A 54442-nucleotide genomic window follows, 5' to 3' on the forward strand; every position below is an offset into this window, starting at 1 on the left:
GGTTGGGGTTGTCTGAACGGCTGTGGACAGGGGTTGGGCCTTAGACCCGGTGAGAAATTTTCCTGAAAAACGCCCCAAAACAGCGCAACCCTCTCGCGCCAAAAGCACCATAATCTCCTCCTGAAATCTCCCCCTCTTTTGTACCCATGGTTTTTCGCGAGGACAGCGTGTCTAAAGGTGTTGTGTTATCGGTGTCGGCCTCGGTGTTGTTTGCCGTGATGTATTACTTCACGTCGCTGCTCACGCCGCTGAGCGGTCTGGAAATTTTTGGCTGGCGCATGTTGCTCACCGTGCCGTGCATGACCGTGTTCATGATCATCAGCGGCGAATGGCGGCGGGCCTGGGAACTGTTGCGCATGCTGGCCGCCAAGCCTCGGCTGATTGGCGGTGTGCTGCTGTCGTCGGCCTTGCTCGGCGTACAGTTGTGGTTGTTCATGTGGGCACCGTTGAACGGGCGCAGCCTGGATGTGTCGGTAGGCTACTTCCTGTTGCCGCTGACCATGGTGCTGACCGGGCGCCTGGTGTGGGGCGAGCAGCTGTCCTACCTGCAAAAGATCGCAGTGTTTTTTGCTGGCCTCGGGGTGCTCAATGAGCTGTACCAGGCCGGTGGGTTTTCCTGGGCGACGTTGGTGGTGATCATCGGTTACCCGCTGTACTTCATTGTGCGCAAGTCCCTCAAGACAGACAACCTGGGCGGGCTGTGGCTGGATATGGCGCTGATGCTGCCGGTGGCCTGGTGGTTTGTGCAAAGCGGCGAACAGGGCTTTGCGGTGATGGACAGCCATCCAAAACTGTACGCGCTGATCCCCCTGCTGGGCCTGATCAGTGCCTCGGCACTGGTGAGCTATATCATCGCCAGCCGCTTGCTGGCCTTCAGCCTGTTCGGGCTGCTGAGCTATGTCGAGCCGGTGCTGCTGCTGGTGGTGGCGCTGTTGCTGGGTGAAGGGATCAAGTCGGGCGAATGGCTGACCTATATCCCGATCTGGATCGCGGTGATGGTGCTGGTGTTCGAAGGCTTCAAGCACTTGGTGCGCCAGCGCCGGGCGTGAAGCAGGCACTAAAAAGCCCGGCCGGGGGTTAACCTCGGCCGGGCTTTTTTTCAGCTTCAGTCGGTGGTCAAGACACCGCGACGCACCTGGTCACGCTCGATGGATTCGAACAACGCCTTGAAGTTGCCCTCGCCAAAGCCATCATCGCCCTTGCGCTGGATGAATTCGAAGAACACCGGGCCCATCAGGGTTTCCGAGAAGATCTGCAGCAGCAGGCGCTTATCGCCCTCAATCGAAGAACCGTCGAGCAGAATGCCGCGGGCCTGCAACTGGTCAACCGGCTCGCCGTGGTTTGGCAGGCGCCCTTCGAGCATCTCATAGTAGGTATCCGGCGGCGCGGTCATGAAGCGCATGCCGATGTTTTTGAGCGCGTCCCAGGTCTTCACCAGGTCGTCGGTCAGGAACGCCACGTGCTGGATGCCCTCGCCGTTGAACTGCATCAGGAACTCTTCGATCTGCCCCGCGCCCTTGGACGACTCTTCGTTCAGCGGGATGCGGATCATGCCGTCCGGGGCGCTCATGGCCTTGGAGGTCAGGCCGGTGTATTCGCCCTTGATATCGAAGTAGCGCGCTTCACGGAAGTTGAACAGCTTCTCGTAGAAGTTGGCCCAATAGGCCATGCGGCCGCGATACACGTTGTGGGTCAGGTGGTCGATGACCTTGAGCCCCGCGCCCTGCGGGTTGCGCTCTACGCCTTCGAGGTAGACGAAGTCGATGTCATAGATCGAGCTGCCTTCACCAAAACGGTCGATCAGGTACAGCGGCGCGCCGCCGATACCCTTGATGGCAGGCAGGTTCAGCTCCATCGGGCCGGTTTCGATGTGGATCGGCTGGGCGCCCAGTTCCAGCGCGCGGCTGTAGGCTTTTTGCGAGTCCTTGACGCGGAACGCCATACCGCACACCGAGGGGCCGTGCTCCGCCGCAAAGTAGGAGGCCAGGCTGTCCGGCTGGTTGTTGAGGATCAGGTTGATCTCGCCCTGGCGATACAGGTGTACGTCCTTGGAGCGGTGGGTGGCGACTTTGGTGAAGCCCATGATCTCGAAGATCGGCTCCAGGACACCTGGGGTCGGCGACGCGAATTCGATAAATTCAAAGCCCATCAGGCCCATTGGGTTTGCGTATTGGTCGGCCATTTCGGCACCTCATCATTCTTGTAGTGAGCAATCAGTCAGTTGCGAGCAAGGATGAGGTGGCAGGGTGGCGCACAGGACAGGCCCCGCACGCTGCGGGCGAGGAAGTCACCAAAGATGAGGGGGGAGCCGAGTAGCTTCATGGTTACATCAGTCTCTGACGGCCGAGGCTTGCGTGAGCGCAAGTCCATATTCTTGTATGCGTAAATCGATTCTACACAGCGTAACCGTGTTTGTCCGTACTCTTATCAAATCCCCATTGCCCTGGCCCGCGCAAGGGGTTTGTTGCACAGGTAGATGCCCAGCAGGATGACGGCCCCGCCCACCAGCATCGGCGCTGTCAGTTGTTCGCCCAGCAGCAGCGCACCGCAGATCACTGCAGTCAGCGGGTTGAGCGCGATAAATACCCCCGAACGCGTCGCACCAATGCGCCGAATGCCGTCGTAGTAGCCGATATACGCCAGCGCGGAGCCCAGCACGCCCAGGTACAGCAGGCTCAGCAACTGCGGCATCTGCACCCGGCTCAGCCCTTCGACGGTGAGGCTTCCCGTGGCCAGGGTAGTAACAGTCAGCATCAATGTACCTAGCAATACCGACCACGTAACCGTCTGCAAGGGCCCCAGGCTCTGGTTGAGGCCCCGCGAACACAGCGAGTAAACGCCCCACCCGGCCACGCAGCCGAGGATCAACAGGTCGCCGATCCAGGCATGGGCGGTTGCCTGCAGCAGCTGTGGGTTGCGACTGACAATCACCGTCGCCGCGCCGGCCAGGCACACCGCGATACCCAGTAGCTTGAGACGGCCCAGGCGCTCGTTGAACAGCAGCCAACTGGCCACGCCGATCACCGCCGGGTTGAGCGCGACAATCAACGAGGCCCGCGACGCATTGATGTACTGCAAGCCATAGAAGAAGCACAGGTTGTAGGCAAAAATCCCGAAGAACCCGAGCACCGCCAGTTGCAGCATCTGCCGCCGGGTCGGGCATGTGAGGCGAATCCGCGCGCACCCCATGAACAGCAGCAGCGCCAGACTGGCCAGGATAAATCGCAGGCTGGCGGCCAACAGCGGGTTGACCTGGTCGGCCAGGAAGCGCCCCGCTACAAAGGTGCCGCCCCAGATCATGGTGATGGCGGCGAGTTTGCAATACGTCAGGCGGTCGTTGGCAGGGCTCATGGGGTTCGGCTCACGGTATGGAAAATTTCGCGTATCCTTCAACTAATGTTCGATCATCGTAAAATGAGTGTTCACTCATGACCCTGACCCAATTGGAAATTTTCTCGCTGGTCGCCGAGCTGCAAGGCTTCACCAGTGCGGCCCACCGCCTGGGCATCAGCCAATCGGCGGTGTCCCATGCCATCAAGGCCCTCGAGCAGGAACTTGGCGTGGCGCTGTTTCGACGCCATCAGAGCCTGGTCGAGCCCAGCGACATCGGCCTGCAATTGCTCGGCCGCGCCCGCGCCATGCTGGGCCTGGCCAACACCCTGCAACAGGAAGCTGCGGATGCCCGTGGCATGGAGCGCGGCACCTTGCGCATCGGCTCATTCGGACCGACCGCGTCGATCCGCCTGTTGCCGGGCATTCTCAGCCGGTTTCGTGCCGCGCATCCGGGGGTCGAAGTGCACGTTGACGAAGGCCCCGACCGCCAGGTGCTGCAATGGCTGGATGAGCGACGCATCGACGTGGGGTTTGTGGTGCTGGAACAGGAGCGCTTCGATACCTTCGCGCTGTTCGAGGACCAGATGGTCGCCTTGCTGCCCGCAGGCCATCCGCTGGCCTTGCGCGACACGTTGAGCCTGCACGACCTGTGTGATGACCCGTTTATTCTCACGCAGGCCGGCTCGGCCGAGCTGGTCACGCACCTGTTCAGCGCCGCGCAACTGCGGCCCAAAGTGCGGTACCGCTGTGCCCAATTGCTCAGCACCCTGGAAGCGGTCAGCCGTGGTGACGGGCTGAGCATCGTCGCAGAAGCGTCGCTGCCGCACGTTCATGACCCGCGCTACGTCAAACGGCCGCTGTCGCCCCGGGTTTCGCGGCGGATCGGCCTGGCGGTGCTGGACCGCCGCCAGGCCTCGCCGGCCACACTGGCCTTTATCGATATTGCACAAAGCCTGGGCATGGCGAGCTTATTTGAACCGGCCCGTCTATCATCGGCGCATCCCTAGCCCTCTGCGCAACAGGCTCCAGTTCCCATGCCGCTCACCGTCAAAGGCCCTCGAAAGCCCCTCGCCCGTCATTCCATCAGTGCCGTGTGCGGGCTGCTGCCGGTCGTGTTGGGCGTGGCCATCCTGCATTGGCAAGCCGAACGCAGCCTGGAGCAAAGCACGGCGCAAACCGCGCAGGAAGCCGTACGCCAATTTGACCTGATGCTCGACAACACCGCCCTCGCCGCTCAAACCCTGCTGCCGCTGGCCGGGCAACCTTGCGACAACGCGGCGCAACTGGCGCTGCGCGAGCAGGTCACACGTCGGCCGTTCGTACGCGCGACCACCTTGTCCTGGCAAAAAAACATCTATTGCAGTTCATTGTTCGGCCGTTATTACGAGTCGCCCGTCAACCCGGACGACTATGTTGACGGCACGTTGTGGTTGATGAATGGCAACCCGGTGACGCCGGATACCGCGCTGCTGGTCTACCGGCTGGTTGACGGCGACAAGGCCGCGTTTGCCTCGGTTGATGGCTACCACCTGACCAACGCCTTGCGCCTGATCAGCCGCTATGCACAGCTGGTGCTGCAGGTCGGCCCCAACTGGCTCGACGCCGATGGCCAGGTGCGCACCAGCGCGCCCCCCGTGTTTGCCGTGGCCCAGCATCACCTGGCGTCCGCGCGCTATCACTACAGTGTTGACGCTGGCATGCCCGCGGGGGAAGTCTGGCGCTACATGCAAGCGCGTTATCCGGCGCTGTTCAGCCTGCTGCTGTTCTTTGGCGTGTTGGCGGGGCTGCTCGCCCATTGGTTGCAACAGCGTGCGTCGGCGCCGACCCAGGAACTGCAGCGGGCGCTGGGTGCCAATGAGTTCATCGCGTACTTTCAGCCGGTAGTGCGCGGCGATACCCGCGAATGGGCCGGCTGCGAAGTGCTGATGCGCTGGCAGCACCCCAAGGAAGGTCTGGTGCGCCCGGATCTGTTCATCCCGCTCGCGGAGGATTGCGGCCTGATCGTGCCGATGACCCGCGCCCTGCTGCGCCAGACCGCAGCACAACTGGCACCGCATGCTGTGCATTTCAGCCCGGGTTTTCATATTGGCGTGAATATCACCGCGCGCCACTGCCAAGACCTGGCCCTGGTGGAGGACTGCCAGGCGTTTCTCGCCGCCTTCACGCCTGGTCAGGTCACTCTGGTGCTGGAATTGACCGAGCGCGAGCTGATCGTGCCCACCGACATTACCCGTCGCCTGTTCGACGCCCTGCATGACCTGGGGGTGATGATTGCGATTGATGACTTTGGGACCGGCCATTCCAGCCTCGGTTACTTGCGCAACTTCAATGTCGACTACTTGAAAATCGACCAGAGTTTTGTCGCCACGATTGGCGCGGATGCACTCTCCGGACATATTCTGGACAGCATCATTGAGTTGTCTGGCAAGCTTGACCTGGGCATCGTTGCAGAAGGGGTAGAAACAGTGGAGCAGTGCGAGTATCTGGCAGCCCGCGGTGTAGATTTCCTACAGGGTTACCTGTTCGGCAAGCCGTTGCCCTGTGATGATTTCATTAAAACACTGGTCAACCATTGAATAGCCAGGCACTACGCGCATTGAAATAATGTTAGTGAAACAAAAGACGTGATTTACTCGTGGCTCATTAACTACTACAATTTTTTCCTGCCGGTGCAGCACTCGCAGAAAGGCGTCTTTTTTGAGTTGCCTTATCGCTCTTGGCTTACAGCTTTGTTTGCAGTTGATAGCAGCCAACAACACTATGTGGAGTACCTATTTTGTCCAGACTCGCCGAATTTCGCGCAGCAGAAAAAGCCCTTCAAGAGCAGCTTGCCCAGCTGGAATCCCTGAAGAACGACGCTGGCCTGAAGAAAGAAATCGAATTCGAAGAAAAGCTTCAAGGGCTGATGAAGACGTATGGCAAGAGCCTGCGTGACATCATTGCTATCCTTGATCCTAACCTGGGCAAGGCTGGCGCTGCTGCCACTGCTGCACCTAAACAGCGCCGTGCGCGCGTGGTCAAGGTCTACCAGAACCCGCACACCGGTGAGCTGATCGAAACCAAAGGCGGCAACCACCGTGGGCTCAAAGCCTGGAAAGAACAGCACGGTGCCGACACCGTCGAGTCCTGGTTGCGCAAGTGATTCAACCGCACTAAAAAAAGCCCCGCGTACGCGGGGCTTTTTTATTCACGGGTTCGAAAGCGAACTTAAATAACATTTCATATTGTTCAACATCGATCGGCGCAGGGATTTAAAGTTTCAGGCTGTCGCGCACTGAACTGACTTCATCCTTGCTGGTTTCGTACGCTTGAGCTTGACCGGCGTAAGAAAAAACATAGGCCTTTTCGCTATCAACAGCGCCTACCAATGTTTGCGATAGCACGTGTCGGCCATTTTCGGTAATCACGCAAGTAGTTTCCAGTGCATCAAGGCCACTCAATGTGGCTGGGTGCATTTTGGTGCACACACTTTGATAACCGCCTTGGGCAAAATCCTTCTGGATGGATTTACGCATTTCCAGCAACACGCCTTGAAGATTAACTTTATGTCCCGCCTCAATTGGCGTGCCGGTCAACTCCATGACCATCAAGGTGTTACCGTTTTCATCGTTCTTGATAGCCCGTTGACGCGACACGGCGGCAGGCTTGGGTGCCTGATCATCGGGCACTACCTCCTCCACTTGCCAGCCACTTGGCCAATGGACTACAGGGTCGGCGGCCAGCACACAGGGGCTGCCCAACACCAAACACACAGCGCACAACAGCGATTTACGAAATTCGATCATTGCAGGAAACGCCCAAGGTTCAAGCGCCAAAGTTTGAGCCCGGCCACCCATTGCTCGCAAGGGCTGCGAGTGCTTTTTCGTTTGGCGTGGCCGGCACGCCTTGCGTATCATGGCTGCGCTGCACGGATGCCTGCCGCAAGCCAAGGGATCGCTCTGTTTTAGGAGCGAAGTTTGCCCCATTTTTTTCTGGAGGGCCCATGAGCCTGCACGAATTGAACACCTTCCCGGGCGTCACCGCTCAACCTGACACCGCCACTTCGAACTTCGTGTTCAACCACACCATGTTGCGGGTCAAGGACATCACCAAGTCGCTGGACTTCTACACCCGCGTCCTGGGGTTTTCGCTGGTTGAAAAACGTGACTTCCCGGAAGCCGAATTCAGCCTGTACTTCCTGGCTCTGGTGGACAAATCCCAGATCCCGGCCGACGCCGCCGAGCGCACGCAGTGGATGAAGTCGATCCCAGGCATCCTGGAACTGACCCACAACCACGGCACTGAAAACGACGCAGACTTTGCTTACCACAACGGCAATACCGACCCGCGTGGCTTTGGCCATATCTGCATTTCGGTGCCGGATATCGTCGCCGCCTGCGAACGCTTCGAAGCCCTGGGCTGTGATTTCCAGAAGCGCCTGAGCGATGGCCGCATGAAAAGCCTGGCATTCATCAAGGACCCGGACGCCTACTGGGTTGAGATCATCCAGCCTACGCCCGTGTAAAAAAACCTGCGCAATAAAAAACCCCATGATCGCTCATGGGGTTTTTCATTTCCGGGCACGGGTTTACGCCGGGGCGGAAGTACGGATCAGGTGATCAAAAGCACTCAGGGAAGCCTTGGCGCCCTCGCCTACCGCAATCACGATCTGCTTGTACGGCACGGTGGTTACGTCACCGGCGGCGAATACGCCCGGCAGTGAAGTTTCGCCACGCGCATCGACAATGATCTCGCCGCGCGGTGTCAGCTCCACGGTGCCTTTGAGCCAGTCGGTGTTGGGCAGCAAACCGATCTGTACAAAGATACCTTCCAGGTCGATGGTCTTGAACTCGCCGCTGTCGCGATCCTTGTACGCCAGGCCGGTGACTTTCTGGCCATCGCCTTTGACTTCACTGGTCAGCGCACTGGTGATCACGTCCACGTTCGGCAGGCTGTAAAGCTTGCGCTGCAACACCGCATCGGCGCGCAACTTGCTGTCGAACTCGAGCAAGGTCACGTGGCTGACGATACCTGCCAAGTCGATGGCTGCTTCAACGCCGGAGTTACCGCCGCCGATCACCGCCACGCGCTTGCCCTTAAACAACGGGCCGTCACAGTGCGGGCAGAAGCACACGCCCTTGGCTTTGTATTCCTGTTCGCCCGGCACACCCATCTCTCTCCAGCGCGCACCGGTCGCCAGGATCACAGTCTTGGACTTGAGGGTCGCACCGCTTTCGAAGCGGATTTCGTGCAGGTCACCGGCATTTTTCGCCGGGATCAGGCTGCTGGCACGCTGCAGGTTCATGATGTCCACGTCGTACTGACGTACGTGGGCTTCCAGCGCGCTGGCCAGTTTCGGGCCTTCGGTTTCCTGTACCGAGATAAAGTTCTCGATGGACATGGTGTCCAACACTTGCCCGCCAAAACGCTCAGCGGCCACACCTGTGCGGATGCCTTTACGTGCGGCGTAGATCGCTGCAGCAGAACCGGCTGGGCCACCGCCAACGACGAGTACATCAAAGGCGTCTTTGGCGCTGATTTTTTCAGCGGCCTTTTCGATGCCGCTGGTGTCGAGCTTGGCGAGGATTTCTTCCAGGCCCATGCGGCCCTGACCAAAGTTCACACCGTTGAGGTACACGCTGGGCACTGCCATGACCTGGCGCTCATCGACTTCAGCCTGGAACAGCGCGCCATCGATGGCCACGTGGCGGATGTTCGGGTTGAGCACGGCCATCAGGTTCAGCGCCTGGACCACGTCCGGGCAATTCTGGCAGGACAGCGAGAAATAAGTCTCGAAGCTGAACTCGCCTTTGAGGGCGCGGATTTGTTCAATCACTTCAACACTGGCCTTCGAGGGGTGGCCACCCACTTGCAGCAGGGCCAACACCAGCGAAGTAAATTCATGGCCCATGGGGATGCCGGCGAAACGCAGGCTGATATCGGCACCCGGGCGATTGATGGAGAACGACGGCTTGCGCGCATCATCGCCATCGGTTTTCAGGGTAATCAGCGTAGTGAGGCTGGTTACGTCTTGCAAAAGAGCAAGCATTTCCTGGGATTTCGCACCGTCGTCGAGGGAGGCGACGATCTCGATCGGCTGGGTGACCCGTTCCAGGTATGACTTCAACTGAGCTTTAAGATTGGCGTCCAACATACGGGCGATTTCCTGTTTATTCGGTTTATTGCAGACAAAAAAACGCCCGAGCGACTCTCGCCCGGGCGTTTCGAGGGCGGATGCAGCTTACTGATTAGGTGCGGAATCCCGCCCTGGGTATTTCATGGACTTAGATCTTGCCGACCAGGTCCAGGGACGGAGCCAAAGTAGCCTCGCCTTCTTTCCACTTGGCTGGGCACACTTCGCCTGGGTGAGCAGCGACGTATTGAGCAGCCTTGATTTTGCGCAGCAGCTCGGAGGCGTCACGGCCAACACCACCGTCGTTCAGTTCAACGATCTTGATCTGACCTTCTGGGTTGATCACGAAAGTACCGCGGTCTGCCAGGCCAGCTTCTTCGATCAGTACGTCGAAGTTGCGGGAGATGGTCAGGGTTGGGTCGCCGATCATGGTGTATTGGATTTTGCCGATGGCTGGCGAAGTGTTGTGCCAGGCAGCGTGAGCAAAGTGGGTGTCGGTGGAAACGCTGTAGATCTCGACGCCCAGCTTCTGGAATTCGGCGTAGTTGTCAGCCAGGTCTTCCAGCTCGGTTGGGCAAACGAAGGTGAAGTCGGCTGGGTAGAAGAACACAACGGACCATTTGCCTTTCAGGTCAGCGTCCGACACGTCTACGAAGTTGCCGTTTTTGTACGCGGTAGCTTTGAACGGTTTTACTTGGCTGTTGATGATAGGCATCGTTGACTCTCCGTCAGGGGTTAAGAAGTTGATGAGGTGAATCCTACCCACTCTCCCGGCCGATGGCTCATTGGCAAACCTGATGCTGACGATTGGTTTTCTCTATCAGGCAACGGTATTAATAGAAGAAATCTCAAAGCAGCGGTTGGGTGGCCAAGGTCATGCCAAGAAAGGGCGTCGCTTCAACATAGCGCATGGCAGATTTCATGTCGCTCCAGCCGACGTAACTCATCAATGATTTCAAATCCCACCCACTGCGGTGGGCCCAGGTGGCAAAGCCCCGACGCAGTGAGTGGCTGGTGTAGTGCTCGGCGGCAATGCCGGCGCGCTCCAGCGCCTGGCGCAGCAGCGGGATCACACTGTTGGCGTGCAACCCCTCCTCGCCGAGGTTGCCCCAGCGATCGATGCTGCGAAACACCGGGCCACGCACCAGCGCCGAGGCGCTGAGCCATTCGCTGTAGGCCTGGACCGGGCACAGGCGCAGCAGCGCTGGGGTTTGGTAGGTTTTGCCGAGGTTATCCCGATCACTTTTGCTGCGCGGCAGATACAGGCTGATCCCGGCGCCGGGCGTGGCCTGCACGTGTTCAATCTGCAGGCGGCACAGCTCATCACTGCGAAACCCGCGCCAGAAGCCCAGCAAGATCAGTGCAGTGTCGCGTTTGGCGCGCAGCAACCCCGGCAGGTCCTGCGCGCTGCCCGCCTGCAGCGCCTCAGCCTCAAGAGACGCCACCACTTGCTCAAGGTGTTTGAGTTGCAGCGGTTCGGCCTGTTTTTCCTGTGCCGGGTGCACGGCGCGAATGCCCTTGAGCACCTTGCGCACCACCGGTGCCTTGGTGGGGTCGGGAAAACCCTGGCTGGTGTGCCACTGCGCCAGCGCCGAAAGCCGCAGCTTCAAGGTGTTCACCGCCAGCAACCCGGCGTGCGCCACCAGGTAGCGCGCCACGCTGTCGCTGGTCGCAGGTAAGAACCCGCCCCAACTCACTTCGAAGTGCTCAATGGCCGCGCGATAACTGCGGCGCGTGTTATCGCGGGTGGCGGCGTCGAGGTAACGATCCAGATCACTCATGAAAGGCCCATTCGTACTGCTTAGCGGTGCGCCGGCGCTCAAACCGGCTATGACACGGGATAATACGCCAATATCCCATCTGTTAAATCATGAATTTAAATGAGCTTTTATCCATGTTACAGTACGTAACTACATAATACATACCACAGTACTAAATCGACGGAGACTCCATGGCTCGCGGCGGCATCAACAAAGCAGTAGTTCAAACGGCGCGCCTGGCGATCCTTGCCCGCGGCGAAAACCCAAGCATCGATGCCGTACGCATCGAAATGGGCAATACCGGCTCGAAAACCACTATTCATCGCTATCTCAAGGAATTGGACGAGAGCGAAACCCGCACCACCATCACCCAGGCGCCGCTCGACGACGAGCTTGGCGAGCTGGTCGCGCGACTGGCGCAGCGCCTGAAAGAAAAGGCCCAGGAGCCCATCGATCTGGCCCTGGCGCAGTTCGAGCAGCAGAAAACCGCCCTGCTCGCCCAACTGGAAACGCTTGAGGCAGCTCACAGCCAGCTCAAACACCAATTCGACATCCAGGCCGCCGCCCTCGCAGAGCAAAGCGCCGCCCTGCAAACGGCCAGCACCAGCCTGCAGACCGAGCAAACCCGCAACGCCGGGCTGAGCCAGGCGTGCAGCGACTACGAGCTGCGGATCAACGACAAGGACGAACAGATTCGCTCACTGGAAGACAAGCACCTGCACGCCCGCGATGCCCTTGAGCACTATCGCAATGCAATCAAGGAGCAGCGTGAACAGGAACAGCGTCGCCACGAAGGTCAGTTGCAGCAGCTACAGGCAGAGCTGCGCCTGGCCCAGCAAAGTGCCATGGTGCGCCAGGATGAAATCACCCAACTGCATCGTGATAACGAGCGACTGCTGATTGAGCACCGAGTAACGGCGAAGGAATTGGCGGCTCAGCAGGAGCAAGCGCGCAAGGAGCAGGCTCTACAGCTGAAATTAAGCGAACAGCTCAGCCTGGTTGACGGCGAACGCAACCTGCTGCAAGAGCGCTTGCGCGTAGCGGTACTGGAAAGCCAGTCGCGCCAGGACGCGCTAGCCGAACAGCAACAGACTCAAAAAGCCCTGGAGCTGGACCTTATAAAGACCCAGGCCCAGGTCGAGGCATTGCGCCTGGCCGCCGTCGTTGCAACGGCGCCAGAGGCAACACCAGACGCCTGATCAGTTGGCCACTGGCGTGCGCATGGTGACGAATTCTTCCGCCGCCGTGGGGTGCACGCCGATGGTTTCATCGAAATGCTGCTTGGTCGCGCCGGCCTTGAGCGCGATCGCCAGGCCCTGCACGATCTCGCCTGCGTCTGGGCCGACCATATGGCAACCCAGCACCTTGTCGGTGTCGGCGTCGACCACCAGCTTCATCAGGGTTTTTTCCTGGCAATCGGTCAGGGTCAGTTTCATTGGCCGGAAACGGCTTTCAAAAATCTGCACCTTGTGGCCTTTGTCTTTGGCTTCTTCTTCCGTGAGGCCAACAGTGCCAATGTTCGGCAGGCTGAACACGGCCGTCGGGATCATCGCGTAATCGACCGGGCGGTAGTGCTCGGGCTTGAACAGGCGACGCGCCACGGCCATGCCTTCTGCCAGCGCAACCGGTGTCAGCTGTACTCGACCGATCACATCGCCGATGGCCAGGATCGACGATTCTGCGGTTTGGTACAGGTCGTCCACTTCGACGAAGCCACGCTTGTCGAGTTTGACGCCGGTATTTTCCAGCCCCAGGTTGTCCAGCATCGGCCGGCGACCGGTGGCGTAGAACACACAATCGGCTTCCAGCACCCGACCATCCTTCAAGGTGGCCTTGAGGCTGCCATCGGCCTGCTTGTCGATGCGCTCGATATCGGCGTTGAATTGCAGATCCAGGCCACGCTTGGTCAGCTCTTCCTTCAAGTGCGTGCGCACCGAACCGTCAAAGCCGCGCAGGAACAGATCGCCGCGATACAGCAGCGTGGTGTGGGCGCCCAGGCCGTGGAAAATCCCGGCAAACTCGACAGCGATGTAACCGCCGCCAACCACCAGCACGCGCTTGGGCAGCGCCTTGAGAAAGAACGCCTCATTGGAGCCAATGGCATGCTCGCGCCCCGGAATCTCCGGAATCTGCGGCCAGCCACCGGTTGCGATCAGGATGTGCTTGGCGGTGAATCGCTCGCCGTTGATTTCCACCTGGTGCGGATCGACCAGACGCGCATGCCCTTCGTGCAGGGTCACACCGCTATTGACCAGCAGATTGCGGTAAATACCGTTGAGGCGGTTGATCTCGCGATCCTTGTTGGCGATCAGGGTCGCCCAATCAAAATTCGCCTCGCCCAGGGACCAGCCAAACCCGCTGGCCTGCTCGAAATCTTCGGCAAAGTGGGCGCCGTAGACCAGCAGCTTTTTCGGCACGCAGCCGACGTTGACACAGGTTCCGCCCAGATAGCGGCTCTCTGCCACGGCCACCTTGGCACCAAACCCCGCAGCAAAACGTGCTGCGCGAACACCGCCGGAACCGGCGCCAATTACATACAAGTCAAAATCGTAGGCCATTTCACTCTCCTCGGCAGCACATCAGCATACCGACTTACATGGGGCTGAAAAACGAAAAAGCCACCCTAGGGTGGCTTTCTGTAGCGTTCGAGCATTAAAACAGACGGGCAAACGTCAATCAGTAAGCCTTGCCAGTCTTGTAGAAGTGCTCGTAGCAGAAGTTGGTCGCTTCGATGTAGCCTTCAGCGCCGCCGCAGTCGAAACGCTGGCCCTTGAACTTGTAGGCAATCACGCAGCCGTCTTTGGCTTGCTTCAGCAGGGCGTCGGTGATCTGGATTTCGCCGCCTTTGCCTGGCTCGGTTTCTTCGATCAACTTGAATATATCCGGGGTCAGGATGTAACGACCGATGATCGCCAGGTTCGACGGCGCATCTTCCGGCGCTGGTTTCTCAACCATGTCGCGGACGCGGATCAGGCCATCACCAATGTCGTCGCCGGCGATAACGCCGTACTTGTTGGTTTCGGTCGGATTCACTTCCATTACCGCAACGATGGTGCAACGGTATTTCTGGTACAGCTTGACCATCTGGGTCAGTACGCCGTCGCCTTCGAGGTTAACGCACAGGTCGTCCGCCAGGACCACGGCGAACGGTTCGTCACCGATCAGCGGGCGGCCAGTGAGGATGGCGTGGCCGAGGCCTTTCATCTGGGTCTGACGGGTGTAGGAGAACGAGCACTCGTCGAGCAGTTTACGGATGCCGACCAGGTATTTTTCCTTGTCGGTGCCTTTGATCTGGTTTTCCAGCTCGTAGCTGATGTCGAAGTGGTCTTCCAGAGCGCGCTTACCGCGGCCAGTCACGATGGAGATTTCGTTCAGACCGGCATCCAGTGCCTCTTCGACGCCGTACTGAATCAGTGGCTTGTTCACCACCGGCAGCATCTCTTTGGGCATGGCCTTGGTCGCTGGCAAGAAGCGAGTGCCGTAACCGGCTGCTGGGAACAAGCATTTCTTGATCATATGGGTCCTTACAAAGGGCTGTGCGTACGGAATTCGGCGCAGTCTAATCAGGCCGCAGGAACCTTACAATGGGTCCTGCTGGCGTTGCGATGTCATCATAGAGAAAAAATGTCGGCGTAAGTTCCGCTGATCTTACGAAGAGCATCTGCACTGACACCGCAAAACAGGTTTTCCGATCATTGTTTCAGAGGGCTGCAGCCCTTTTAGCATGCTTTTGGGCCCGAAACGCTGAACTGCAATAACTTGCGCGGCCCAGCGACATTTGGCGCTATCATTAGCGCCTTGAACCAGACCACGAGATTGTTAATAGATGTCAGAACCAAAAGGCGTGAACGGCTACCTGATCACAAAACGAGCGGACGGTTGGCACCTGATCAACTTCCACGGAGACAGCGTCGCCGGGGCATTTGCGACCGAACAACAGGCTATCGCGGTAGCCGAAGTGTTTGTGGATGAAGCAGGCCACGCGTCGAGTAAGCGTCCCAAGGGCAAATAAGCCCCCTCGTACTGCGCAAAAAGCCCCTTTAATGGGGCTTTTTTGTGTTTGTCTGTACCCGGATGGCAGATCGCTATAATCTTCCGCAAACGCCCCCACGACAGTGTCAGCGCGCCCCTTCCAACACCCTTGACGACGAACCTACATGAACAAGATTCTGGCACTGACTGCGGCACTGGCGATGACCGGCTGCACCACCACCTCCGACGTTTACCTGAAAAACGGCGAGCAAGGCCTGACCATCGATTGCTCGGGCGAAGCCAATTCCTGGGCCAGCTGCTACGAAAAAGCTGACGCCTCGTGCGCTGGCACCGGCTACCGCATCGTCGGCACTGAGGGCACCCCATCGCTTAAAGAAAGCGACAAGACCCTGGGCCAGGACGTGGGCAACTTTAAAAGTCGCAGCGTAGTGGTGGTCTGCAAGTAACCGCCAGGGTTACAAATGAATCTCGGCAAACTTGATCCCCAGCTCGCGCAGGATCTCGCTTAGCTCATCCAGGCTCGCAAAGGATTCGACCTCATCCTGGTCGTCCACCAGAAAAAAACTGCGCCCGCCGCTCTTTTTGAAGAAGACGATCCACTCACCCAGGTCGGCAGGGTTCTGGATGACATGGGTCGCCGAGATTTCTCCCTCGGCATGCCGGGCTCTGACGTGTTCACGTTTCATAGATGATCTTCCACCACGGCATCAGCCGGAAATGCACGCTTCCCCGGCCTTTTTCACATCACCCGGGCGGATAGGCACGTTGGACATGCTCTCGTAGAGCTTGATGCTGCTGCCGCTGGAGCGTTCGTCAATTTCAAAGATTGCCGACGGATCGGCGGAAAATTTCTGCGGCACGATCACACGCACACCTTCCTTGTGCGGTTCGATCTGCGGCGGCCGGCGGGTTGCGGACAGTTTCTGCACCACACACGCGGCATATTCCTGAGGCTTCTTCCCGGAAATGACTGCCAACGTCGGCGGGGTCTGCTTGATATCTGCAACCGAAGCACACCCACCTATCGCCAAGGCCAGAACCAACACACTCCACTTCATACAAAACCTCCGATAAAGACCCTACGACACCGGGGATGGTAATTTTCTCCCGCCCACGTAGGATTTATCCCTGATGACTCGGTAAATAACTGTTTTAAATTGTCGACGCCTTTGAACACGGGCCGATAATAAACGCGCTGGGGCTGATAAACTCCATCTTAACCTACGTATCGTTCTGATTTTTCAGAAAAAGCCCTTCTGGAGACACCCTCATGAAATTCATCCACCAGCGCGAGCACCTCAACGAGGGAGACATTGTTGTCATCGAATGCTCGCAGACGTGCAATATTCGCCTGATGAGCGACGCGAACTTTCGCAGCTTCAAGAACGGCGGCCGCCACACTTACCACGGTGGCGCGTTCGACAAATTCCCCGCCAAAATCACTGCACCGAGCACCGGGTTCTGGAACATCACCCTGGACGTGGTGACGCGCCGCGCGATCAGCGTGACCAAGAAACCTGCGTTGTCCCACAAGATCCGCATCGTGCGTCGTACCAGCACCAAGCTGAGCTGACTCGAACTGCCTATAGGAAATAGCCGTGACCACCACCAAATACGTGATCAAGTACAAGCTCAACGGCGAACGCCGCTTTGAATTCGCGCAGCTGAACAGCAACAGCGTGGAAGAAGCAAAGCAAGCCCTGGCAAAGATTCACGATGCCAGTGATGAAATCACCGACATCAACGTGAGCAAGGCGCTGTAAGACCATGCCCGGCCCCACTGCCGACCTGTTCGCCGATGACGCCCTGCAACAACCCGCCGGGCGCGAGCAAATTGGCGAACAGTCCTACGTACTGAGGGGCTTTGCCTTGCGGTGGATTGAGCGGGTTCTTCCCGAACTGCGGCATGTGCTGGCTCAATCGCCGTTTCGACAAATGGTCACCCCCGGTGGGTTTACCATGTCGGCGGCCTTGAGCAGTTGCGGCGACCTGGGCTGGACGACCGACTCCACCGGCTACCGCTATTCCCCCTTTGACCCGCGCAGCCAGCAGCCCTGGCCTGCCATGCCGGTTGCTTTGCGCGAATTGGCGATAACCGCGGCGGCCGAGGCCGGGTTCGTTGACTTCCTCCCCGACGCCTGCCTGATCAACCGCTACATACCGGGCGCCAAAATGTCCCTGCACCAAGACAAGAATGAACGCCGCCTCAGTGAGCCGGTGGTGTCGGTGTCGCTCGGGCTGCCGGCGATTTTTCTGTTTGGCGGGCATGAGCGCAGCGCCAAGGCTCACAGGATTTCGCTGTTCCATGGCGATGTAGTGGTCTGGGGCGGGGTCGATCGCCTGCGCTTTCATGGGGTGATGCCGATCAAGGACGGCACGCACCCCATCATGGGGCCGCAGCGCATCAACCTCACCTTCCGCACCGCCGGCTGATTTGACCGCAAGCTTCGGAGTGCCAGGCCGACGTGCCACGGCTAAGCTGGCCTGGAGCCGTCAGGAGTGCCGACTATGACCACCGAACAAGACCCGCGCTGGGCTGCGATTCTGGCCCGCGACCCCAAAGCCGATGCGCTGTTCGTCTACGGCGTAAAAACCACCGGCGTGTATTGCCGTGCGAGCAGTGCATCGCGCTTGCCGCGGCCGGAAAATGTCGAGTTCTTCGACACCCCGGAGCAAGCCCAAGCGGCCGGCTACCGCGCCAGCAAACGCGCCGCCGGCGACCAGACCCAGCTTGCCGCACACCATGCACAGCGGGTGGCCCAGGCGTGCCGTCACATCGAGCAGGCCGACACCCCGCCGCCCCTGAGTACGCTTGCAGCCCAAGCCGGGCTCAGCCCGTTCCATTTCCACCGCGTGTTCAAAGCCGTGACCGGCCTGACCCCAAAGGGCTATGCCAATGCCCTTCGCTCACGCAAGGTGCGCGCTGGGCTCAAGGGTCGGCAGTCAGTCACGGATGCGCTGTATGACGCGGGATTCAACTCCAACAGCCGCTTTTATGAGTCGGCCAGCCAAGTACTCGGCATGAAGCCCAGTGACTACAAAGCCGGCGGCACCGACAACACGATCCTGTTTGCCGTCGGGCAATGTTCGCTCGGCGCGATCCTGGTGGCACAGAGTAACCGTGGCGTGTGCGCGATCCTGCTGGGGGATGACCCGGACAAACTGGTGCGTGACCTGCAGGACCAGTTCCCCAAGGCCAACCTGATAGGCGCCGATCACGGCTTCGAACAGCTGATCGCCCAGGTGGTGGGGTTTGTCGAGGCGCCCGCCCTGGGCCTGAACCTGCCGCTGGACCTGCGCGGGACGGCGTTTCAGGAACGGGTGTGGCAAGCCCTGCGCGAGATTGCGCCAGGCAGCACCGCCAGCTATGCGCAGATCGCCCAGCGCATCGGTGCGCCCAAGTCCTTTCGCGCGGTGGCCCAGGCGTGTGGCGCCAACTGCCTGGCGGTGGCGATCCCCTGTCATCGCGTGGTTCGCAGTAACGGTGACTTGTCCGGCTACCGCTGGGGCGTAGAGCGCAAACGCCGGTTGCTCGACCGCGAAAGCGAGACCTAAAGCAACTGACGTTTGCGAAACTGCGCCACCTTAAACCGATTGCCGCACAGCGCCATGCTGCACCAGCGGCGTTTGTGGCCCTTGGTGCGATCGTAAAACCACAGCACGCATTCGGGATGCTCGCAGGTACGGATCAGGTTGAAGTCCCCTTCCACCAGCAAGCCGGCTGCGGCCTCGGCAACAATTGAGAGAAATTGCTGCGGCGTTTGCACGCTGCGCTGGCGCTGCAGCTGCAGTTCGCCCGGCGCAGGCCATGCCAATTGCGGATGGCTGACGGCCTTGCGTAAAAAGCCATTGAGCGCAGCCGGGTTACCTTGCTTGCCCGCCTTGCGCTGCTCCAGCAACACCCGCACCACCTCGCGCAATTCGACCGCCGCCGCCAGCAACGCACCCTGCGCAAAGACCGGCACTGCGCCCTCCTCGGCCCAGCCCACACGCACCAGCCAGCGCTCGACATCCGCATCGCTCTGCCAGAACTCAAGGGGTTCAGCGTCGACATTGGCCCGGGTGTTGAGCATATCCAGCACCGGGTGATCGGCCAGGACGTAGGGTTCCAGGGGTACGGCGGGAGGTGCGGAGGCAGTCATGGTCAATCCTCTAGGAAGCGCCGACATCGTAACCGCTATTGACAAGGATGTGTAGTTACCAGCCGCAAAAATATAACCAGATAAATTGATTTGACAGGTTACAGATTCAGGCGCAGATTTTTAACACGGTAACCCGTATACAAATCTTATCCAGTTACACAGGAACGCTAACCATGACCCCTCAAGCCCCCGTTGTTCACTATCGCCACCTCGACGTCGATGGCCTTCGCATGTTCTACCGCGAGGCCGGCGACCCGAGTGCTCCGGTGATGCTGCTGTTGCATGGTTTTCCCAGCTCATCCCATATGTACAGTGACCTCATCCCGCTGCTCGCCACGCGCTTTCGGGTGATCGCGCCGGACCTGCCGGGCTTTGGCTTTACCGACGTGCCTGCGCAGCGCGAGTACGTCTACACCTTCGACAACCTGGCGACTACCGTGGGGCATTTTGTCGAGGCGCTGGCGCTGAGCCGCTATGCGCTGTACGTCTTCGACTACGGCGCTCCCGTCGGCCTGCGCCTGGCCGTCGCTCACCCGGAGCGGGTCAGTGCACTGGTTTCGCAAAATGGCAACGCCTACCTGGAAGGTCTGGGCGATGCCTGGGCGCCGATTCGTGCCTATTGGGCCGAGCCGAGCCAGGCCAATCGCGAGGTGATCCGCAGCGCCGTCATCAGCCTCGAAGGCACCCGCTATCAGTACCTGCACGGCGTAAGCGACCCACAACGGGTGGCGCCGGAGTCCTACATGCTCGACGTGCTGCTGATGCAACGCCCCGGCAATGACGAAATCCAACTCGACCTGTTCCTCGACTACCGCAACAACCTCACGCTCTACCCAGCGTTCCAGGCGTTTTTCCAGGCCACGCACGTGCCGACCCTGGTGATCTGGGGCCAGAACGACCCGTTCTTCATCCCGCCAGGGGCGCACGCGTACGCCACCGACAACCCCAACGCAGTGGTGGAGCTGCTGGACACTGGCCACTTCGCCCTGGAAACCCATGCCGCGCATATTGCCGCGCGCATTCACGCGGTGCTGGGCCACGCTATCGACTGACGCTACACCACGAAACGTCGCTATCGTCCAGTGAATAAAACAGACTGGCCGGGTGCCAAGGGCCCTGTTAAAACAGCGAAAAGCCTCACTTACGCTGGAGACGCACCCCATGAGCACCTGGCCAGATACTCGCCTTCTCGACCTGCTGGGCATTGAAGTGCCGATCATTCAGGCGCCTATGGCGGTCGGCACCACCACCGCCATGGTCATCGCCGCCAATAACGCAGGCGCGCTGGGCTCCCTGCCTGCGGCCGCCCTGAGCATCGAGCAATTGCGCGAAGCGTTGACCGCCATTCGCCAGGCCAGCTCGCGCCCCCTGAACGTCAATTTCTTCTGCCACCAGCCACCTGCGCCCGATGCTGCGCGCGACAAGCGCTGGAAAGACCTGCTGGAGCCGTACTACCGCGAGTTGGGTGCCGATTTTGAGGCGCCGACACCGGTGTCCAATCGCGAACCGTTCAACGAAGCCGCCTGCCAGGTGGTGGAAGAGTTTCGCCCCGAGGTCGTGAGTTTTCACTTTGGCCTGCCGGAGAAAACGCTGCTGGACCGGGTAAAAGCCACGGGCGCCAAGGTGCTGTCTTCCGCCACTACCGTCGAAGAAGCGATATGGCTGGAACAGCATGGCTGCGATGCAGTCATCGCGATGGGGATTGAGGCCGGCGGGCATCGTGGGTTGTTCCTCAGCGACGACCTCAATACCCAGATCGGCTTGTTTGCCCTGCTGCCGCAAGTTGTCGACGCCGTGCGTGTGCCGGTGATCGCCGCCGGCGGGATCGGGGATGCGCGCGGGATTGTCGCGGCATTTGCCCTGGGCGCCTCGGCGGTGCAGATCGGCACGGCGTACCTGTTCACCCCCGAAGCCAACGTCACCCCCTCCCACCACCATGCGCTGCGCCATGCCCAGGCCAGTGAAACGGCGCTGACCAACCTGTTTACCGGGCGCCCGGCGCGGGGCATCGTGAACCGGGTGATGCGAGAATTGGGCGCGATCAACCCGGCGGCGCCGGCGTTTCCGACCTCAGGCGGTGCGCTGATGCCGCTCAAGGCCAAGGACGAAGCAGGCTTCAGCAACCTGTGGTCAGGCCAGGCACTGCGCCTTGGCAAAGACACCACCACCTATGCGCTGACCCGCGAACTGGCCGAACGGGCGTTGGCCACGTTCAAATAAATCGCCGCAACTTTGCGCTGTACCGGCAATGGCCAACCGCTATATATTCGCCTACATAGCGGTTGAGCCTTCTCCCTATAACAAGCCGTACATCCCCAAGGAGCTGCTTCATGAAGATTCACGCCTCACGCCTGGCCGTCCTGGTCGCCGCCCTCGCTTTCGGTTCGGCCAATGCCGATGAAGTGCAGGTGGCCGTCGCGGCCAACTTCACCGCGCCGATCCAGGCGATTGCCGCCGATTTCGAAAAAGACACCGGGCACAAGCTGGTCGCGGCCTACGGCGCCACCGGGCAGTTCTACACCCAGATCAAGAACGGCGCCCCGTTCGAAGTGTTCCTGAGTGCCGACGACACCACCCCGCAAAAACTTGAGAGCGAAGGCGATACCGTCAAAGGCTCGCGCTTCACCTATGCCGTGGGCACCCTGGCGCTGTGGTCGGCCAAAGAAGGCTATGTGGATGCCAAGGGCGACGTCTTGAAGGCAAACCAGTTCAAGCACCTGTCCATCGCCAACCCGAAAGCTGCGCCTTACGGGTTGGCCGCTACCCAAGTGCTGGCCAAAGAAGGCCTGACCGACAAGGTCAAGGACAAGCTCGTCGAAGGCCAGAACATCACCCAGGCCTATCAGTTCGTTTCCACCGGCAATGCCGAGTTGGGCTTTGTGGCCTTGTCGCAGATCTATAAAGACGGCAAAGTCACCAGCGGTTCGGCGTGGGTGGTCCCGGCCTCCCTGCATGACCCGATCAAACAGGACGCGGTGATCCTCAACAAGGGCAAAGACAGCGCCGCTGCCAAAGCGCTGGTCGAGTACTTGAAAGGGCCAAAAGCCGCTGCCGTCATCAAGTCCTACGGTTACGAGCTGGCCAAGTAAATGCCCCTGTCGAGTGCCGATTTTTCCGCTATCTGGTTGACCATTAAACTGGCGTCACTGACCACCGTGATCCTGCTGGTCATCGGCACTCCGATTGCCCTTTGGCTGTCGCGCACCCGTTCCTGGTGGCGCGGCCCGATCGGGGCAATCGTCGCCTTGCCGTTGGTGTTGCCGCCGACGGTGATCGGTTTCTACCTGCTGTTGAGCATGGGCCCCAACGGCTATTTCGGTCAGTTCACCCAATGGCTGGGCCTGGGCACCCTGACCTTCAGCTTTGCCGGGCTGGTGATCGGCTCGGTGATCTATTCCATGCCGTTCGTGGTGCAGCCGTTGCAAAACGCTTTCTCCGCTATCGGCACCCGCCCACTGGAGGTGGCCGCGACCTTGCGCGCCAACCCGTGGGACACGTTTTTCAGCGTGATCCTGCCCTTGGCTCGCCCGGGGTTTATCACGGCGTCCATCCTCGGGTTTGCGCACACCGTCGGCGAGTTCGGCGTGGTGCTGATGATCGGCGGCAATATCCCGGATAAAACCCGCGTGGTGTCGGTGCAGATCTACGACCACGTCGAAGCCATGGAATACGCCCAGGCCCATTGGCTGGCGGGCGCTATGGTGGTGTTCGCGTTCCTCGTATTGCTGGCACTGTATTCCAGCCGTAAAACCAAGATGGGCTGGAGCTGATGTCGATGATCGATGTGCGCCTGCAACTGAACTATTCCGGCTTTGCCCTAAATGTCGACCTGCATCTGCCCGGGCGCGGGGTGACGGCGCTGTACGGGCATTCCGGCTCGGGCAAGACCACCTGCCTGCGCTGCATCGCCGGGCTGGAGCGAGCCAGGGACGGGTTTATCCAGGTCAACGATGAAGTCTGGCAAGACAGCCGCAACGGGCTGTTCGTCGCGCCGCACAAGCGTGCGCTGGGCTATGTGTTTCAGGAGGCCAGCCTGTTCCCGCATTTGTCGGTGCGCGCCAACCTGGAGTTCGGCCTCAAGCGTATCGCGCGTCAACTGCGTCGAGTCGAAATGGCCCAGGCCACCGAACTCCTGGGGATCGGCCACTTGCTCGAGCGCCACCCCCAACACCTGTCCGGCGGTGAGCGCCAGCGCATCGGCATCGCCCGCGCGCTGCTCACCAGCCCGCGCCTGTTGTTGATGGACGAGCCCCTGGCCGCCCTCGACAGCAAGCGCAAAGGCGAAATCCTGCCCTACCTGGAGCGCCTGCACGATGAGCTGGATATTCCGGTGCTGTATGTCAGCCATGCACAGGATGAGGTTGCGCGCCTGGCCGACCACATCGTGTTGCTCAGCGACGGCAAGGCCCTGGCCAGTGGCCCCATCGGCGAAACCCTGGCGCGGCTCGACCTGCCCATGGCATTGGGCGATGACGCCGGTGTGGTGGTCAATGGCAGCGTCAGCGCCTACGACGATCACTACCACCTGCTGACCCTGCAGCTGCCCGGCAGCGCCCTGCACCTGCGCGTGGCCCATGCGCCGATGGCCGTGGGCAAAGCCTTGCGCGTCAAGGTGCAGGCGCGAGACGTAAGCCTCAGTCTGCAAGCCGAGGAGCACAGCAGCATCCTCAACCGCCTGCCGGTGACGGTCATCCAGGAGATTGCGGCCGACAACAACGCCCACGTGCTGGTGCGCCTGGACGCCGAGGGCACGCCGCTGCTGGCACGTATTACGCGCTTCTCCCGCGACCAGTTACAACTGCACCCCGGCCAGACGCTGTGGGCACAGATCAAAGCGGTCGCGGTATTGGCGTAGCAAAGCTTTTGGCACGACCGCACACGGCTGCGGTCAATCAGGCATACCGGCCTGATTTGTTGCCAAGGAACCCGCCCCATGTCCGACTCTGAGCTACCCCGCGACTTGCATTACGTTGACGACACCCAGCCCGGCATTCGCCGCAAGACGTTGCGGGGCAAGTTCCAGTATGTCGACGCCAAGGGCGTTCGCATCACCGATGCCGATGAAATCAAGCGCCTCAATGCCCTGGCGGTCCCACCGGCTTACACCGACGTGTGGATCTGCGCCGACCCGCGCGGCCACCTGCAAGCCACTGGCCGCGATGCGCGTGGGCGCAAGCAGTATCGCTATCACGCGCGTTGGCGTGAGGTGCGCGACAGCGACAAGTACGCTCGGCTGCAGGCGTTCGGCAACGCCCTGCCGACACTGCGCAAACAGCTGGAAGCCCAAATCGCCGAGCCCGGTTTTACCCGCGAAAAAGTCTTGGCTACCGTGGTGATGTTGCTCGACGCCACGCTGATCCGCGTCGGCAATACCCAATATGCGCGGGACAATAAATCCTACGGGCTGACCACCCTGCGCACCCGCCATGTGGATGTGAAAGGCAGCGAAATCCAGTTCCAGTTTCGCGGCAAGAGCGGCGTCGAGCATCAAGTCAGCGTCAAGGACCGGCGCCTGGCTACCGTGGTCAAGCGCTGCCTGGAATTGCCGGGGCAGAACCTGTTCCAGTACCTGGACGAAGACGGCGAGCGGCACACCGTCAGCTCCCAGGACGTGAATGACTACCTGCACAGCCTCACGGGTGCGGACTTCACCGCCAAGGACTACCGCACCTGGGCCGGCACGGCCATGGCGCTGGCGGTACTGCGCGAATTGGAGTGGCAACCCGAGTCCGATGCCAAACGGCACGTGGTGGCGATGGTCAAGGAAGTCGCCAAGCAGTTGGGTAACACCCCGGCGGTGTGCCGCAAGTGCTACATCCACCCCGCCGTGCTCGAGCATTTCAGCCTCGGCGAACTCTCGCGCCTGCCCAAGCCGCGCTTGCGCAAAGGGCTCAAGGCCGAGGAAGTGGCGCTGGCCATGTTCCTTGAGAAACTGGCAGCGGACTTGCCGAAAAAAGCCAAGGCAGGTTAGGCTTTGCCTCCCTTCTGACTTCCAGGATGACCGCCGACGTGAACCTCTAAGCCTTCCAAAATGTATCTGCAACGAGCCGCCTGGCGCGCTTGTTGGCCTGTTTGACATTTTTCTGGAGGTGCTGATGACTGACGTCAACCGGCTGCCCGTCCTGGTTTCCCTGCAACACCTGTCTTTGCAGTTCGCCAATGGCGAAACCCTGCTGCGCGACATTACGCTGTCCATCGACCATACGCACACCGGCATCGTCGGGCGAAACGGCAGCGGCAAAAGCATCCTCGCGCAGCTGATTGCCGGGGTCTTGTCCCCCTCCGGCGGTGCGCTCACGTGTACGGCTAGCGTGGCGTATGTGCCGCAAAGCATGGTGGTAGCTGCGGCGGACACCGTGGCCGACATCACGGGCACCGCACAGGGTTTGGCGGCACTGCAGCGCCTGGCGAGCGGTGCTGCGCAGGCCGACGACCTGGCAGTGATCGACGACCGTTGGGACCTGGCTGAACGCTTGCGCAACGCCCTGGATGGCGCGGGCCTGGAGCAGTTGGCTAGCGATACGCGCGCCGATCAACTCAGTGGCGGGCAACTCGCCCGGGTGGCGGTGATCGGTGCGCTATTGGCCATGCCGCAACTGCTGGTGCTCGATGAGCCGACCAACCACCTCGACAGCGCCGGTCGCGCGTGGCTGCTGCAGGTCTTGAACGCCTGGCGCGGCGGCCTGGTGGTGGTCAGCCATGACCGGCAATTGCTCGACACCCTGGGGCGCATCATCGAACTGTCGCCCTCGGGCGTGCGCAGCTACGGTGGCAACTACGCGACCTATCGCTTGCAGCGCGATAACGAACAGCAGGCCGCCGTCACCGCCCTGCAGCACGCACGCGTGGAGCGCAGCCGCGAACGCCGGCGCCTGCAACAGGATCACGACAGCCTGCAACGCAGCGCCGCCCGCTCACGCAAACACGCAGAAACGGCGAATGTCGACCGGTTGACCAAGGCCCGCTGGAAAGGTGCCGCCACGGACGTTGTCAGCGGTGTGCGCAGCGCCCATCACGCCCACAAGCGTCAGTTGGACGATCAGGTACGCCAGGCCTATGCACGCGTCGCTGATGAAACACCGACCCTGCTCACCTTGCCCGGCTCTGCGCTGCCCAATGGCCGACAAGTCCTGGCGCTGACGAATGCCCGGTTACCTTGGCTGCACCAGCCTGCGCTCACGCTGCAGCTGATGGGGCCGGTACGCGTCGCCGTGCAGGGGCCGAACGGCTGCGGCAAATCCACCTTGCTCAAAGTGCTCGCAGGCCACGGGCAGCCGGTGAGTGGCGAGTGTTTGGTGCCGGTGCCCTGCGCGTATATCGATCAGCACCTGACGCTGCTGGACGATCAACGCAGCGTGGTCGAGCAACTCAACTTGCTCGACACGCCGTTGACCCAAGGTGAACTGCGCACCCGCCTGGCCTTGCTGCAACTGGACGCCCGGCGGGTGACCCAACCCGCCGGGCGGCTCAGCGGCGGCGAGCGCTTGAAAGCCGCGATGGCAATTGCCCTCTGGCGGGCAACACCCGCGCAACTGCTGTTGCTCGACGAACCCACCAACCATCTCGACCTCGAGTCGGTGCTGGCCTTTGAGCAGGCGCTGCAGGATTTTACCGGCGCGATGCTGGTGGTGTCTCACGATGCAGCCTTTGTGCAGGCGATCCGGCCAACCCATCATTTGCGATGGGAACCTGAGGGTTGGCGGCTGGTGTGTGTCTGAGGTCATTGCGCGCACCCGCAAAGCGCCCTACCGTAGTGGCCGGATAATCTCACCGAGGAGCCCGGCCCCATGCTGCCTTCGCCCCGCACGCCTTGCGCTAATGCCGCACTTGCCCATCAACACCGCTGGCGTGGCCGGGTCGGCTTGATGCTGGTGGCTAGCCTGTCGGTGCTGGCGGGCATGACCGATGCCATCGGCTTTATGGCCAGTGGCGACTTTGTGTCGTTCATGAGCGGCAACACCACCCGCTTGGCGGTGGCCATCAGTGCCGGTGAGCTGGGGTTGACCGGGCGCCTGCTGTTGCTGGTTGCCACGTTCGTGATCGGCAATGCCTTGGGGGTGATCGTCAGCCGCCTCAGTCGGCGCCATGCCCTGCCCCTGCTGCTGTGCATCGCGGCCTTGCTGTGTGGCGGCGCCTTGCTGCCATTTGCCGACACGCTGCCCGCCTTGCTGGCGGCGATCATCGCGATGGGCATGCTCAATGCCGCCGTGGAAGAGGTAAACGGTTTGCCGGTGGGCCTCACCTACGTCACCGGGGCGCTGTCGCGTTTCGGCCGCGGGCTGGGGCGCTGGATGCTGGGCGAGCGGCGCAATGGCTGGAGAGTCCAGCTGATTCCCTGGGCGGGGATGTTTGTAGGGGCGGTGATCGGCGCACTGCTGGAGCAACAGTTGGGCCTAAAGGCGCTGCTGGTAAGCGGAGTGCTGGCGGGGGTGCTGGGGCTGGTGTCGCTGAAGATTCCCCGGCGCTGGCATCTGGGCTTTATGCCGCGATAGGGAAAAAGAAGAGCTTGCCCGACGTTTAGGCCTCGACGTCCGTGTACTGGTAAAGAGCCATCATGTCGGGCAAGCGGAGTGAATCATAAGCCAATGTCCGGCGGCTGTCCGCCGGGCATTTCCTGAAAACACTAAGGCAATGGATTACAGACAAGTCGCCAGAGCAGCCAGACGGCGCTTGGCGGGCATGTTGTCCTCGGCGGCGTAGTACTTGACGGTAGAGCCGGCGCCGGCGCTCAGCACATCGACAAAATAGTCGCCGCCGGTGGTGTAGACGGTAAAACCACCCGCGCCGGTCGGCTCCTTGAAGCCGCCAGCGTCCACGCCAAACACGCTTTCATCCTGCCAACCGAACTGGATGCACTCAGCCACCACCAAGGTGGCTTTGTCTGACGCCATGGCCTTGTAGGGGTTGCCTGTGCGCGCTTCTTTCATCTTCGAACCCGCGCAACCGGCCAGTGCAGCCAGTACCAATGCGCCCAATACAAGCTTGTGCATGCCATTGCCTCCTTGGAAAAAAACGCGACTCTATCATTAGCGCCGACGCTTGCCATGACGGATTACCGCAATGGCGATCGGGGTAGCGCCATCTGGATCATGGCTTTATGATGCCACCGTTGATCTCACTGAGGAGTTCAACGGGATAGTCTCTACAAGGAAGCGTCATGAAAGATTTCGTCATCAGCGTTAACAACTCCGTGCTCTACATCGCCCTGGCCTTCGTTTGGCTGATCGGCCTGGTGTCGATGTTCAGCGCGAGTTTTCTGTCGGGCCTGGCGGTCCTGGTCGGCGGTACGTTGACGTGGTGCATCATCTCTGGCTTCTGGTTCGTCCAGTCGGCCACCTACGAAGAGCTGCGCAAGCTCAACGCGAAGAGCTGATGCAACAGCGGCCCCGATTGGGGCCGCTTTGCTGTGCGCAGTATGAATTTTGTTTCACTGTGAAGGGCGAATGCGCGGTCTATAGTCGGCCAGCTCATTTTTTAGAAGTCTCCCTTCTGCCCGCCCTCCCGCGGGCTTTTTTTTGCCTGCGACCCAGCGCAGCCGGTGCGCTCACAGCCACCAGCGAAACAGATAGAACAGCCCCATGCTCAACAGCACGGTCATCAACACATTGCGTGTCCAGAACATCAACCCCACTGCACAGACCGCGGCCAGCAGGTAAGGGTTGGCCGGGCTCAGGTTGAGCTGGTGGTCGGCAAGAAAAATGATCGGCCCGCAAATCGCCGTCAGCATGCCTGGCACCGCAAACCCCAGGAACTCCCGCGCGCCACGGTTGAGCCGCACCGGCAGGCGCGGCTCGATAAACAGGTAACGGTTGAGAAACACCACCAGGCCTATGGCCACAATCATCAGATAAATCATCGCTGGCCGACCCCCAGTCGTTTGCACACAAAGCCTGCACTCATGCCCAGCACGCCGGACACCACCACTGCCGACTCCCACTGCAGGAAGCTCAGCCACACCGAAAACAGCAGCGACACGCCGACGCAGACCACCGTTGGCACATCACGCACCACCGGGGTGATCAGCGCAATAAACGTCGCGGCAATGGAAAACTCCAGGCCCAACTGATCCAGACCAGGGATGCTTTTGCCCAGCACGATGCCAGCCAGCGTAAAGAGGTTCCAGGCGATATAGAACGTCAGGCCAACGCCCAGGGCATACCAGCGGTTAAAGGTCTGGCGGTCGTAGTGGCTGACCAAGGCAAAGAATTCGTCAGTCAGCAGAAACCCCAGGCTCATGCGCCAGCGGGTCTTGAGCGGTGAAACGATCGGGCGCAGGTGCATGCCATAGAGCAAATGCTGAGAGGTCAACAGCAAGGTCGTGAGCACGATGGAAATCAGGCTGGCGCCGCTCTTGACCATGCCAATGGCGACGAGTTGGGCAGCCCCGGCAAATACGATGGCGGACAATCCCTGGGCTTGCAGCGGGGTGAAGTTTGCATCGATGGCCATCGAACCGGCCAGCAAGCCCCAGGGCGCACAGGCCAGGGACAGGGGAATGACGGCGATTGCGCCGCGAGCGAAAGCGTAATGGGGTAAGGCGGCAGGCATGGACACGGCTCATCGACAGACAGTCGACAAGCATGCCAGCGCAACAGGGCGTTTGTCTTGAACGATCTTGCTCAGGCCAGCCGAACCGACACCTGCTCCACTGAATCGCGCGCTTCGCGCAGTTCGTGGGCATCCTGGTTAAGCCGGTGAATGGTGTTGAGCAAGCGCTGGCGCAGCACTTCATCGCCGAGTTTTTCGACGGCACGCATCAGGTCGAACGCCGCGGTTTCGTTATTTTCCGCGACGGAATCCAGGGTCTTGCGCAGGTTGCGAGTGGCACGGGTCACGCGGTTACTTCCTTTATCACTGATGGTCGGGCACTTTAGGACACTAGTGTTTCATTTTAATTTCAGGTACTTATCCGGGAATTAGTAGGACTTGTCGCAAGTCAATCCTTACACCGTTTTTTCCGCGCCTGGGGGCTCGAATGCTGGTTGCCATTGGTATCTTTCTGGTTACGATCGTGTTGGTCATCTGGCAGCCCAAGGGGCTTGGCGTAGGATGGAGCGCCACCCTGGGCGCAATCCTGGCGCTGGCCTGCGGCGTGATCAGCCTGGCCGACATCCCGGTGGTGTGGCACATCATCTGGAACGCCACCGGGACGTTTGTGGCGCTGATCATCATCAGCCTGTTGCTGGACGAGGCCGGGTTCTTCGCCTGGGCCGCGCTGCATGTGGCGCGCTGGGGCCGTGGCCGTGGTCGGCGCTTGTTTGCCTACATGGTGCTGCTCGGTGCGTTGGTCTCTGCGCTGTTCGCCAATGACGGCGCGGCGTTGATTCTGACCCCCATCGTCATGTCGATGCTGCTGGCCCTGCGGTTTTCGCCGGCCGCGACCCTGGCGTTTGTCATGGGCGCGGGGTTTATCGCCGACACGGCGAGCCTGCCGCTGGTGGTGTCGAACCTGGTCAACATCGTTTCGGCCGACTACTTCAAGATCGGCTTCAACCAATACGCAGCGGTGATGGTGCCGGTGAACCTGGTCAGCGTGGCGGCCACCCTCGCCGTGTTGCTGTGGTTTTTCCGCCGCGACATCCCGCAGACCTACGACCCGGCCGACCTCGCCGACCCCACCAGCGCCATTCACGACCGCGCTACCTTCCGCGCGGGTTGGTGGGTGCTGGGTATCCTGCTGGTCGGCTGCTTCGCCCTGGAGCCGCTGGGCATTCCCATCAGCGCCATCTCCGCCGTGTGCGCCGTGCTGTTGTTGGTGATTGCCGCCAAGGGCCACAAGATTTCCACGCGCAAAGTGCTCAAGGAAGCGCCGTGGCAGATCGTGATCTTCTCCCTGGGCATGTACCTGGTGGTCTACGGCTTGCGTAACGCGGGCCTCACCACCTACCTGGCGACCTGGCTCGATACGTTCGCCCACTACGGCGTATGGGGGGCGGCCATGGGCACCGGCGTGTTGACCGCCGTGCTGTCGTCGGCGATGAACAACCTGCCGACCGTGTTGATCGGCGCCCTGTCCATCGAGTCCAGCCATGCCGTGGGCGTGGTCAAGGATGCGATGATCTACGCCAACGTGATCGGCAGTGACCTCGGCCCCAAAATCACCCCCATCGGCAGCCTGGCCACGTTGCTGTGGCTGCATATATTGGCGCGCAAAGGCATCACCATCACCTGGGGCTACTACTTCAAGGTGGGGATTGTGCTGACCTTGCCGGTGCTGCTGATCACCCTGGCCGCCCTCGCCGTGCGCCTGAGTATTTAGGTATGCTCGGCGCTTCCCTCTGTCGCGAGCCGACTCGATGAGCGCCATGCAGCACGCCTGGCTGGGCAATTATGAAATCAGCAGCACCACCTGCACCGGCCTGACTTTTGCCCGCCACAGCCATGACGAATGTGTGATCGGCGTGAACCTGGTGGGCGAGGAGAACGTCTGGCTGGACCGCCGCGAGTTCCATGCCGGGCCGGGCTCCATCACCTTGTACAACCCTGGGCAGATTCAGGGCGGCGGCGCGGCGGCGGGCGCGCCCTGGCAGTTTGTGAGCCTGTACGTCACGGCGGACCAACTGGCCGCTGACCTGGGCTTGGCGCAGCTGGAGTTCGATCGTTCGCTGTGCTTCGCACCGGACCTGGCCCTGCGCCTGGCGACGGCAGTCCAAGGGCTGTTGAGCAGCGATACGCGGGCCCGCGAGTTGCACGAAGACGCCTTGGTGGTGTTGCTCGGTGAGGTGGTCAGCCTCAGCGGTGTGCGCGTGCCCGGCAGCGCCGCCAGCGGCAAACAGCTGATCGGCCGCGCGCAAGAATTGCTCGCCGAACACTTGCATCAGGCCCTGCCCCTGGAGCACCTCGGCGATGAGCTGGGGTTGTCCAAATTCCACCTGCTGCGCACCTTCCAGAAGGAAACCGGGCTGAGCCCTCGGCAATGGGCCATGCAATTGCGCACGCGGCGCGCCAAGGGCCTGCTGCGCAAGGGCGTGGCGGCGGGTGTGGTCGCCCACGACCTGGGCTTTGCCGACCAGAGCCATCTCAATCGGCATTTCCGTGCGGCCTACGGCATCACTCCAGGCCACTACCAAAGCGTGCTGAAACGCTGAGCAGCGCAATCTGGTTCAAGACAGCCCGCGCCGGTGTCCGCACACTGCCCGCCATTATTTGAAGGAACGCGGGCATGCTGACGATCTTCTTTTACGCGCTGGTATTCGGTTTTGTGTTTTGCCTCTCCCCCGGCGCTGTGCTGGCAGAGACACTGCGCCGGGGCTTGTCGCAGGGTTTCACCCCAGCGTTGCTGGTCCAGGTCGGCTCGTTGGTGGGCGATGCCGTCTGGGCGGTGATCGGCCTCACCGGTATCGCCCTGCTGATCCAGCACGATGCTGTGCGTGTGCCGCTCACGATCGTGTGCGCGTTGTACCTGGCCTGGCTGGGCGTGCGCAGCCTGATAGATGCCTGGCACTTGCCTCCAGCCGACATCGCGCCGGCCAGCAGCGCGAAGAACGCGCTGGCGGTCGGCGCGGCAATCTCCCTGGCCAACCCCAAGAACATTGTGTACTGGGGCGCGCTGGGCAGCGCCTTGTCCGGCATCGTCGGCGCCACACCCAGCCATGGGCAGACCCTGATGTTTTTCAGCGGCTTCATGCTGGCAGCGGTGCTGTCGTGTTTTTTGACGGCGGGACTGGTCAATCTGCTGCGCAAAAATGCCTCACCAATGTGGCAACGCATCAGCTATGGCGCCTGCGGTGTGGTGCTGCTCTATCTGGCCATTCTTGCCGCCCAGGGGATATGACGTTACCTATCATGCCGAGCACGTCCTATGATGGCGCCACCCCAGGAACAAGAGATAAACCCGTGAACCGTATCGAACAGCTCACGCTGCTGGCGACCTACAACCAGTGGATGAACCGCAAGATCTATGACGCCGCCGGTACGCTGAGTCACGCGGCGCTGCTGGAAGACCGCCAGGCGTTTTTCGGCTCGATCCTCGGCACTCTGAACCACCTGGTCTTGGGCGATACGGTATGGCTCAAGCGCTTTGCCCTGCACCCAGGCGGCCATGCGGCGTTGGCACCGTTGAACGCCATCGCCACGCCGCACGATCTCAAGCACCTGGCCTTCGCCGATCTGCCTGCCCTGGCGGCCCGGCGCGCCTGGCTGGATCAACTGATCATCGACTGGGCCAACAGCCTCAGCGACAGCGACCTCGACCACTGCCTGCACTATCAAAACATGCGCGGCGTCGCGGCCGACAAAAACTTCTTCAGCCTGTTAGTGCATTTTTTCAACCACCAGACCCACCATCGCGGCCAGGCAACCACCTTGCTGACCCAGGCCGGCGTTGATGTGGGGGATACGGACCTGCTGGCGCTAATCGACTAGGCCCCGCGCGGGTATCTATTCGTTTGAAGGCCATAACCGAACGTCACACCGCGCATGGGGTCGTAATTTCAGGTGCCGGGTTTTTTAACCGCCCGCCCTCCCCGCGCGCATTGTGGGTCTACCGGTGCGCGTACCCCATAAGAAGGAGACGCTTACATGGTCATTCACTTCAAGGTCGCCGGGCATCTTGCCTGCGGCCATCACGGCAGCAACCTACCCTCCAGCACCGAGCTGAACCGGGTCAAATGCCGTACCTGCCGCAACACCGAAGCCTACAAGGAAGCGCGCCGCACCCAGCGCAACGCCGCCCGCCGCGCATCGCGCAAAGCCAAGACCCACACCGCCAGCGACTGGCGCAGCGCCTGGACCCAACGCCTCACCGACCTGCCAGGCCTGCAGCGCCTGCCACGCGGCTTCAGTGGTCAGCCGTTCGTATAAGTACGTCGCCGATCCAAGGTGGGGCTTGCGGGTAAGCCCCACTGCGACCGCTCAAACGCCTCAAGGCTGCGCAAACGACGGCAGGCAGGCTGGAACCCGACACAGCGTCGTCAAACACTGCGTAGGAATCTTCCGGAAATCTTCCAAAAGCCGCTGTAGATCACTGATCTAACGAGCTTTTTCATCGAATAAACACCACAACAAAGCTGGCCTTTGACCTTGCGCCCACGCGCCTGGGTCTATATATTCTCAACCCTGCTGCACCGCGCTACCGCCCGAATGGCGAAACTGGTAGACGCATGGGACTTAAAATCCCCCGCTCGTAAGGGCGTCCCGGTTCGATTCCGGGTTCGGGCACCACAGATATCAAGGGCTTGCATGATGAACTTCATGCAGGCCCTTATCTTTTGCGCTCCGCAATTTCGGGATCTGTTGCGCAATCCCCCTCTCTGGCGTTCTGCCAACTCACCTTGAGCTTGAAATAGTGGCGCTTTGCCGGTATTGATGGCGGCTTCCATCAGTAAGGACGCTAACCCGCATGCCATCCGTCAAAACAAGCTCACTCCTCGTATGACTTCTGGGTGCTTGCGCACTCGCCGGATGCACCGTAGGCCCGCAACCCACATGGACCGATTTAGGCCCTGGCGGCATAGCCACCAAACGCGGCCAAATCGCCTGCTATACAGACGCGAACATCATCGACGGGAAGCGAGTGGAAGGCACTTTGTGTGCGCTTCCCACATCCGGATTCCTGGGCGACGGCGAGCCTACGGTGATCGCTAGAATGGGCTATGGGCAGAAGTACACTTTGGAGCTCAGCAAGACGCTGGCGGGGTTTGAACTTCCATTCGGCGACAAGAAGGGCGTTCTCAAATGCGATCCTATGAAGACTGAGCCAGGCAGGACAATGCCTGAGAGCTTTTGCACGCTCACGGTCAATGGCCAGAAACTGGTCAGCGCCAAGATACTTTTTGGTGGCCTGTGACAGTCACCCGTGCTGCGCTCACCTGCAGCACACGTAACACTCTCGGGCGTGGCCACCCTGCCCACTACTCGATCGAGTCGCACATCATGGCGGGGAATCTGACACCGTTATTGGCCGAGTACCCTGCGTCTGACGAGAACGTCACCTATGCCCAAAACGCACGCACGCGGTGCGTCGTTTCTACCCAGGTGACATTTTTCGGGGCGCGGCAGACTTCGCTCCACGCCATAGACTCCTTTAAAATCATATACATAGCATTTATGGCCTGAAGCTTGCTTTTGAACTACCGCCGCGCCTTGCGGTACTCGTTTCCCCCATCCTCCCAGGGTGGGCGACCCAGCCTCAACGATGCGGCTGGCGTCTCCAAGTGAAGCGACTCACACATCCAGCCGACAGCGCCGTCGGTATGTGAAATCAGGCCCTCCTTCCCCGCCTGCATTTCTTCCCAGACCTTCTCTCCTTCATTGCCAACTGTCGTGCCGGGCTTTTTCCTGGCGTGCTTGGGGCTGTGGTGGAGGCTGGGGTCCGGGTTTCAGGAGTCTTCCGAATGGCTATGAATCGTCGTGCTTTCCTGCGCACATCGGCTATTTCCGCCGCTGCATTGTCTACCTTGAGCCTCAAGCCTTTCTCGGCGTTTGCCGCTGACGACGCGATCAATATCGCCTCGCTGTATGACAACTCCGGCGGCCTCGACATCTACGGCAAACCCATCGTCGATGCCCTGACCTTCGCGGTCGAAGAACTCAACAGCGCCGGCGGTTTGCTCGGCCGACCGCTTAACCTGATCAAGTACGACACCCAGTCGAACATGCAGCTCTACGCGCAATACGCCCAGCAGGCCGCGCTCAAGGACCGCGCGGCGGTGGTGCACGCCGGTATCACCTCGGCGTCGCGGGAGGTGGTGCGTCCGGTGCTGGACCGCTACAAAACCCTGTATTTCTACAACAACCAATACGAAGGCGGCGTGTGTGACCGCAACTTCTTCGGCACCGGCGTCACCCCCGGCCAGACCGTGGAGAAGCTGGTGTCGCATGTCACCAAGCAGTGGGGCAAGAAGGTCTACATCGTCGCGGCGGACTACAACTACGGGCAGATCGTCACCGCCTGGGTCAAGAAGTACGTCGAGCAAGCCGGTGGAGAAAGCGTTGGCATCGAGTTCTTCCCACTGGACGTGACCAACTTCGGCGCGACTATCTCGAAGATCCAGGAAGCCAAGCCGGACTTCGTCTGGTCGGCGCTGGTGGGCGGCGCGCACATGTCGTTCTATCGCCAATGGAAAGCTGCAGGCATGACCGGTAAGTTGCCGATTGCGTCCACCACCTTCGCTGGCGGTAACGAACACATCGTGCTGTCGCCGGAAGAATGCAACGGCATCCTGATCTGCCAGAACTATGTGCAGGAACTGGCCACGCCGCAGAACCAGGCGTTCGTCGAACGCTTCCACAAGCGCTTTGGCGCCGACTACCCCTACATCACCGAACTGGCCATGGGCGCCTACCAGGGCATGATGCTGTGGGCCGAAGGTGTGCGCCAGGCGGGTACGGTGGAACGCATGGCCGTGACCCAGGCGCTGGAAAAAGGCATCAGCCTGGACCTGCCCAGCGGCAAGGTCAGCATTGACCCGGCGACCCATCACTGTGTGCTCGACGTGCACATCGCCGAAGTCCGCGACCGCCGCCTGGAAGTGGTTGAAAGCTTCGCCCAGCAAGCGCCCTCCGACACCGCCGCCGTGTGCGACCTGGTGAAGAACCCGCGCGACGCCAAACAATACAGCATCGCGCTGTAAGGAGGTCGTCATGGATTGGGCTGCCATTTTTTCCCTGCAAATCGTCGGCGCCATCGCCACGCTGGTGCTGCTGAGCATTGGCCTGGCGGTGGTCTTCGGGATGATGAAAATCATCAACCTGGCCCACGGTGAATTCATGATGCTCGGCGGTTACGTCGCCGTGCTCGCCACCCACAACCTGCACGTACCGATCTGGATTTCGATCCTGGTGCTGGCGCCCCTGAGCGTGGGCCTGTTCGGCATGCTGGTGGAGCGCCTGCTGGTACGGCACCTGTATGGCCGCATGATCGACACCATGCTCGCCACCTGGGGCCTGAGCCTGGCACTGACCGGCGCCGCCACCATGCTGTTTGGCAATACCACGGTAGGCATCAGCTCGCCGTTGCCGGGCATCACCGTGGGCGCTTACCAAACCAGCGGCTACGGCCTGTTTGTGATCGGCGTGGCGGTCGTCGTGCTGTTGGGCATGTGGGCGCTGCTGCGGTTTACCCACTTCGGCCTGTGCGCCCGCGCCACCATGCAGAACGCCAGGATGGCCGCTGCACTCGGTGCCAATCCGGGGCGCATCTACAGCCTCACGTTTGGCCTGGGCGCGGCGCTCGCCGGTTTGGGCGGTGCCGTGTTAGCACCACTGACCGGGGTGATCCCCACCCTCGGCGCCAGCTACATCGCCAAGGCCTTCATCACGGTGATCGGCGGCGGCAGCGCGGTGATCACCGGCACCCTCAGCGCTGCGGGCGGCTTCGGTGTGATCAGCCAAGTGGTGACGTTTTTCAGCACCCCGGTGTTCGGCGAAGTCGCGTTGCTGCTGGCGGCCATCGTGCTGATTCGGGTATTGCCCCAGGGCATTACCGGTCGATTCTTTCGGAGGGCGTTCTGATGCCTGTTGATATTCGCACCCTGTTACCGCTGCTCGGTTGCGTCGTGGCCGCGCTGCTGGTGGCGGTCCTGCCACAGTGGCTGGACCTGTTTACCCTGCTGTCGCTGACCATCTACCTGGTGATGGCGCTACTGGCCCTGAGCCTGGCGTTTATCTGGGGCTTTGGCGGGATTCTGTGCTTCGGCCAGGCGGCGTTTTTTGGCCTGGGCGCCTACGCCTACGCGATCGGTGTAATTAACCTCGGTGACAGCACCTGGCCGGTGTTGCTGGCCATCGTGGTGCCCGCACTGGTCGCCGCCGCCATGGGTTACTTCATGTTCTACGGCGGCATCAGCGACGTGTACCTGGGGGTAATCACCCTGGCGGTCACCTTGATTCTGTTCAATGTGATGAACTCCACCTCGGGCTCCGACTACCACATCGGCAGTGCATTGCTCGGCGGTTTCAACGGCATTCCGGCGATTCCCACCCTCAACGTGCCGTTCAACCCTGAGCGTGTGCTGGAACCGGAAACCCTGTTCCAGGTGATCGGCGCCGCGCTGATCCTCTGCTACCTGGGCCTGCGCGCCCTGCTCGGCAGCCGTTTCGGCAAGGTGGTCGTGGCCATTCGTGAGAACGAACAGCGCGCCGGCTTGCTCGGCTATGACACGCGCCTGCACAAGCTGATCGTGTTCAGCCTGGGTGGCGGCATCGCCGGGCTCGCGGGTTGCCTGTTCGCCAACTGGGGTGCGTTTGTCAGCCCTGGGGTGTTTGGGTTGGCGCAATCGGCGCAGATCATCATCTGGGTCATCGTCGGGGGCCGTGGCACCTTGTTCGGGCCGATCCTGGCGTGTATCGGCATCCAGGCGCTGATGGCGCGCCTCGGTGAACAGCAGCAGGTGGACAGCGGCTTTGTGCTCGGCCTGATTCTGCTGGCCTTCGTCATGTTGCTGCCGCGTGGCTTGCTGCCGACCTTGACCGGTTGGGTAGCGCGTGTTTTCCAACGTCGTGCGCAACCGACACCTGCACAGGAGCGCGCACTATGAGCCTGTTGCAAACCCAAGGCCTGGGCGTCAGCTTCGGCGGCGTGCATGCGGTCAAAGCCGTGGATTTCACTCTCGAAAGCGGCGAACTGCGCTGCCTGATCGGCCCCAATGGCGCCGGCAAAAGCACCTTCTTCAAGATGCTCAGCGGCCAACTCAAACCCACCCGTGGCGTGTGCCACTTCAAGGGCCAGCGCATTTCCGGGCTGGCGCCGCATAAGGTCGCCCGGCTCGGCATCGGCATCAAGACCCAGGCCCCGAGTGTGTTCGACGGCCTGGACGTGCTGGAAAACCTGCGTCTGGCCGCCAGCCGTAGGCAAACCCCAAGCGAAGCACGCAACAGCGCCGAAGAGACCCTCGAACGCATCGGCCTCACCGAGCTGCGCTCACGCCTGGTGGGCGACCTGGCCCACGGCCAACGCCAATGGGTGGAGCTGGGCATGATCCTCGCCTCGCGCCCGGAGCTGGTATTACTCGACGAACCCGCCGCCGGCATGACCTACCAGGAAGTGCGCAAGACCGCCGCGCTGATCAAGGAAATCAATGCCCACAGCACCGTGGTGGTGGTCGAGCACGACATGGAGTTCATCCGCCTGATCGCAGGCACCGTCACCGTGTTCAACCAAGGCGCGATCCTGGCCCAGGGCAGCTTTGCCCAAGTGACCCAAGACCCGGCGGTGCGCGAAGCGTACTTGGGCAAGCAGGAGATCAAACATGCTTGAAGTCATCGATTTGTCCGCCGGTTATGGGCGCATTCCCGTGTTGCGTGACATCCGCTTGAGCTGCGCAGCCAACACCTGCGTGGGTGTACTGGGTCGCAATGGCATGGGCAAGACCACCTTGCTGCGCGCGCTGATGGGCGAGCTGCCGGCCATGGCCGGCAGCCTGCACTTTGCCGGCGAAGACTTGAGCAAAGCCGCCGCCCACCAGCGCGCCCGCGCCGGCATCGGCTACGTGCCCCAAGGCCGCCAGATTTTCCCGTACCTGAGCGTGCGGGAAAACCTGCGCATGGGCTGCGTGAAGGACTTCGCCGCCGCCGACGCCACCATCGAGCGCATCCTCGCGTACTTCCCGCGCCTGCACCGCCTGCTCGACCAGCCCGGTGGCGCGCTGTCCGGCGGCGAGCAACAACTGCTGGCCCTGGCCCGCTGCCTGTGCGGCTCGCCATCAATCATCCTGCTGGATGAGCCGACCGAAGGCATCCAGCCCTCAATCTGCGACGAAATCATCGAAACCCTGCAGCGTCTGCGGGTGGAACAGAACCTCGCGGTGATCCTGGTAGAGCAGGACATCGAGTTTCTCAGCGCCCTGTCCGACCGCATCCTGATCATCGAGAACGGCCAACTGGTGGACGAGGTTGACCCAGCCCACACCAGCGCCGAGGCGATCGCTGAACGCTTCATGGGTTTTCATGCATAAGGAACCTGCCATGTCTATTCAACGCCCTACCCTGGCCGAACTCACCCAAGTCGGCCACAGCCTTGGCCTGCAAATGGCCGAGCCGCTGCTGCACGAATACGCGAACATTCTGGAAGCCGTGTGGCAGGACTACGACCGCCTGGACGCGATCGCCACCCTGCCGTCGCCGCCCCGTTACCCACGCGGCCCCGGCCAGGTGCCGCAGCACAACCCTTACAACGCCTGGTACGTGCGCACCGATATCCAGGGCGCCGCCACGGGCAAACTGGCCGGCAAGCGCATCGCGCTCAAGGACAATATCTGCCTGGCCGGCGTGCCGATGATGAACGGTGCCTCGACCCTGGCGGGCTACGTGCCGGACATTGACGCCACGGTCGCCACCCGCGTGCTCGACGCCGGTGGGCAGATTCTGGGCAAGGCCCATTGCGAGTTCTTCTGTGTGTCGGGCAGCAGCCATACCAACGCCACCGGCGCGGTGCACAACCCACGTAATCCGGGGCATTCCACCGGCGGTTCGTCGTCGGGCTGCGCGGCGCTGATCGCGGCCGGCGAAGTGGACCTGGGCATCGGCACTGACCAGGGCGGTTCCGTCCGCATTCCGGCGGCCTACTCCGGTATCTACGGCATGAAGCCGACCCATGGGTTGATCCCCTACACCGGCATCATGCCCATCGAAATGACCCTGGACCACGCCGGCATCATGAGTGCCAACCTCGCCGACAACGCCCTGCTTTTAGAAGTGCTGGCCGGCGCCGATGGCCTCGACCCCAGGCAGGACCGCGTCGTGCCGACCGAGGCCTACACCCAGGCCCTCGGCAAGGGCTGCAAGGGGCTGCGCATCGGTGTGGTGCGCGAGGGCTTCGGGCATGCCAACTCCGAGGCCGATGTGGACGCGGCGGTGCGCCGTGCCGCTGCGTTGTTCTTTGACCTCGGGGCACGGGTGGAGGACATCTCGATCCCGCTGCACGCCCTGGGCCACGCCATCTGGACACCCATCGCGGTGGAAGGCACCACCCAGTTGCTGCGCGGCTACAATTACGGCTCGAACTGGAAAGGCCTGTACGTGGAGAGCCTGATGAACGCGCAGCAGGACTGGCAGAGCCAGGCTGGGCAATTCCCCCACGACCTGAAAACCTGCCTGCTGGCCGGTGAATACGCGTACAAGCGTTTTGGCGGCCAGTATTACGCCAAGGCCCAGAACGCCGCCCGACAGTTGCGCGCTGCCTACGACCACCAACTGCAAGACTTCGACGTGCTGCTGATGCCCACCGTACCGCTAAAGGCGCCCAAGCTGCCCACCGTAGATGCCTCGGCCAGCGAGTGGGTACAACGGGCGCTGGAAATGAACGCCAACACCGCGCCGTTCGATGTGACCGGCCACCCTGCCCTGTCGATCCCGTGCGGGCTTGCCAGTGGCCTGCCGGTGGGCATGATGCTGGTGGCGCGGGATTACGACGAAGCCATGCTGTACCAAGTGGCGCACGCGTTCGAACAACATATCGACTGGGAAAGCCTGACGTCATGAGCACCACCGACTACAAAGTCGGCCTGTTGTTTTCCGAGAGCAGCCTCACCGCTGCCTCGGAGACTACGCAGGCCAACGCCACCCACCTGGCAATCGCCGAGGTCAACGACGCCGGCGGCATCCACGGACGGCCACTGGTGCCGGTGGACGGTCATCCCGGCGCGGAGCCGGCGGACTACCGCGACAGCGCCCTGCGCCTGTGTGACGAGCACCAGGTGCAGGTACTGTTCGGCACCCACATGTCGAGCACCCGCAAAGTGGTGTTGCCGGTGGTGGAAAGCCGTCGCCGATTGCTCTTCTACCCCACGCTGTACGAAGGCTTCGAATACTCGCCGTGGTGCTTCTACACCGGCTCTGCACCGAACCAGAACTCGGTGCAGCTGGCGCGTTATGTGCTGGAGCATTTCGGCAACCGGGTGCTGTTCGTCGGTGGTTCCTACGTTTACCCATTCGAGTCCAACCGCATCATGCGTGAGCTGTTCGAGCAGGCCGGTGGCGAAGTGGTGGACGAGATCTACCTGCCGTTCCACGCTACCGCCGAGGACTTTGAACAGGTGATGCAACGGGCGCGGGACACTGCACCGGATGCGATCTACTCGACCATCGTCGGCAGCGATATTCCGGCCTTGCACCGCGCGTACCGACAGGCCGGTTTCGACCCGGCGCGCATGCCCATCGTCAGCCTCGCCACCAACGAGGTCGACGTGTTGCAGATGAGCGATGAGGAGGCCGAGGGGCACGTGTCGGCGGCGCCGTGGTTCTCCACCCTGGCGACGCCCGCCAGCCAGGCGTTCGTCGCACGTTACCGGGCGCGCTTTGGTGACACGGCGCCGCTGACGGCGGGGGGCGAGGCCGCGTACTTTCAGGTGCACCTGTTCGCCGAAGCAGCGCGGCGTGCCGAGGGTTCGTCCATCGAAGCGCTGCGCAAGGCCTTGGCCGGGGCGCAGTTCGACGCGCCCCAGGGCCGCGTGCAGATCGACCCGGACACCCAGCACACCTGGCTGTGGCCACGCATCGCGCGTCTCGACCACCAGCGCCGTTTCGAGCTGGTGGTGCAAAGCGAACAGCCGGTGAAACCCAGCCCTTACATGGTCGATTACCAGTTGGATGTGCAGCCATGACCCGCGGGAGTGCGAGATGACCCAGGCACCTTCGCTGTTGCGCGAACTCAAGGGCCTGCGCGTACTGGTGATTCACCCGGTGGATGCCGAGGCCCGCGTGGTACTGGACCAGTTGCAGCGTATTGGCTGCATCGTCGAGCAATGCTGGCCGGTGCCTGCACAGTTGCCGGAGCACACCGATGTGGTCCTGCTTGCCGTGGAACTCAGCCAGCGTCTGAATACCCGGGCGCTGGTGGAAGGGCTGAGCGAGCAGGCGCCGCCGATCATTGCCGTGGTGGGCTATGAAAACCCGTCAATGCTGCAACTGGTGCTGGAAACCCAGCCGGCGGCCGTGATCGAGCGGCCGCTACGACCCTTCGGCCTGTTGACCCAGTTACTGATGGCCCGCGCCGCCTGGCGTGCGCGTATCGACATGCTGGCGCAACTGCGCAAATTACAGACCCGGCAACCGGCGGTGTCGAAGATCTCCATGGCCAAGGCCCTGCTCATGGCCCGCCATCGCATCGGCGAAAACGACGCCCATCGGCGCCTGCAGCGCGATGCCATGACCAGCCGCACCAGCATGGAAGCAGTGGCCCAGACGATCATCGATGCCGGCCTGCCGCCCCAATCAGAATAAGAGGTTGTTTATGCAAGCGTTCAATTTCAGCACCACCGCCCACCTGATCTGCGCCAGTGGCGCCGCCGCCCAACTGGCCGAACAGTGCGCCGCCCGCGGTGCGCGCACTGTGCTGCTGGTCACCGACGCCGGCATCCTGCGCCACAACTTGCTGGACTCGGTGCTGCCTGGCTTCGCCGCTGCGGGGATCCACCTGCAGATCTACAGCGACGTCCTCGCCGACCCGGCCGAAGAGCTGGTGCTGGCGGCTACTGAACAAGCACGCGCAATCGGTGCCGAGCTGATCGTCGGTTTCGGCGGCGGCAGCTCCATGGACACCGCCAAGCTGGTCGCTTACCTGGCCCATCCCGAACAGCGCCAGGGCCTCGGCGACATCTATGGCGTCAACCTGGCCACCGGCACCCGCCTGCCATTGATCCAGGTGCCGACCACGGCCGGGACCGGTTCAGAAGTCACGCCGATTTCGATCGTCACCACCGCCACCGGTAAATCCGGCGTGGTGTCCCCGCAATTGTTGCCGGACCTGGCGATCCTCGACGCGCAACTGACGGTAGGCCTGCCCGGCCCGGTCACCGCCGCCACCGGCATCGACGCGATGGTGCACGCCATCGAGGCCTACACCAGCAAGCTGCGCAAGAACCCGATCTCCGACCTGCTCGCCCGCGAAGCCCTGCGCCTGCTCAGCGCCAACCTCGAGCGCGCCGTGCGTGAGCCGCACGACCTCGAAGCGCGCCAGGCCATGCTGCTGGGCGCGTGTCTGGCCGGCCAGGCCTTCGCCAACGCGCCAGTGGCAGCCGTGCATGCGCTGGCCTACCCGCTGGGCATTACGTTTCACCTGCCCCACGGGCTGTCCAACGCGCTGGTGCTGAACCCGGTACTGACCTTCAACCTGCCCCACGCTCGCACGCTCTACGCCGAACTCGCGCCGTGCGTGCTGGGCGACCGTCTGCTGCCGGGGGATGGGGCCGCGCAACTAATTGAAGAACTGCGGCGGATTCATGCAGCCGTCGGGCTGCCGTTACGCTTGAGAGACGCCGGAGTCACCCTGGAAAGCTTGCCGGAGTTGGCCCGCAGTGCAATGCAACAGCAGCGGCTGCTGGTCAACAACCCACGCGCTGTACTCGAAGCGGACGCCTTGGCGATTTATACCGCGGCGTATTGAGAGGCTGGCGCTGCCGGGGTCAGGGGGCAATATTCCCCAAAAGGTGAATCGCCCCCCGACCCTGGCAGTTATTACTGAGCAGCGGCCTCGCGAACGAAGTCTGCATAGGTGCGCAGTGGATGCCCGATGATGGCCTCTAACCGAGCCACTGTTCCGTCAGCGGCCTGCATGCCGAACGCCTGGATACCCGCCATCATCAGGCGCATGTCGTACGCCAACCAGCCTGGACCGTACCCAGCCAATTGACCTTCGAAGGCCACCACGTCATCACCCCCGTAAGCGATCTCGCGCCCCAGGGCCGCACTCCAGGTTTTTGCCACGGACGCGCCCGTCAGTGCTTGCGGCCCCACCAATTCCAGCGTTACGCGGTCAAGCGCCGAAGAGGCTTTGTCGCGTCGCAGCAGCTCTGCCACGGCGACATCGGCAATGTCGCGCGCATCGATCATTGACACGCCGGCCGCGCCAATCGGCATCGGGTACACCGCGTAGTTCTGGATCGTCTGCTGAACCATCAGGTCGTTTTGCATGAAATAAGCCGGACGCAAAATGGTCGCGGGGATGTCGAGGCTTTCGATCATGCGTTCAACCGTATGCTTACCGGTGAAGTGCGGCACATTGGTGAATTTGTCAGCGTGGATCACCGACAGATAGACAATGCGCTCAATGCCCGCTTCGTGAGCGAGGTTCAGCGTGATCAGCGCCTGCGTCACCTCATCAGGCGTCACGGCGTTGAGCAGGAACAGCGTGCGCACCGAAGACAGCGCGACGCGCATCGATGCGACATCGGTGAGGTCGCCAACCACCTCGGTGACACCGGCTGCGAATTCGCGCTTACCCGCTTGGCGGACAAGCGCTTTAACCTCGGCGCCGGCTTGCGCCAGGCCTTGAGTGATGAGTGAACCAATGGTGCCCGTGGCGCCAATAACGAGAATGCTCATGGTTGAATCTCCTGCAACGGATAGTGGGTATGAATTAACGAGAGAAGTCCGCCACGACTTTGCCGGTGCCTGAAGCGCTTCGATTACCTTCGATGGCCGCCGGGATATCATTGAAGCCAACGACCTTGCCGATCCTGGACTGCAGCGCGCCGCTGGCGACTTCCTGGGCCAGCGTCTCCAGCAATACAGGGTCAGGCTTGTTCATGAACCAGAGGCCTCGACGATTGGCTGGCGTGCGCGCCAGGATGTCGGGAGATGAGGTGCCAACGATCACGCCGTTTTCCGCCAACACCTGCCACGAGCGATCCAACACCTCGCCCCCGACGTAGTCGAGCACCAAATCAATGTCTTGGACGATGTCCTCGAAACGCTGGGTTCGGTAGTCAATCACGTGGTCCGCGCCTTGGCTGCGTACGTAATCCAGGTCAGCGGTGCCTGCCGTCGCGAAGACTTCGGCGGCGGCCCGCTTGGCGTATTGCACGGCAAAGGCGCCCAACGCACCCGCCGCGCCGTGAATGAGGATTCGCTGGCCTGGGTAAACCGGCCCTGCGTGATGAAGGCTATTCCAGGCGGCTACGGCGGCGACGGGAATCGCGGCAGCCTGGATATCCTCGAGGTGTTCTGGCGTCAGCGACAGACTCGCTTCACTAACGGTCACGAATTCGGCGTACGCGCCCAGTCCACCTATCGCGCCCATGACCCGATCGCCAACACGCAACCGAGTGGCGCCGGGGCCGACCGCCTCGACCACGCCCGCCATTTCGGCACCGAGGACGATGGGCAGTGGCAGCGCGAAAGCATTTCGCACATGGCCTTCACGCACCTTCCAATCTATGCCGTTCACGCCGGCGGCTCGAACGCGAACCAGCACCTGGCCTTGTTCGGGTTGATGCTTTTCGACCTCGCCCACGCGCGCGGCGTCAGCGCCGCCATAGGCCCGGATCAGTACAGCGCGTTGCAGAGTGCTCATGGCAGTTGCTCGTCTTGAGTGGCGATGACGAGAAGATAATCTGTTGCGAAGGTAAATCAGAGACACCAAAATACAGACACTTCGTTTCAATAATGGAACACCATGAACGTTAACGCGCTGATCGATTTCATACTCGTCGCGACCAATGAGGGCCTGGGGAAGGCAAGCCGTGCGAGCGGTATCTCCAAGGCCACCTTGTCGCGCCGGATCGCCGACCTGGAGGAACAACTGGGCGTGAGGCTGATCGAGCGCAGCGCTCGCGGCTTGAAGCTCACCCAAGCCGGCGAAAGCCTGATGGCTCGAACAGAAGGCCCCTTGAGCGAGGTGGCCGAAGCCATGACGGCCGCACGTGAGGGCTTATCGACACCGCGCGGACGCTTGCGTGTGGCCGCCCCTGTGTTGTTCTCCCAGCTTGCGATGGGCCGCATTGGCGCCGAATTCTGTCGCGCCAACCCGGAGGTAGAAATCGAAGTCGTGGCGGAGGATCGCCTGGTTGACCTCGTCGAGGAACACTATGACGTCGCCATTCGGATCAACCCGAACCCAGACAGCCGCCTGGTCGGCCGCTGCTTCGCCAAGGACAGGCTGGTCGTGGTGGCGGCACCTCAAGTCCCCAGGCCCATGCCCGGCGCGATCAGGCCCGTGCCCAGCATCGTCACAACGAGTTTCCAGCCCACCCACTGGAGTCTCGATGACGGGCAACTGGTCCTGGAGCCGATCCCCACGCTGCGCTTCTCTTCATTGCTGATGGTTCGCGATGCGGCCATCGCAGGCGGTGGGGCGGCCTTGATCCCACAGTCCATCGCATGGAATCAGCTTGCGCGTGGCGAGCTGGTCCAGTGGGGCACCGTATCGGGTGTAGAACCGGCGCTTTGGGTCTTGCACACATCCAGGCGCCTAACCGCCCCGAAAGTTCGCGCATTCGTCGACTTCATCTGCGCCAAGTACCCAGACATGTCGCTGGTCTTGAAGGGCTAGAAGCTCACGCCCTGATGGGTTTTGGCATTCGCTCAGCGCGGTGGTTGTGCGAAGAGCCCCATTTGAACCTGGCGTATCGTTGGTGGTGCCGGTTGAGCCTTGAAGAGCAAGTCCAAATGACCGTCTCACCAATTCTCCAAGGCCATGGTTGCCTTCCTCGTTAACCGGTAGCATCACCGCTCAAACGTTGAAGGAAATGAGCTCATGTTAACCGTGCAGGACCTGATGAATGTCGAGCTGTTGAAGCTACAGGCGGTCGCAGGCGAAGGTGCTACGAGTCGACTGATCACATGGGCTCATGCCGTCGATTTGCCGGACCCTTGGCGGTGGATTTCTCCTGGTGACCTCGTCATGACAACCGGGGTGGGCATTCCTCGTGCAGCGCAGGATCAAGTTGTATGGCTGGAGCAACTGGTACAAAGCAACGCCAGCGCGTTAGTGGTTGCGCCCCGCCCCGACGCACCGCCCCTGTCAGATCAGATGCTCAAAGCGGCGAACGACCTGCTGTTTCCGATCCTGCGCGCCAGCTTTGAGCTTGAGTTTGTCAAACTGTCCCATTACGTCATTGAAAGCGTATTGAACGCCCAGCGCGAACGTTTCAACGCCAGTGAGCGCCTGTTCCAGACCTATGCGGACGCACTGCACAAGTCACCCGATATGTCTGGTCGCTTATCCATCCTTGGCCAAACGCTAAAGTTGGATCTGGCCATCGAGGACGCAGTCAGCGGGATAAAGATCGTCGAAACGGCCGCTTCTCTACAGCCGCGCAACGAACACATCGAGCGGATAGCAATTGGGGGGCGCACTCGCGCTAACTTGGTCATGATCCGTAGAGCCGAGAGAACAATGGATGACTCCATTCTCGTGCGCTCGCTTGTGGGCCTGCTGGGCGTCGAGCTGGAACGGTTGATGATCCACCGCGACCAGCAGCGGGAGGAAGGCGCGGCACTGCTGCGTAGCCTGATGGACAGTGAAATGCAGTTTACCCTGGCGCGTCCGATTCTGGAGCGACGCGCGCTCAATGGCACGCTGGTGAGCCTGGCAATTTGCGCAGGCCAAAGAAGCCCGTGGGGTGTCGACGAGATACACCATTCACCTGCCCTACACGCAACACCTCTTCTGTTCCTGGAGGACAAAGAACTGCTGTTGGCGATCAGCCCGGACGACAGTACGACGTTCGACGCCCTTCGTGCCAATCTTGGAGACGGCACAGTGATCGGTGTAAGCAGGCCGATCACGTCAGCGACGGGCGTTCGTGAAAGCGTCAGACAGGCGCGGCTGGCGCTGATTCAGGCCAGAGAACTCGGCTCTGGCCTATTGCGCTATGGTGAAGTCGAAACCGGGCTGATCATGGCGCCCAAGTCGCTGTCTGAGGCCAGGGCTCTTGTGGGGCGTTATCTCGGCCCCTTGATAGAGCACGACCGTGCGAATGGCACTGCGCTTTTAACGACGCTGATTACGTTCCTCGAAAACGATGGCAATTGGAAAAGCTCGGCGTTCGATCTGGGTATTCATCGCCAGACACTGGTTTACCGACTCAAGTCGGTAGAGCAATTGACGGGATTCAAGCCCACCACCACTCACGGCATTGCCAGGTTCTGGATTGCGATCCAGGCGGGTAAAAACACCGAATTGCTCGATATTCACCCGTGAATGCAAACGACCCCGCAGCGTGCTAAGGGGCCGTTCATGTGAGGTATCAATCCACTCAATCAGCGGTTGATACGGCCAAGGTAATGCACAGGCCTGGGTGTGAGCGTTCAGTAAATGGCGTACACCTTCCTGACCTTCTTGATCACATCCCATCGGCCACTCCAGCCCGGCGGGAGAATGATCAGGTCACCGCTCGTGACCTCCACAACGCGGCCGCTGGCCTCATCAGTCAATAACGCCACGCCCGATATAATGTAGGTGAACTCCGTATCCGGCCGATTGCTCACCGGCCAGCCGCCCGGCTCGCATTCCCAAACCCCGAGATTACCAGACGCCTCACGCGCAACTTGCTGGGTAGCTATTTGCGGATCGCCCTGGTCTGCTCCGGCACGCTGCCCTCCGGGGTTCAGCGGCAAGGATTGAAGGTCGGTGGATTTGATAATGGTAAATGAAGTCACGTGTATCTCCTGTTAATGCGCACCGGTCAATTTTTCCAGCAACTTCGCAGTGCAAGATGGGCGATGGGTGATGCGTTCTTCGATATCGCTGAGTGAAGCCGCAGCAAGCCCGCTGTTCACTCCGAGCCAGCGCAAGGGCTCTGGCTCCCAGGCTGGGGAGCGATGGTTGACCAGCGCCAGCGTATTGATCTGCTCGTCCCGGCCAAGAATAAGGTTGCGCAAAATGCGCCCGGCCAAGTTACTCGTGGCGACACCATCGCCCACATAGTTACCGGCCCAGGCCAAGCGTTTTTGCCGATCAATACTCACCGTGGGGCACCAGTCACGCGACACCCCGAGGGCGCCACCCCAGCGATGCGTAATGTGCGCATCAGCAAGGTCGGGAAAGAACTCCAGCATTGCGGCATGGATCTTGGAATGAACCTTATCCACCAGATCCGCATCGCCAGACATCTGCGAACCCCAGTGGTACGGCGCGCCCCGACCACCAAATACCAGGCGCCCCTCTGCCGTGACCTGCCCATACACCCTGAGATGGCGCATGTCGTTGAATGCCATGCGATGGTCAAGATTGAGTTTGCCGAGTAACTCACGGGGCAGCGGCTCAGTGGCCAGTACCAGCGAATACAGCGGGATAACAAAGCGCGAGTAACCGGGTTGCTGCGACGTAAACGCCTCTGTCGCACGCACAGTGAAGCCCGCCTTGACCGATCCTTGCGCCGTACGAACCTCGCCTGGGGTGAGCTGCGTTACCGCAGAGTGCTCATAGATCCTGGCCCCCATTTGCTCGACGAGCTTAGCCAGGCCGCGCACCAGCTTGCCAGGATGGATGAGCGCGCAGTGCTCGGTATAAAGACCACCTAAGGTGCCTTGGGCACCGACCTTGGCAAGCGCTTGCGCACTGTCGAGAACACGCCATTGGTGTGGCAGCCCGAAGCGCGCAGAGGCGTCCACTGCTGCCTTGGCGCGGGCCATCTGCGGGGCGCTGCGGGCCAGCGAAAGGAAACCTTGCTTCGAATAATCTGCATCCACGTTTTCGTGGGACAGAACACGGCCGATCTCATCGACCGTATTGTTCATCGCTGCCTGCAAATCGAGTGCGGCAGAGTGGGAATACAACTCGGCTACACGGGAAAGCGAGATCGGGAAAATCGCCGAAGCCCAGCCGCCATTTCGCCCGGACGCGCCGAACCCCACATGGTGTTTGTCAAGCAATACCACCTGAAGGGACGGATCACTCTTGAGCAAATAGTAGGCCGTCCATAGCCCTGTGTATCCAGCGCCAACGATAACCACATCGGCTTGCACCGAGCCTTCCAGGCGCTCACGGGACGGCCCCGACGCAAACCACAGCGGCTGGTTGGGTAATTGATTCAACTCTAGTTTTTCCGGCATGTTATTGGCTTCCCACTGACGACCCTGCACAGGGCTTATGTCCGATACGGCTTGGCGTGCTAAGTGCTGCTTGCTGGCCGCGGTTTGAGTTCAGTGCTGCTCTGGCGAGCTCGTGTCCACCGTAGAACGGCGTATGAGAGGGCAATCACGAAGATGGCGATCACACATTGAAGGAGGCTTACCCGCATCGAGGCGTCGAATGCCATGCTCACCAACACCGCAATAATTGACGCGGTAACCAGCAGGGGCAGCCAGGGGTGAGCCCACATGGCGAACTTCAAAGAGCCCTCATCCAGCCACTTCTGGCGAAGCTTGAGTTGCGACAGACAGATCATCAGGTAGACAAAAAGGAACACAGTGCCGGACGAATTGATGAGGAACTGAAACACGGTATCCGGCCAGATCGCCGCAATAACCACGCACCCGTACCCCACCAGTGTCGAGGCGATCACGCCACGCACCGGTACGCCATTGCGGCTCACTGCCGCCATCCAGCGAGGTGCCTCGTCGTTGGAAGCCAGTACGAATAACAATCGCGACGAGGTGTAGAGGCCCGCATTCAATACCGAGAGCACGGCCACCAGAATGACCACCGTCAACAGCGTACCGGCGCCTGGAATACCGATGTGTTCCAGCGTGGTCACGAACGGCGATTTACCAGGAACGATGTCGGTCCAAGGCTGCGCCACCACGATAAAAAAGGTCGCCAGCACAAAGAACACCAAAATTCGAACCATCACCGTGTTAACGGCCTTGCGGATATTGCGTGACGGGTCTTCGGACTCCGCAGCAGCAAGCGTGGCCACTTCTACGCCGGTCATCGAGAAAATCACCACCACTACACCGGTGAATAGCGATGAAACACCATGCGGCAAAAACCCTCCATGCTCGGTCAGGTTGCTCAAGCGTGCCGTCGACCCTGGCCAGAGGTTGAAGACGTAGACACCCACTACGATCAGAAAGACGACGATGGCCGCGACCTTGATACCCGCGAACCAGTACTCGGCTTCTCCAAATGAATGCACCGACATCAGGTTCAGCAGGGTCATGCTTATCATCAACCCCAGCGCAATCACCCAGACAGGAATATCCGGTAGCCAGCCATTGATAATTTGCCCACCGACTACCGCCTCGAAACCCACCACAATTACCCAGAAATACCAGTACAGCCATCCCATCATATACCCCGCAGGACGCCCAAAAGCCATGCGGGCGTAATCCACGAAAGAACCTTTGGAAGGATGTGCAGAAGCCATTTCACCGAGCATGCGCATCACCAAGGCGACGATAAGCCCGGTCATTGCGTAGGTGATGAAGGCACCCGGCCCGGTGGAAGCGATTACAGCGCTGGAGCCTACGAATAGCCCAGCGCCGATGACTCCGCCCAGTGCCAACATGCTGATATGTCGCGTCTTGAGTGAACGTTTCAAACGCGGGTCGTGTTCGGTCTGAATAGGCATGGTCGTCTCCTTTTATTGTTAGTGATCAACGGGCCTGTTCAGAAGGGTATGCAGGTACAAAATGATTGAACACGGTAAAAATCCATGTCCGACAGCTTCTGGTTGTACAAATGTATGAAGTGCATCGACATACCAGATCAGCCGCAACCGCGCGGTTTCGTCTGAGGGTTACGGGTTGACCACCCGCTACAATCAGCGCCACGGCCTTCACCGCTATCTGTTCGTAAAAGGCCATGAGGGCTGCAGGCACGGCTCATGAATGCCGCTCTGCATCAGCGTTTGCGAGGGCCTGCTGCGGATTGATTAGTTCTGCTCATAGACCCATGCCGATTTAACCGGGTAGTCCGATCGTGCGTGCTCGCTTAACGTCCTCCCATCGAGGTGGCAGCCAACCGGCTGCCACGCTCACCTTGGCTTACGGGCTGGGCGGGAGTGTTGACGCTGGGAGATAACGCAATGCAAAAGCGCTACTTGGGTAACAGTTCTCTAGAGGTTTCGGCCCTTGGCCTGGGGTGCATGGGGCTGAGCCACGGCTATGGCCCGGCCACGTATACCCAGGATGCAGTGTCGCTGATCCGCGCTGCCGTTGACCTGGGCGTGACCTTCTTCGACACCGCCGAGGTGTATGGCCCCTACCTGAACGAAGACGTGGTTGGCCAGGCATTGGCGCCCGTGCGCGATCACGTGGTGATCGCCACCAAGTTTGGTTTCACCTTTGGCGACGACAATAAGCAGCAGATTCTCAACAGCCGCCCCGAGCATATTCGCCAGGCCGTCGAGGGCTCGCTACGCCGGCTCAGGACCGATTACATCGATCTTCTCTACCAGCATCGGGTCGACCCGGACGTGCCCATCGAAGACGTTGCGGGCACCGTCAAGGCCCTGATCGCTGAAGGCAAAGTAAAGCACTTCGGCCTCTCGGAAGCCGGCGCGCAAACCATCCGCCGAGCGCACGCGGTGCAACCGGTCACGGCGCTGCAGAGTGAGTATTCGATGTGGTGGCGTGAGCCAGAGCTGGAGATTTTCCCCACCCTTAGCGAGCTGGGCATCGGCTTTGTACCGTTCAGCCCGTTGGGCAAAGGGTTTCTCACCGGGGCCATTTCGGCTGACGCATCGTTTGGCAGCGATGACTTTCGCAGTGTCGTGCCACGCTTTGCCCAGGAGGCGCTGCAGGCCAATCAGAACCTGATCATCCGGCTGCGCGAGATCGCCGCGCAAAAAGGCGTGACCCCTGCGCAAATAGCCCTCGCCTGGCTGCTCGCCCAGGCACCGTGCATTGTGCCGATTCCGGGGACGACCAAGCTGCATCGGCTTGAAGAAAACATCGCCAGCGCGTCGGTCACCCTGACCCCAGCGGAGCTGGCGGCCATCGCATCGGCCTTGGCGCAGATCAGTGTCCAGGGTGACCGTTACCCCGAGGCGCTTAAAGCCCGTGTCGGACGCTAAGGGAGGCGGTATGAACGACCCCGATTCGCTGCGCCGCACAGTAGTTTTCGCATTGGCCAGCTCACCGCTTCTGGCACTGGGCAGCACGCAAGCCCGTGAAGAACAAGCACCATCCGGTTCTCGCAGCCTGGTGGCGTACTTCTCCCGGTCGGGCAATACCCGCGTCGTGGCCGGGCTTATCCAGCGCGGCGTGGGCGCGGACATATTCGAAATCCGCCCTGCCGCCCCCTACCCCCACGACTACCTGCAAACCGTGGAACAGGCGCGCCAGGAGCGCGACAGCGGCTTCGAGCCGGTATTGGAGAGCCGGGTTCACAACCTGGACGCGTACGACACCGTGTTCCTCGGTTTTCCCATCTGGGGTGAAACCCTGCCGCCAGTGGTGCGCGCTTTTCTTTCAGCCCATGACCTGAGCGGCAAAACCATCATTCCCTTCACCACCCATGGCGGCTATGGCTTGGGCAGCAGCCGTGCTGTGCTCCA

General features: G+C 61.1%; 60 protein-coding genes and 1 tRNA gene (1 of these 61 cut by a window edge). 41 read left to right on the forward strand and 20 right to left on the reverse strand.

All coding sequences use genetic code 11. The annotated features are described in order from the left end of the window. Nucleotides 1–167: 167 nt before the first annotated feature. Complete coding sequence (gene rarD / locus GIW02_RS13300; RefSeq protein ID WP_236416584.1) at nt 168–1049, forward strand: EamA family transporter RarD; 882 nt, start codon at nt 168–170, stop codon at nt 1047–1049. Nucleotides 1050–1105: 56 nt separating this feature from the next. Here the strand turns inward: rarD and hppD are convergent, their stop codons facing one another. Both hppD and GIW02_RS13310 read right to left on the reverse strand, forming a co-directional pair. After that, entirely contained in the window at nt 1106–2182 is a 1077-nt protein-coding gene (hppD, locus tag GIW02_RS13305; RefSeq protein WP_236416586.1) for a 4-hydroxyphenylpyruvate dioxygenase, read from the reverse strand. 245 nt (nt 2183–2427) lie between these two features. Then, complete coding sequence (locus GIW02_RS13310; RefSeq protein ID WP_236416588.1) at nt 2428–3351, reverse strand: EamA family transporter; 924 nt, start codon at nt 3349–3351, stop codon at nt 2428–2430. Nucleotides 3352–3428: 77 nt separating this feature from the next. On the opposite strand from GIW02_RS13310, the gene GIW02_RS13315 reads away from it, so the two are divergent. The 3 genes from GIW02_RS13315 to GIW02_RS13325 all read left to right on the forward strand — a co-directional run bounded on the left by GIW02_RS13315 (nt 3429) and on the right by GIW02_RS13325 (nt 6475). Further along, nucleotides 3429–4340, forward strand: coding sequence for a LysR family transcriptional regulator (locus GIW02_RS13315; protein ID WP_236421889.1), 912 nt, complete (start codon nt 3429–3431; stop codon nt 4338–4340). Nucleotides 4341–4367: 27 nt separating this feature from the next. After that, entirely contained in the window at nt 4368–5909 is a 1542-nt protein-coding gene (locus GIW02_RS13320) for an EAL domain-containing protein (RefSeq protein ID WP_236416623.1), read from the forward strand. 200 nt (nt 5910–6109) lie between these two features. Beyond that, complete coding sequence (locus tag GIW02_RS13325; protein ID WP_236416626.1) at nt 6110–6475, forward strand: histone-like nucleoid-structuring protein, MvaT/MvaU family; 366 nt, start codon at nt 6110–6112, stop codon at nt 6473–6475. 109 nt (nt 6476–6584) lie between these two features. On the opposite strand, the gene GIW02_RS13330 is transcribed toward GIW02_RS13325, so the two are convergent. Next, entirely contained in the window at nt 6585–7118 is a 534-nt protein-coding gene (locus GIW02_RS13330; protein ID WP_236416628.1) for a DUF4946 domain-containing protein, read from the reverse strand. 197 nt (nt 7119–7315) lie between these two features. Between GIW02_RS13330 and gloA the strand changes: the two genes are divergently transcribed. Next, the gene (gene gloA, locus GIW02_RS13335; protein WP_236416644.1) at nt 7316–7837 is read left to right on the forward strand and encodes a lactoylglutathione lyase; all 522 of its coding nucleotides are present in this window, start codon (nt 7316–7318) and stop codon (nt 7835–7837) included. 63 nt (nt 7838–7900) lie between these two features. On the opposite strand, the gene ahpF is transcribed toward gloA, so the two are convergent. The 3 genes from ahpF to GIW02_RS13350 form a co-directional block, all read right to left on the reverse strand. Further along, complete coding sequence (gene ahpF, locus GIW02_RS13340) at nt 7901–9466, reverse strand: alkyl hydroperoxide reductase subunit F (RefSeq protein WP_236416655.1); 1566 nt, start codon at nt 9464–9466, stop codon at nt 7901–7903. A gap of 130 nt (nt 9467–9596) precedes the next feature. Then, a complete protein-coding gene (gene ahpC, locus GIW02_RS13345) occupies nt 9597–10160 on the reverse strand; it encodes an alkyl hydroperoxide reductase subunit C (protein WP_010210361.1) in 564 nt (187 codons plus the stop codon). 133 nt (nt 10161–10293) lie between these two features. Further along, nucleotides 10294–11226, reverse strand: a complete 933-nt coding sequence (locus GIW02_RS13350; RefSeq protein WP_236416658.1) for a site-specific integrase — start codon at nt 11224–11226, stop codon at nt 10294–10296. Nucleotides 11227–11396: 170 nt separating this feature from the next. On the opposite strand from GIW02_RS13350, the gene GIW02_RS13355 reads away from it, so the two are divergent. Continuing rightward, the gene (locus GIW02_RS13355; protein ID WP_236416660.1) at nt 11397–12404 is read left to right on the forward strand and encodes a DNA-binding protein; all 1008 of its coding nucleotides are present in this window, start codon (nt 11397–11399) and stop codon (nt 12402–12404) included. On the opposite strand, the gene gorA is transcribed toward GIW02_RS13355, so the two are convergent. Together gorA and galU are read right to left on the reverse strand one after the other, a co-directional pair. Beyond that, complete coding sequence (gorA, locus tag GIW02_RS13360; protein ID WP_236416662.1) at nt 12405–13763, reverse strand: glutathione-disulfide reductase; 1359 nt, start codon at nt 13761–13763, stop codon at nt 12405–12407. A gap of 118 nt (nt 13764–13881) precedes the next feature. Next, nucleotides 13882–14721, reverse strand: coding sequence for a UTP--glucose-1-phosphate uridylyltransferase GalU (galU, locus tag GIW02_RS13365; RefSeq protein WP_003173830.1), 840 nt, complete (start codon nt 14719–14721; stop codon nt 13882–13884). A 310-nt stretch (nt 14722–15031) separates the two neighbouring features. On the opposite strand from galU, the gene GIW02_RS13370 reads away from it, so the two are divergent. Together GIW02_RS13370 and GIW02_RS13375 are read left to right on the forward strand one after the other, a co-directional pair. Continuing rightward, a complete protein-coding gene (locus tag GIW02_RS13370; RefSeq protein ID WP_236419221.1) occupies nt 15032–15217 on the forward strand; it encodes a hypothetical protein in 186 nt (61 codons plus the stop codon). A 145-nt stretch (nt 15218–15362) separates the two neighbouring features. Further along, nucleotides 15363–15644 carry a hypothetical protein gene (locus GIW02_RS13375; protein ID WP_236419220.1) on the forward strand — a complete coding sequence of 94 codons (282 nt, stop codon included), beginning with the start codon at nt 15363–15365 and terminating at the stop codon, nt 15642–15644. Between the two features lie 9 nt (nt 15645–15653). Here the strand turns inward: GIW02_RS13375 and GIW02_RS13380 are convergent, their stop codons facing one another. Further along, on the reverse strand, nt 15654–15884 hold the full coding sequence (locus GIW02_RS13380; RefSeq protein ID WP_236419218.1) for a hypothetical protein: 231 nt from the start codon (nt 15882–15884) through the stop codon (nt 15654–15656). Nucleotides 15885–15905: 21 nt separating this feature from the next. Then, entirely contained in the window at nt 15906–16256 is a 351-nt protein-coding gene (locus GIW02_RS13385) for a hypothetical protein (RefSeq protein ID WP_236419217.1), read from the reverse strand. Nucleotides 16257–16468: 212 nt separating this feature from the next. Between GIW02_RS13385 and GIW02_RS13390 the strand changes: the two genes are divergently transcribed. From GIW02_RS13390 to ada, 4 genes are all read left to right on the forward strand, one after another. Next, the gene (locus GIW02_RS13390; protein ID WP_122540262.1) at nt 16469–16771 is read left to right on the forward strand and encodes a DUF1883 domain-containing protein; all 303 of its coding nucleotides are present in this window, start codon (nt 16469–16471) and stop codon (nt 16769–16771) included. A 25-nt stretch (nt 16772–16796) separates the two neighbouring features. Continuing rightward, nucleotides 16797–16961, forward strand: coding sequence for a hypothetical protein (locus GIW02_RS13395; protein ID WP_236419215.1), 165 nt, complete (start codon nt 16797–16799; stop codon nt 16959–16961). 4 nt (nt 16962–16965) lie between these two features. Continuing rightward, nucleotides 16966–17631: a DNA oxidative demethylase AlkB gene (alkB, locus tag GIW02_RS13400; protein ID WP_236419213.1), complete on the forward strand. Its 666-nt coding sequence runs from the start codon at nt 16966–16968 to the stop codon at nt 17629–17631. Between the two features lie 75 nt (nt 17632–17706). Then, entirely contained in the window at nt 17707–18753 is a 1047-nt protein-coding gene (gene ada / locus GIW02_RS13405; protein ID WP_236419212.1) for a bifunctional DNA-binding transcriptional regulator/O6-methylguanine-DNA methyltransferase Ada, read from the forward strand. Here the strand turns inward: ada and GIW02_RS13410 are convergent. After that, a complete protein-coding gene (locus GIW02_RS13410; protein WP_236419209.1) occupies nt 18750–19340 on the reverse strand; it encodes an ABATE domain-containing protein in 591 nt (196 codons plus the stop codon). The genes ada and GIW02_RS13410 overlap by 4 nt on opposite strands. Nucleotides 19341–19513: 173 nt before the next feature. On the opposite strand from GIW02_RS13410, the gene GIW02_RS13415 reads away from it, so the two are divergent. From GIW02_RS13415 to GIW02_RS13450, 8 genes are all read left to right on the forward strand, one after another. Then, the gene (locus tag GIW02_RS13415; RefSeq protein WP_236419206.1) at nt 19514–20392 is read left to right on the forward strand and encodes an alpha/beta hydrolase; all 879 of its coding nucleotides are present in this window, start codon (nt 19514–19516) and stop codon (nt 20390–20392) included. A 109-nt stretch (nt 20393–20501) separates the two neighbouring features. Next, on the forward strand, nt 20502–21560 hold the full coding sequence (locus tag GIW02_RS13420; RefSeq protein ID WP_236421890.1) for a nitronate monooxygenase: 1059 nt from the start codon (nt 20502–20504) through the stop codon (nt 21558–21560). Nucleotides 21561–21670: 110 nt separating this feature from the next. Beyond that, on the forward strand, nt 21671–22429 hold the full coding sequence (gene modA, locus GIW02_RS13425) for a molybdate ABC transporter substrate-binding protein (RefSeq protein ID WP_236414724.1): 759 nt from the start codon (nt 21671–21673) through the stop codon (nt 22427–22429). Beyond that, nucleotides 22430–23110: a molybdate ABC transporter permease subunit gene (gene modB / locus GIW02_RS13430; RefSeq protein ID WP_236414723.1), complete on the forward strand. Its 681-nt coding sequence runs from the start codon at nt 22430–22432 to the stop codon at nt 23108–23110. It begins immediately after the preceding gene. Between the two features lie 5 nt (nt 23111–23115). Then, complete coding sequence (gene modC, locus GIW02_RS13435; RefSeq protein WP_236414737.1) at nt 23116–24195, forward strand: molybdenum ABC transporter ATP-binding protein; 1080 nt, start codon at nt 23116–23118, stop codon at nt 24193–24195. Nucleotides 24196–24273: 78 nt separating this feature from the next. Continuing rightward, nucleotides 24274–25311, forward strand: a complete 1038-nt coding sequence (locus GIW02_RS13440) for a DNA topoisomerase IB (RefSeq protein ID WP_236414719.1) — start codon at nt 24274–24276, stop codon at nt 25309–25311. Nucleotides 25312–25435: 124 nt separating this feature from the next. Continuing rightward, a complete protein-coding gene (locus GIW02_RS13445; protein WP_236414717.1) occupies nt 25436–27058 on the forward strand; it encodes an ABC-F family ATP-binding cassette domain-containing protein in 1623 nt (540 codons plus the stop codon). Between the two features lie 69 nt (nt 27059–27127). Beyond that, nucleotides 27128–27832 (forward strand): YoaK family protein, encoded by a 705-nt coding sequence (locus GIW02_RS13450; protein WP_236414715.1) that lies wholly within the window; start codon nt 27128–27130, stop codon nt 27830–27832. A gap of 144 nt (nt 27833–27976) precedes the next feature. Here the strand turns inward: GIW02_RS13450 and GIW02_RS13455 are convergent, their stop codons facing one another. After that, nucleotides 27977–28330, reverse strand: coding sequence for a hypothetical protein (locus tag GIW02_RS13455; RefSeq protein WP_236414713.1), 354 nt, complete (start codon nt 28328–28330; stop codon nt 27977–27979). Nucleotides 28331–28497: 167 nt separating this feature from the next. Between GIW02_RS13455 and GIW02_RS13460 the strand changes: the two genes are divergently transcribed. Further along, nucleotides 28498–28713, forward strand: a complete 216-nt coding sequence (locus tag GIW02_RS13460) for a hypothetical protein (RefSeq protein ID WP_105697316.1) — start codon at nt 28498–28500, stop codon at nt 28711–28713. A gap of 171 nt (nt 28714–28884) precedes the next feature. On the opposite strand, the gene GIW02_RS13465 is transcribed toward GIW02_RS13460, so the two are convergent. The 3 genes from GIW02_RS13465 to GIW02_RS13475 all read right to left on the reverse strand — a co-directional run bounded on the left by GIW02_RS13465 (nt 28885) and on the right by GIW02_RS13475 (nt 30175). Continuing rightward, nucleotides 28885–29196, reverse strand: a complete 312-nt coding sequence (locus GIW02_RS13465; protein WP_236414711.1) for an AzlD domain-containing protein — start codon at nt 29194–29196, stop codon at nt 28885–28887. Next, a complete protein-coding gene (locus tag GIW02_RS13470; RefSeq protein ID WP_236414709.1) occupies nt 29193–29888 on the reverse strand; it encodes an AzlC family ABC transporter permease in 696 nt (231 codons plus the stop codon). Before GIW02_RS13470 ends, GIW02_RS13465 begins: the two co-directional genes overlap by 4 nt. Before the next feature lie 71 nt (nt 29889–29959). After that, nucleotides 29960–30175, reverse strand: coding sequence for a hypothetical protein (locus GIW02_RS13475; protein ID WP_025856028.1), 216 nt, complete (start codon nt 30173–30175; stop codon nt 29960–29962). 140 nt (nt 30176–30315) lie between these two features. Here GIW02_RS13475 and GIW02_RS13480 point away from each other — a divergent pair, with 140 nt between their 5' ends. The 16 genes from GIW02_RS13480 (at nt 30316) to GIW02_RS13555 (ending at nt 44661) form a co-directional block, all read left to right on the forward strand. After that, nucleotides 30316–31599, forward strand: coding sequence for an arsenic transporter (locus GIW02_RS13480; RefSeq protein ID WP_236414708.1), 1284 nt, complete (start codon nt 30316–30318; stop codon nt 31597–31599). 37 nt (nt 31600–31636) lie between these two features. Further along, nucleotides 31637–32428 (forward strand): AraC family transcriptional regulator, encoded by a 792-nt coding sequence (locus tag GIW02_RS13485; protein WP_236414706.1) that lies wholly within the window; start codon nt 31637–31639, stop codon nt 32426–32428. Between the two features lie 74 nt (nt 32429–32502). Continuing rightward, nucleotides 32503–33114: a LysE family transporter gene (locus GIW02_RS13490; RefSeq protein WP_236414704.1), complete on the forward strand. Its 612-nt coding sequence runs from the start codon at nt 32503–32505 to the stop codon at nt 33112–33114. A gap of 62 nt (nt 33115–33176) precedes the next feature. Continuing rightward, the gene (locus GIW02_RS13495) at nt 33177–33704 is read left to right on the forward strand and encodes a DinB family protein (RefSeq protein ID WP_236414702.1); all 528 of its coding nucleotides are present in this window, start codon (nt 33177–33179) and stop codon (nt 33702–33704) included. A gap of 156 nt (nt 33705–33860) precedes the next feature. After that, complete coding sequence (locus tag GIW02_RS13500; protein ID WP_236414700.1) at nt 33861–34142, forward strand: hypothetical protein; 282 nt, start codon at nt 33861–33863, stop codon at nt 34140–34142. Nucleotides 34143–34415: 273 nt separating this feature from the next. After that, nucleotides 34416–34502 (forward strand) — tRNA-Leu (locus GIW02_RS13505). A 352-nt stretch (nt 34503–34854) separates the two neighbouring features. Then, nucleotides 34855–35127, forward strand: coding sequence for a hypothetical protein (locus GIW02_RS13510; RefSeq protein ID WP_236414698.1), 273 nt, complete (start codon nt 34855–34857; stop codon nt 35125–35127). A gap of 547 nt (nt 35128–35674) precedes the next feature. Further along, nucleotides 35675–36913, forward strand: a complete 1239-nt coding sequence (locus GIW02_RS13515; protein ID WP_236414695.1) for an urea ABC transporter substrate-binding protein — start codon at nt 35675–35677, stop codon at nt 36911–36913. Between the two features lie 10 nt (nt 36914–36923). Continuing rightward, nucleotides 36924–37793 (forward strand): ABC transporter permease subunit, encoded by an 870-nt coding sequence (locus GIW02_RS13520; RefSeq protein ID WP_236414693.1) that lies wholly within the window; start codon nt 36924–36926, stop codon nt 37791–37793. Continuing rightward, a complete protein-coding gene (locus GIW02_RS13525; protein ID WP_236414691.1) occupies nt 37793–38818 on the forward strand; it encodes an ABC transporter permease subunit in 1026 nt (341 codons plus the stop codon). Before GIW02_RS13520 ends, GIW02_RS13525 begins: the two co-directional genes overlap by 1 nt. After that, nucleotides 38815–39537: an ATP-binding cassette domain-containing protein gene (locus GIW02_RS13530; RefSeq protein WP_236414689.1), complete on the forward strand. Its 723-nt coding sequence runs from the start codon at nt 38815–38817 to the stop codon at nt 39535–39537. Before GIW02_RS13525 ends, GIW02_RS13530 begins: the two co-directional genes overlap by 4 nt. After that, nucleotides 39530–40234 carry a branched-chain amino acid ABC transporter ATP-binding protein gene (locus tag GIW02_RS13535; protein WP_236414686.1) on the forward strand — a complete coding sequence of 235 codons (705 nt, stop codon included), beginning with the start codon at nt 39530–39532 and terminating at the stop codon, nt 40232–40234. Before GIW02_RS13530 ends, GIW02_RS13535 begins: the two co-directional genes overlap by 8 nt. 10 nt (nt 40235–40244) lie before the next feature. Beyond that, a complete protein-coding gene (locus tag GIW02_RS13540; protein ID WP_236414684.1) occupies nt 40245–41759 on the forward strand; it encodes an amidase in 1515 nt (504 codons plus the stop codon). Then, nucleotides 41756–42880, forward strand: a complete 1125-nt coding sequence (locus GIW02_RS13545; RefSeq protein WP_236414682.1) for a transporter substrate-binding domain-containing protein — start codon at nt 41756–41758, stop codon at nt 42878–42880. Before GIW02_RS13540 ends, GIW02_RS13545 begins: the two co-directional genes overlap by 4 nt. Nucleotides 42881–42896: 16 nt before the next feature. After that, on the forward strand, nt 42897–43499 hold the full coding sequence (locus GIW02_RS13550; protein WP_236414663.1) for an ANTAR domain-containing protein: 603 nt from the start codon (nt 42897–42899) through the stop codon (nt 43497–43499). A gap of 10 nt (nt 43500–43509) precedes the next feature. Then, nucleotides 43510–44661 carry an iron-containing alcohol dehydrogenase gene (locus GIW02_RS13555; protein WP_236421891.1) on the forward strand — a complete coding sequence of 384 codons (1152 nt, stop codon included), beginning with the start codon at nt 43510–43512 and terminating at the stop codon, nt 44659–44661. A gap of 71 nt (nt 44662–44732) precedes the next feature. Here the strand turns inward: GIW02_RS13555 and GIW02_RS13560 are convergent, their stop codons facing one another. Then, a complete protein-coding gene (locus GIW02_RS13560; protein ID WP_236421892.1) occupies nt 44733–45599 on the reverse strand; it encodes an NmrA/HSCARG family protein in 867 nt (288 codons plus the stop codon). A gap of 34 nt (nt 45600–45633) precedes the next feature. Next, a complete protein-coding gene (locus tag GIW02_RS13565; protein WP_236415777.1) occupies nt 45634–46569 on the reverse strand; it encodes an NADP-dependent oxidoreductase in 936 nt (311 codons plus the stop codon). Nucleotides 46570–46671: 102 nt separating this feature from the next. Between GIW02_RS13565 and GIW02_RS13570 the strand changes: the two genes are divergently transcribed. Both GIW02_RS13570 and GIW02_RS13580 read left to right on the forward strand, forming a co-directional pair. Further along, entirely contained in the window at nt 46672–47547 is an 876-nt protein-coding gene (locus tag GIW02_RS13570) for a LysR family transcriptional regulator (RefSeq protein WP_236415760.1), read from the forward strand. Between the two features lie 204 nt (nt 47548–47751). Further along, complete coding sequence (locus GIW02_RS13580; RefSeq protein ID WP_236415752.1) at nt 47752–49200, forward strand: PucR family transcriptional regulator; 1449 nt, start codon at nt 47752–47754, stop codon at nt 49198–49200. Between the two features lie 107 nt (nt 49201–49307). Here GIW02_RS13580 and GIW02_RS13585 read toward each other — a convergent pair whose 3' ends face one another. Genes GIW02_RS13585 through GIW02_RS13595 form a run of 3 tightly spaced genes read right to left on the reverse strand, consistent with a single transcriptional unit; the run spans nt 49308 to nt 52513 of the window. Further along, the gene (locus GIW02_RS13585) at nt 49308–49658 is read right to left on the reverse strand and encodes a cupin domain-containing protein (protein WP_236415743.1); all 351 of its coding nucleotides are present in this window, start codon (nt 49656–49658) and stop codon (nt 49308–49310) included. A 12-nt stretch (nt 49659–49670) separates the two neighbouring features. After that, nucleotides 49671–51083 (reverse strand): FAD-dependent oxidoreductase, encoded by a 1413-nt coding sequence (locus GIW02_RS13590; RefSeq protein ID WP_236415734.1) that lies wholly within the window; start codon nt 51081–51083, stop codon nt 49671–49673. A gap of 29 nt (nt 51084–51112) precedes the next feature. Beyond that, nucleotides 51113–52513, reverse strand: coding sequence for an amino acid permease (locus GIW02_RS13595; protein ID WP_236415733.1), 1401 nt, complete (start codon nt 52511–52513; stop codon nt 51113–51115). A 456-nt stretch (nt 52514–52969) separates the two neighbouring features. Between GIW02_RS13595 and GIW02_RS13600 the strand changes: the two genes are divergently transcribed. Next, entirely contained in the window at nt 52970–53959 is a 990-nt protein-coding gene (locus tag GIW02_RS13600) for an aldo/keto reductase (RefSeq protein WP_236415728.1), read from the forward strand. Nucleotides 53960–53969: 10 nt separating this feature from the next. Beyond that, nucleotides 53970–54442 carry the 5' portion of a flavodoxin gene (locus GIW02_RS13605; RefSeq protein ID WP_236415726.1) on the forward strand. 115 nt of this gene lie beyond the right edge of the window, so 473 of the gene's 588 nt are visible here — the first part of the coding sequence; the start codon lies at nt 53970–53972; the stop codon falls past the right edge of the window.

The sequence above is a fragment of the Pseudomonas syringae genome, assembly GCF_021606685.1.
GTDB lineage: Bacteria > Pseudomonadota > Gammaproteobacteria > Pseudomonadales > Pseudomonadaceae > Aquipseudomonas > Aquipseudomonas syringae_R.

Excerpts from the sequence above, each read along its gene's own strand:
- hppD (WP_236416586.1), bottom strand. The coding sequence starts at position 2,182 with ATGGCCGACCAATACGCAAACCCAATGGGCCTGATGGGCTTTGAATTT.
- GIW02_RS13310 (WP_236416588.1), bottom strand. The coding sequence starts at position 3,351 with ATGAGCCCTGCCAACGACCGCCTGACGTATTGCAAACTCGCCGCCATC.
- GIW02_RS13315 (WP_236421889.1), top strand. The coding sequence starts at position 3,429 with ATGACCCTGACCCAATTGGAAATTTTCTCGCTGGTCGCCGAGCTGCAA.
- GIW02_RS13320 (WP_236416623.1), top strand. The coding sequence starts at position 4,368 with ATGCCGCTCACCGTCAAAGGCCCTCGAAAGCCCCTCGCCCGTCATTCC.
- GIW02_RS13330 (WP_236416628.1), bottom strand. The coding sequence starts at position 7,118 with ATGATCGAATTTCGTAAATCGCTGTTGTGCGCTGTGTGTTTGGTGTTG.
- gloA (WP_236416644.1), top strand. The coding sequence starts at position 7,316 with ATGAGCCTGCACGAATTGAACACCTTCCCGGGCGTCACCGCTCAACCT.
- ahpF (WP_236416655.1), bottom strand. The coding sequence starts at position 9,466 with ATGTTGGACGCCAATCTTAAAGCTCAGTTGAAGTCATACCTGGAACGG.
- ahpC (WP_010210361.1), bottom strand. The coding sequence starts at position 10,160 with ATGCCTATCATCAACAGCCAAGTAAAACCGTTCAAAGCTACCGCGTAC.
- GIW02_RS13350 (WP_236416658.1), bottom strand. The coding sequence starts at position 11,226 with ATGAGTGATCTGGATCGTTACCTCGACGCCGCCACCCGCGATAACACG.
- GIW02_RS13355 (WP_236416660.1), top strand. The coding sequence starts at position 11,397 with ATGGCTCGCGGCGGCATCAACAAAGCAGTAGTTCAAACGGCGCGCCTG.
- gorA (WP_236416662.1), bottom strand. The coding sequence starts at position 13,763 with ATGGCCTACGATTTTGACTTGTATGTAATTGGCGCCGGTTCCGGCGGT.
- galU (WP_003173830.1), bottom strand. The coding sequence starts at position 14,721 with ATGATCAAGAAATGCTTGTTCCCAGCAGCCGGTTACGGCACTCGCTTC.
- GIW02_RS13370 (WP_236419221.1), top strand. The coding sequence starts at position 15,032 with ATGTCAGAACCAAAAGGCGTGAACGGCTACCTGATCACAAAACGAGCG.
- GIW02_RS13375 (WP_236419220.1), top strand. The coding sequence starts at position 15,363 with ATGAACAAGATTCTGGCACTGACTGCGGCACTGGCGATGACCGGCTGC.
- GIW02_RS13380 (WP_236419218.1), bottom strand. The coding sequence starts at position 15,884 with ATGAAACGTGAACACGTCAGAGCCCGGCATGCCGAGGGAGAAATCTCG.
- GIW02_RS13385 (WP_236419217.1), bottom strand. The coding sequence starts at position 16,256 with ATGAAGTGGAGTGTGTTGGTTCTGGCCTTGGCGATAGGTGGGTGTGCT.
- GIW02_RS13390 (WP_122540262.1), top strand. The coding sequence starts at position 16,469 with ATGAAATTCATCCACCAGCGCGAGCACCTCAACGAGGGAGACATTGTT.
- alkB (WP_236419213.1), top strand. The coding sequence starts at position 16,966 with ATGCCCGGCCCCACTGCCGACCTGTTCGCCGATGACGCCCTGCAACAA.
- ada (WP_236419212.1), top strand. The coding sequence starts at position 17,707 with ATGACCACCGAACAAGACCCGCGCTGGGCTGCGATTCTGGCCCGCGAC.
- GIW02_RS13410 (WP_236419209.1), bottom strand. The coding sequence starts at position 19,340 with ATGACTGCCTCCGCACCTCCCGCCGTACCCCTGGAACCCTACGTCCTG.
- GIW02_RS13415 (WP_236419206.1), top strand. The coding sequence starts at position 19,514 with ATGACCCCTCAAGCCCCCGTTGTTCACTATCGCCACCTCGACGTCGAT.
- GIW02_RS13420 (WP_236421890.1), top strand. The coding sequence starts at position 20,502 with ATGAGCACCTGGCCAGATACTCGCCTTCTCGACCTGCTGGGCATTGAA.
- modA (WP_236414724.1), top strand. The coding sequence starts at position 21,671 with ATGAAGATTCACGCCTCACGCCTGGCCGTCCTGGTCGCCGCCCTCGCT.
- modB (WP_236414723.1), top strand. The coding sequence starts at position 22,430 with ATGCCCCTGTCGAGTGCCGATTTTTCCGCTATCTGGTTGACCATTAAA.
- modC (WP_236414737.1), top strand. The coding sequence starts at position 23,116 with ATGATCGATGTGCGCCTGCAACTGAACTATTCCGGCTTTGCCCTAAAT.
- GIW02_RS13440 (WP_236414719.1), top strand. The coding sequence starts at position 24,274 with ATGTCCGACTCTGAGCTACCCCGCGACTTGCATTACGTTGACGACACC.
- GIW02_RS13445 (WP_236414717.1), top strand. The coding sequence starts at position 25,436 with ATGACTGACGTCAACCGGCTGCCCGTCCTGGTTTCCCTGCAACACCTG.
- GIW02_RS13450 (WP_236414715.1), top strand. The coding sequence starts at position 27,128 with ATGCTGCCTTCGCCCCGCACGCCTTGCGCTAATGCCGCACTTGCCCAT.
- GIW02_RS13455 (WP_236414713.1), bottom strand. The coding sequence starts at position 28,330 with ATGCACAAGCTTGTATTGGGCGCATTGGTACTGGCTGCACTGGCCGGT.
- GIW02_RS13460 (WP_105697316.1), top strand. The coding sequence starts at position 28,498 with ATGAAAGATTTCGTCATCAGCGTTAACAACTCCGTGCTCTACATCGCC.
- GIW02_RS13465 (WP_236414711.1), bottom strand. The coding sequence starts at position 29,196 with ATGATTTATCTGATGATTGTGGCCATAGGCCTGGTGGTGTTTCTCAAC.
- GIW02_RS13470 (WP_236414709.1), bottom strand. The coding sequence starts at position 29,888 with ATGCCTGCCGCCTTACCCCATTACGCTTTCGCTCGCGGCGCAATCGCC.
- GIW02_RS13480 (WP_236414708.1), top strand. The coding sequence starts at position 30,316 with ATGCTGGTTGCCATTGGTATCTTTCTGGTTACGATCGTGTTGGTCATC.
- GIW02_RS13485 (WP_236414706.1), top strand. The coding sequence starts at position 31,637 with ATGAGCGCCATGCAGCACGCCTGGCTGGGCAATTATGAAATCAGCAGC.
- GIW02_RS13490 (WP_236414704.1), top strand. The coding sequence starts at position 32,503 with ATGCTGACGATCTTCTTTTACGCGCTGGTATTCGGTTTTGTGTTTTGC.
- GIW02_RS13500 (WP_236414700.1), top strand. The coding sequence starts at position 33,861 with ATGGTCATTCACTTCAAGGTCGCCGGGCATCTTGCCTGCGGCCATCAC.
- GIW02_RS13515 (WP_236414695.1), top strand. The coding sequence starts at position 35,675 with ATGGCTATGAATCGTCGTGCTTTCCTGCGCACATCGGCTATTTCCGCC.
- GIW02_RS13520 (WP_236414693.1), top strand. The coding sequence starts at position 36,924 with ATGGATTGGGCTGCCATTTTTTCCCTGCAAATCGTCGGCGCCATCGCC.
- GIW02_RS13525 (WP_236414691.1), top strand. The coding sequence starts at position 37,793 with ATGCCTGTTGATATTCGCACCCTGTTACCGCTGCTCGGTTGCGTCGTG.
- GIW02_RS13530 (WP_236414689.1), top strand. The coding sequence starts at position 38,815 with ATGAGCCTGTTGCAAACCCAAGGCCTGGGCGTCAGCTTCGGCGGCGTG.
- GIW02_RS13535 (WP_236414686.1), top strand. The coding sequence starts at position 39,530 with ATGCTTGAAGTCATCGATTTGTCCGCCGGTTATGGGCGCATTCCCGTG.
- GIW02_RS13540 (WP_236414684.1), top strand. The coding sequence starts at position 40,245 with ATGTCTATTCAACGCCCTACCCTGGCCGAACTCACCCAAGTCGGCCAC.
- GIW02_RS13545 (WP_236414682.1), top strand. The coding sequence starts at position 41,756 with ATGAGCACCACCGACTACAAAGTCGGCCTGTTGTTTTCCGAGAGCAGC.
- GIW02_RS13550 (WP_236414663.1), top strand. The coding sequence starts at position 42,897 with ATGACCCAGGCACCTTCGCTGTTGCGCGAACTCAAGGGCCTGCGCGTA.
- GIW02_RS13555 (WP_236421891.1), top strand. The coding sequence starts at position 43,510 with ATGCAAGCGTTCAATTTCAGCACCACCGCCCACCTGATCTGCGCCAGT.
- GIW02_RS13560 (WP_236421892.1), bottom strand. The coding sequence starts at position 45,599 with ATGAGCATTCTCGTTATTGGCGCCACGGGCACCATTGGTTCACTCATC.
- GIW02_RS13565 (WP_236415777.1), bottom strand. The coding sequence starts at position 46,569 with ATGAGCACTCTGCAACGCGCTGTACTGATCCGGGCCTATGGCGGCGCT.
- GIW02_RS13570 (WP_236415760.1), top strand. The coding sequence starts at position 46,672 with ATGAACGTTAACGCGCTGATCGATTTCATACTCGTCGCGACCAATGAG.
- GIW02_RS13580 (WP_236415752.1), top strand. The coding sequence starts at position 47,752 with ATGTTAACCGTGCAGGACCTGATGAATGTCGAGCTGTTGAAGCTACAG.
- GIW02_RS13595 (WP_236415733.1), bottom strand. The coding sequence starts at position 52,513 with ATGCCTATTCAGACCGAACACGACCCGCGTTTGAAACGTTCACTCAAG.
- GIW02_RS13600 (WP_236415728.1), top strand. The coding sequence starts at position 52,970 with ATGCAAAAGCGCTACTTGGGTAACAGTTCTCTAGAGGTTTCGGCCCTT.